At 74.4% G+C, this 54,701-nt stretch carries 55 protein-coding genes and 1 riboswitch (1 of these 56 cut by a window edge); of the genes, 25 read left to right on the forward strand and 30 right to left on the reverse strand.

Translation table 11 applies throughout. The features are described 5' to 3' along the window. Positions 1-128: 128 nt before the first annotated feature. From PKC53_RS04900 to PKC53_RS04915, 4 genes are all read right to left on the reverse strand, one after another. Positions 129-356 (reverse strand): hypothetical protein, encoded by a 228-nt coding sequence (locus tag PKC53_RS04900; RefSeq protein WP_324426905.1) that lies wholly within the window; start codon positions 354-356, stop codon positions 129-131. Between the two features lie 69 nt (positions 357-425). Then, positions 426-743 carry a hypothetical protein gene (locus PKC53_RS04905; protein WP_324426907.1) on the reverse strand — a complete coding sequence of 106 codons (318 nt, stop codon included), beginning with the start codon at positions 741-743 and terminating at the stop codon, positions 426-428. Between the two features lie 38 nt (positions 744-781). Next, a complete protein-coding gene (locus PKC53_RS04910) occupies positions 782-955 on the reverse strand; it encodes a hypothetical protein (protein ID WP_324426909.1) in 174 nt (57 codons plus the stop codon). 418 nt (positions 956-1,373) lie between these two features. Next, positions 1,374-1,919: a hypothetical protein gene (locus PKC53_RS04915; RefSeq protein WP_324426911.1), complete on the reverse strand. Its 546-nt coding sequence runs from the start codon at positions 1,917-1,919 to the stop codon at positions 1,374-1,376. 98 nt (positions 1,920-2,017) lie between these two features. On the opposite strand from PKC53_RS04915, the gene PKC53_RS04920 reads away from it, so the two are divergent. From PKC53_RS04920 to PKC53_RS04930, 3 genes are read left to right on the forward strand one after another with little or no spacing between them, the layout of a single operon-like run. Next, complete coding sequence (locus PKC53_RS04920; protein ID WP_324426912.1) at positions 2,018-2,869, forward strand: aldo/keto reductase; 852 nt, start codon at positions 2,018-2,020, stop codon at positions 2,867-2,869. A 23-nt stretch (positions 2,870-2,892) separates the two neighbouring features. Next, positions 2,893-4,113 (forward strand): formate-dependent phosphoribosylglycinamide formyltransferase, encoded by a 1,221-nt coding sequence (gene purT / locus PKC53_RS04925; protein ID WP_324426914.1) that lies wholly within the window; start codon positions 2,893-2,895, stop codon positions 4,111-4,113. Positions 4,114-4,132: 19 nt separating this feature from the next. Further along, positions 4,133-4,726 (forward strand): SRPBCC domain-containing protein, encoded by a 594-nt coding sequence (locus PKC53_RS04930; RefSeq protein ID WP_324426916.1) that lies wholly within the window; start codon positions 4,133-4,135, stop codon positions 4,724-4,726. A gap of 10 nt (positions 4,727-4,736) precedes the next feature. Here the strand turns inward: PKC53_RS04930 and PKC53_RS04935 are convergent, their stop codons facing one another. Continuing rightward, positions 4,737-5,720 carry a TerC family protein gene (locus PKC53_RS04935; RefSeq protein WP_324426918.1) on the reverse strand — a complete coding sequence of 328 codons (984 nt, stop codon included), beginning with the start codon at positions 5,718-5,720 and terminating at the stop codon, positions 4,737-4,739. 240 nt (positions 5,721-5,960) lie between these two features. Continuing rightward, complete coding sequence (locus PKC53_RS04940) at positions 5,961-6,737, reverse strand: YdcF family protein (RefSeq protein WP_324426920.1); 777 nt, start codon at positions 6,735-6,737, stop codon at positions 5,961-5,963. Between the two features lie 195 nt (positions 6,738-6,932). On the opposite strand from PKC53_RS04940, the gene PKC53_RS04945 reads away from it, so the two are divergent. Then, the gene (locus PKC53_RS04945; RefSeq protein ID WP_324426922.1) at positions 6,933-7,142 is read left to right on the forward strand and encodes a hypothetical protein; all 210 of its coding nucleotides are present in this window, start codon (positions 6,933-6,935) and stop codon (positions 7,140-7,142) included. 21 nt (positions 7,143-7,163) lie between these two features. On the opposite strand, the gene PKC53_RS04950 is transcribed toward PKC53_RS04945, so the two are convergent. The 3 genes from PKC53_RS04950 to fusA form a co-directional block, all read right to left on the reverse strand. After that, positions 7,164-7,421, reverse strand: a complete 258-nt coding sequence (locus PKC53_RS04950; protein ID WP_324426924.1) for a MoaD/ThiS family protein — start codon at positions 7,419-7,421, stop codon at positions 7,164-7,166. A 19-nt stretch (positions 7,422-7,440) separates the two neighbouring features. Continuing rightward, positions 7,441-8,601, reverse strand: a complete 1,161-nt coding sequence (locus PKC53_RS04955; RefSeq protein WP_324426926.1) for a glycosyl hydrolase — start codon at positions 8,599-8,601, stop codon at positions 7,441-7,443. Positions 8,602-8,684: 83 nt separating this feature from the next. Beyond that, on the reverse strand, positions 8,685-10,745 hold the full coding sequence (gene fusA, locus PKC53_RS04960; RefSeq protein WP_324426928.1) for an elongation factor G: 2,061 nt from the start codon (positions 10,743-10,745) through the stop codon (positions 8,685-8,687). Positions 10,746-10,886: 141 nt separating this feature from the next. Here fusA and PKC53_RS04965 point away from each other — a divergent pair, with 141 nt between their 5' ends. The 6 genes from PKC53_RS04965 to PKC53_RS04990 all read left to right on the forward strand — a co-directional run bounded on the left by PKC53_RS04965 (position 10,887) and on the right by PKC53_RS04990 (position 14,849). After that, positions 10,887-12,086: an MFS transporter gene (locus tag PKC53_RS04965; RefSeq protein ID WP_324426930.1), complete on the forward strand. Its 1,200-nt coding sequence runs from the start codon at positions 10,887-10,889 to the stop codon at positions 12,084-12,086. Positions 12,087-12,155: 69 nt separating this feature from the next. Next, on the forward strand, positions 12,156-12,767 hold the full coding sequence (locus PKC53_RS04970) for a LysE family transporter (RefSeq protein ID WP_324426932.1): 612 nt from the start codon (positions 12,156-12,158) through the stop codon (positions 12,765-12,767). Positions 12,768-12,799: 32 nt separating this feature from the next. Then, a complete protein-coding gene (locus tag PKC53_RS04975; protein WP_324426934.1) occupies positions 12,800-13,372 on the forward strand; it encodes a GNAT family protein in 573 nt (190 codons plus the stop codon). Continuing rightward, positions 13,363-13,752 (forward strand): nuclear transport factor 2 family protein, encoded by a 390-nt coding sequence (locus PKC53_RS04980; RefSeq protein WP_324426936.1) that lies wholly within the window; start codon positions 13,363-13,365, stop codon positions 13,750-13,752. Before PKC53_RS04975 ends, PKC53_RS04980 begins: the two co-directional genes overlap by 10 nt. A 144-nt stretch (positions 13,753-13,896) precedes the next feature. Further along, positions 13,897-14,160 carry a hypothetical protein gene (locus PKC53_RS04985; RefSeq protein WP_324426939.1) on the forward strand — a complete coding sequence of 88 codons (264 nt, stop codon included), beginning with the start codon at positions 13,897-13,899 and terminating at the stop codon, positions 14,158-14,160. A 71-nt stretch (positions 14,161-14,231) separates the two neighbouring features. Beyond that, a complete protein-coding gene (locus PKC53_RS04990) occupies positions 14,232-14,849 on the forward strand; it encodes a CAP domain-containing protein (RefSeq protein WP_324426941.1) in 618 nt (205 codons plus the stop codon). Positions 14,850-14,934: 85 nt separating this feature from the next. On the opposite strand, the gene PKC53_RS04995 is transcribed toward PKC53_RS04990, so the two are convergent. Beyond that, positions 14,935-15,570: a DUF937 domain-containing protein gene (locus tag PKC53_RS04995; RefSeq protein ID WP_324426943.1), complete on the reverse strand. Its 636-nt coding sequence runs from the start codon at positions 15,568-15,570 to the stop codon at positions 14,935-14,937. Between the two features lie 364 nt (positions 15,571-15,934). Next, positions 15,935-17,437, reverse strand: coding sequence for a glycerol kinase GlpK (gene glpK, locus PKC53_RS05000; RefSeq protein WP_324426944.1), 1,503 nt, complete (start codon positions 17,435-17,437; stop codon positions 15,935-15,937). 118 nt (positions 17,438-17,555) lie between these two features. Here glpK and glpD point away from each other — a divergent pair, with 118 nt between their 5' ends. The 3 genes from glpD to PKC53_RS05015 all read left to right on the forward strand — a co-directional run bounded on the left by glpD (position 17,556) and on the right by PKC53_RS05015 (position 21,028). Beyond that, a complete protein-coding gene (gene glpD / locus PKC53_RS05005) occupies positions 17,556-19,112 on the forward strand; it encodes a glycerol-3-phosphate dehydrogenase (RefSeq protein ID WP_324426945.1) in 1,557 nt (518 codons plus the stop codon). A 46-nt stretch (positions 19,113-19,158) separates the two neighbouring features. Beyond that, positions 19,159-19,986 carry an AraC family transcriptional regulator gene (locus tag PKC53_RS05010; RefSeq protein ID WP_324426946.1) on the forward strand — a complete coding sequence of 276 codons (828 nt, stop codon included), beginning with the start codon at positions 19,159-19,161 and terminating at the stop codon, positions 19,984-19,986. A gap of 79 nt (positions 19,987-20,065) precedes the next feature. Continuing rightward, complete coding sequence (locus PKC53_RS05015) at positions 20,066-21,028, forward strand: DMT family transporter (protein WP_324427084.1); 963 nt, start codon at positions 20,066-20,068, stop codon at positions 21,026-21,028. Between the two features lie 109 nt (positions 21,029-21,137). Here the strand turns inward: PKC53_RS05015 and PKC53_RS05020 are convergent, their stop codons facing one another. Both PKC53_RS05020 and PKC53_RS05025 read right to left on the reverse strand, forming a co-directional pair. After that, complete coding sequence (locus PKC53_RS05020; RefSeq protein WP_324426947.1) at positions 21,138-21,494, reverse strand: hypothetical protein; 357 nt, start codon at positions 21,492-21,494, stop codon at positions 21,138-21,140. A 73-nt stretch (positions 21,495-21,567) separates the two neighbouring features. Then, on the reverse strand, positions 21,568-22,554 hold the full coding sequence (locus tag PKC53_RS05025) for an MDR family oxidoreductase (RefSeq protein ID WP_324426949.1): 987 nt from the start codon (positions 22,552-22,554) through the stop codon (positions 21,568-21,570). Positions 22,555-22,623: 69 nt separating this feature from the next. On the opposite strand from PKC53_RS05025, the gene PKC53_RS05030 reads away from it, so the two are divergent. Continuing rightward, positions 22,624-23,250: a LysE family translocator gene (locus PKC53_RS05030; protein WP_324426950.1), complete on the forward strand. Its 627-nt coding sequence runs from the start codon at positions 22,624-22,626 to the stop codon at positions 23,248-23,250. Positions 23,251-23,332: 82 nt separating this feature from the next. On the opposite strand, the gene glcF is transcribed toward PKC53_RS05030, so the two are convergent. The 8 genes from glcF to PKC53_RS05070 form a co-directional block, all read right to left on the reverse strand. Beyond that, positions 23,333-24,592 (reverse strand): glycolate oxidase subunit GlcF, encoded by a 1,260-nt coding sequence (gene glcF, locus PKC53_RS05035; RefSeq protein WP_324426952.1) that lies wholly within the window; start codon positions 24,590-24,592, stop codon positions 23,333-23,335. A 10-nt stretch (positions 24,593-24,602) separates the two neighbouring features. Further along, entirely contained in the window at positions 24,603-25,316 is a 714-nt protein-coding gene (locus tag PKC53_RS05040) for an LrgB family protein (protein WP_324426954.1), read from the reverse strand. Between the two features lie 9 nt (positions 25,317-25,325). After that, positions 25,326-25,676 carry a CidA/LrgA family protein gene (locus PKC53_RS05045; RefSeq protein ID WP_324426956.1) on the reverse strand — a complete coding sequence of 117 codons (351 nt, stop codon included), beginning with the start codon at positions 25,674-25,676 and terminating at the stop codon, positions 25,326-25,328. 12 nt (positions 25,677-25,688) lie between these two features. Continuing rightward, entirely contained in the window at positions 25,689-26,774 is a 1,086-nt protein-coding gene (glcE, locus tag PKC53_RS05050) for a glycolate oxidase subunit GlcE (RefSeq protein ID WP_324426958.1), read from the reverse strand. A 138-nt stretch (positions 26,775-26,912) separates the two neighbouring features. Continuing rightward, entirely contained in the window at positions 26,913-28,412 is a 1,500-nt protein-coding gene (locus PKC53_RS05055) for an FAD-linked oxidase C-terminal domain-containing protein (RefSeq protein ID WP_324426960.1), read from the reverse strand. Positions 28,413-28,544: 132 nt separating this feature from the next. After that, entirely contained in the window at positions 28,545-29,102 is a 558-nt protein-coding gene (locus PKC53_RS05060) for a GNAT family N-acetyltransferase (protein WP_324426962.1), read from the reverse strand. After that, on the reverse strand, positions 29,099-30,337 hold the full coding sequence (locus PKC53_RS05065; RefSeq protein WP_324426964.1) for an FIST N-terminal domain-containing protein: 1,239 nt from the start codon (positions 30,335-30,337) through the stop codon (positions 29,099-29,101). Before PKC53_RS05065 ends, PKC53_RS05060 begins: the two co-directional genes overlap by 4 nt. A 258-nt stretch (positions 30,338-30,595) precedes the next feature. Then, positions 30,596-31,249: a PhaM family polyhydroxyalkanoate granule multifunctional regulatory protein gene (locus PKC53_RS05070; RefSeq protein ID WP_324426966.1), complete on the reverse strand. Its 654-nt coding sequence runs from the start codon at positions 31,247-31,249 to the stop codon at positions 30,596-30,598. A 158-nt stretch (positions 31,250-31,407) separates the two neighbouring features. Here PKC53_RS05070 and PKC53_RS05075 point away from each other — a divergent pair, with 158 nt between their 5' ends. Beyond that, positions 31,408-32,631 (forward strand): SGNH/GDSL hydrolase family protein, encoded by a 1,224-nt coding sequence (locus PKC53_RS05075; RefSeq protein WP_324426968.1) that lies wholly within the window; start codon positions 31,408-31,410, stop codon positions 32,629-32,631. Between the two features lie 21 nt (positions 32,632-32,652). Further along, positions 32,653-33,345: an OmpW family outer membrane protein gene (locus PKC53_RS05080; protein WP_324426970.1), complete on the forward strand. Its 693-nt coding sequence runs from the start codon at positions 32,653-32,655 to the stop codon at positions 33,343-33,345. 13 nt (positions 33,346-33,358) lie between these two features. Here PKC53_RS05080 and PKC53_RS05085 read toward each other — a convergent pair whose 3' ends face one another. The 3 genes from PKC53_RS05085 to thiL are packed head-to-tail and all read right to left on the reverse strand — an operon-like array spanning position 33,359 to position 35,446. After that, complete coding sequence (locus PKC53_RS05085; RefSeq protein WP_324426972.1) at positions 33,359-33,862, reverse strand: CinA family protein; 504 nt, start codon at positions 33,860-33,862, stop codon at positions 33,359-33,361. A gap of 58 nt (positions 33,863-33,920) precedes the next feature. After that, the gene (locus PKC53_RS05090) at positions 33,921-34,478 is read right to left on the reverse strand and encodes a phosphatidylglycerophosphatase A (protein WP_324426974.1); all 558 of its coding nucleotides are present in this window, start codon (positions 34,476-34,478) and stop codon (positions 33,921-33,923) included. Beyond that, positions 34,475-35,446, reverse strand: a complete 972-nt coding sequence (thiL, locus tag PKC53_RS05095) for a thiamine-phosphate kinase (RefSeq protein WP_324426976.1) — start codon at positions 35,444-35,446, stop codon at positions 34,475-34,477. Before thiL ends, PKC53_RS05090 begins: the two co-directional genes overlap by 4 nt. Positions 35,447-35,530: 84 nt before the next feature. On the opposite strand from thiL, the gene PKC53_RS05100 reads away from it, so the two are divergent. Then, complete coding sequence (locus PKC53_RS05100; protein WP_324426978.1) at positions 35,531-37,135, forward strand: MFS transporter; 1,605 nt, start codon at positions 35,531-35,533, stop codon at positions 37,133-37,135. 90 nt (positions 37,136-37,225) lie between these two features. Here PKC53_RS05100 and PKC53_RS05105 read toward each other — a convergent pair whose 3' ends face one another. Beyond that, positions 37,226-39,520 (reverse strand): NADP-dependent malic enzyme, encoded by a 2,295-nt coding sequence (locus PKC53_RS05105; protein WP_324426981.1) that lies wholly within the window; start codon positions 39,518-39,520, stop codon positions 37,226-37,228. 117 nt (positions 39,521-39,637) lie between these two features. Here PKC53_RS05105 and PKC53_RS05110 point away from each other — a divergent pair, with 117 nt between their 5' ends. Beyond that, positions 39,638-41,716 carry an ATP-binding protein gene (locus PKC53_RS05110; protein ID WP_324426983.1) on the forward strand — a complete coding sequence of 693 codons (2,079 nt, stop codon included), beginning with the start codon at positions 39,638-39,640 and terminating at the stop codon, positions 41,714-41,716. Positions 41,717-41,730: 14 nt separating this feature from the next. Beyond that, positions 41,731-42,399 (forward strand): response regulator, encoded by a 669-nt coding sequence (locus tag PKC53_RS05115; RefSeq protein ID WP_324426985.1) that lies wholly within the window; start codon positions 41,731-41,733, stop codon positions 42,397-42,399. A gap of 18 nt (positions 42,400-42,417) precedes the next feature. On the opposite strand, the gene PKC53_RS05120 is transcribed toward PKC53_RS05115, so the two are convergent. Together PKC53_RS05120 and PKC53_RS05125 are read right to left on the reverse strand one after the other, a co-directional pair. Then, positions 42,418-44,091 carry a long-chain-fatty-acid--CoA ligase gene (locus PKC53_RS05120; RefSeq protein ID WP_324426987.1) on the reverse strand — a complete coding sequence of 558 codons (1,674 nt, stop codon included), beginning with the start codon at positions 44,089-44,091 and terminating at the stop codon, positions 42,418-42,420. Positions 44,092-44,202: 111 nt separating this feature from the next. Beyond that, a complete protein-coding gene (locus tag PKC53_RS05125) occupies positions 44,203-44,682 on the reverse strand; it encodes a retropepsin-like aspartic protease (protein ID WP_324426989.1) in 480 nt (159 codons plus the stop codon). A gap of 58 nt (positions 44,683-44,740) precedes the next feature. Between PKC53_RS05125 and PKC53_RS05130 the strand changes: the two genes are divergently transcribed. Beyond that, positions 44,741-45,154: a VOC family protein gene (locus PKC53_RS05130; protein WP_324426991.1), complete on the forward strand. Its 414-nt coding sequence runs from the start codon at positions 44,741-44,743 to the stop codon at positions 45,152-45,154. On the opposite strand, the gene PKC53_RS05135 is transcribed toward PKC53_RS05130, so the two are convergent. Continuing rightward, positions 45,142-46,128, reverse strand: coding sequence for a fumarylacetoacetate hydrolase family protein (locus tag PKC53_RS05135; RefSeq protein ID WP_324426993.1), 987 nt, complete (start codon positions 46,126-46,128; stop codon positions 45,142-45,144). The two genes, PKC53_RS05130 and PKC53_RS05135, sit on opposite strands and share 13 nt — an antisense overlap. A gap of 63 nt (positions 46,129-46,191) precedes the next feature. On the opposite strand from PKC53_RS05135, the gene PKC53_RS05140 reads away from it, so the two are divergent. The 4 genes from PKC53_RS05140 (at position 46,192) to PKC53_RS05155 (ending at position 50,544) form a co-directional block, all read left to right on the forward strand. Further along, positions 46,192-47,391, forward strand: a complete 1,200-nt coding sequence (locus PKC53_RS05140; protein WP_324426995.1) for a DUF3108 domain-containing protein — start codon at positions 46,192-46,194, stop codon at positions 47,389-47,391. 81 nt (positions 47,392-47,472) lie between these two features. Then, on the forward strand, positions 47,473-47,745 hold the full coding sequence (locus tag PKC53_RS05145) for a DUF3567 domain-containing protein (RefSeq protein ID WP_324426997.1): 273 nt from the start codon (positions 47,473-47,475) through the stop codon (positions 47,743-47,745). 129 nt (positions 47,746-47,874) lie between these two features. Further along, positions 47,875-49,392: a bifunctional diguanylate cyclase/phosphodiesterase gene (locus tag PKC53_RS05150; RefSeq protein ID WP_324426999.1), complete on the forward strand. Its 1,518-nt coding sequence runs from the start codon at positions 47,875-47,877 to the stop codon at positions 49,390-49,392. Between the two features lie 93 nt (positions 49,393-49,485). After that, complete coding sequence (locus PKC53_RS05155; protein ID WP_324427001.1) at positions 49,486-50,544, forward strand: homocysteine S-methyltransferase family protein; 1,059 nt, start codon at positions 49,486-49,488, stop codon at positions 50,542-50,544. On the opposite strand, the gene PKC53_RS05160 is transcribed toward PKC53_RS05155, so the two are convergent. After that, complete coding sequence (locus PKC53_RS05160) at positions 50,513-51,097, reverse strand: hypothetical protein (RefSeq protein WP_324427002.1); 585 nt, start codon at positions 51,095-51,097, stop codon at positions 50,513-50,515. The two genes, PKC53_RS05155 and PKC53_RS05160, sit on opposite strands and share 32 nt — an antisense overlap. A 106-nt stretch (positions 51,098-51,203) precedes the next feature. Continuing rightward, positions 51,204-51,305: riboswitch (S-adenosyl-L-homocysteine riboswitch) on the forward strand. Positions 51,306-51,408: 103 nt separating this feature from the next. On the opposite strand from PKC53_RS05160, the gene metH reads away from it, so the two are divergent. Beyond that, on the forward strand, positions 51,409-54,135 hold the full coding sequence (gene metH, locus PKC53_RS05165; protein ID WP_324427004.1) for a methionine synthase: 2,727 nt from the start codon (positions 51,409-51,411) through the stop codon (positions 54,133-54,135). A gap of 39 nt (positions 54,136-54,174) precedes the next feature. Here the strand turns inward: metH and PKC53_RS05170 are convergent, their stop codons facing one another. Continuing rightward, a protein-coding gene (locus PKC53_RS05170; protein WP_324427006.1) for a YifB family Mg chelatase-like AAA ATPase crosses the window boundary here: on the reverse strand, positions 54,175-54,701 show its final stretch. The gene runs 1,000 nt beyond the window's last position; only the last 527 of its 1,527 coding nucleotides appear in the window; the start codon falls outside the window, past its right edge; the stop codon is at positions 54,175-54,177.

Below are 54,701 nucleotides of genomic sequence, written 5' to 3' on the forward strand. Positions count from 1 at the left end.
CTTATCGGCCTCGCGGCGCGGGCACTTGAGCACGGCGACGGCGGCCTACGGGTTCTCCCGTCGCCGGCCCGCCCGGCGCGGGGCGGACCGGCACGGGTGCGCCCGGGCGCAAGCCGCCCCGCATGCGCTCAGAGCCGGTCGACGCCGGGCAGCCGTGCGACGAGCATGCCGTCGACGTACAACGCCCCCTCGGGCGCGCCCGCCTCGGCGTGGAACTCGAGTTCGCCGACATGCGCCGCGGCGGGTCGGGCGGCCAGCCGCTCGGCCCAGCGCGCCAGCACCCGTGCGGCCACGCGCAGTGCCGCCGCCGCGTGTCGGCGGCCCCGCGGCGGGGCGCTCATCTGCAGGACGTCCATGATGTTCTCCTCGTTCGGTCGGTGCCCCTCGAGGGGCGGCGCCGACGGCGCCGCCGGGGCCGGTTGCCTTCAGTACCAGGTCACACCGGCGGCCGACGCCTGCGATCGGGGTGCCGACGCCAGCCGCGACACCTCGGTGCTCGACGGCACGCGGGCGACGACGGCCTTCACGCAGTCACGGCGGGCGCTGCGCGACGTGGCGCGTTCGCACGGCGCGAGCAGCTCCGCGGTGGCCGCGCCGGCCAGGAGCCAAGGCGTGCGCGAGACAGCGCCGAACAGGCCGGCGACGCCGCCGACGACGGCGACCGTGGCCAGCAGCGCGGCGGCAGCGGCCCAGCGCGGGCGCGCAAGCGGCCAGGCGGGCGAGTGGAGGGTCGTCGACTTCATGCGGGTCTCCTCGGGCACCGGGCGCGGCCCGGTGGCGTTCATCGGTGGGGCGGTTTCAGTCGGTCGAGTTCGCGCTGCAGGTCGCGCTGCAGCTGCCTGCGCATCGCACCTGCGCCCGTGCCGTGACGGCCGGCGGTGCGACGGCGCGCGGCGGGGGCGAACGGGTTGCGCGGCTTGACCGTCGGCAGGGCCAGCGGGGCGAGATGCGACATGACGGTTCCTTCGAAGCGGTGATGGACGGACGGCGTGGCAAAAGGCCGACGGCCCGGGGCGGTGACGCAACCCGGGCCGTCGACGGCGGAAGCCTTGCGGGCGACTCAGCCGCTGCGTGCAGCAGGAACGACGGCGGGAGCGACGACGCCCACCCCCCGGGCGTTGCCGCCGCCCAGGGCGGCGGCAACGGCGCGGGTGCGGACGCTGGGCAGGCGGCGACTCGGCATGGCGCTCCGTGACGGGGTGAAGGGAGGGTTCTCGCCGGTGCCGGGGTCGGCGTCGACTTGATGCGCATGATAAACGAAGCGTTATCTTGCGCACGTCATGTTTATCCCTAAGTCAAGGGGGATGGCGACATGCCACGCGCGGCGCGGCCGGCGCGGCGACGCGGGCGCGCGTCGGCGCCTGCGCTCGGGGTCAGCGCTTGCGCTTGAGCGGCGCGACGCCGCTGGCCGCGCGCTGCCAGTCGCTGCGCTCGTCGCCGGCGCTCGGCGGCGGCGCGGGCGGCGCAGCCGGCGTCAGCACCTCGCCGAGCAGGTCGAGCAGCCGCGTGCGCGCGCGCTGCGGGTCGCGGCGGTAGTAGCTGAGCACCAGCCCGACGACGAAGCGTTCATCCTCGTCGTGCGGCTGTGTCGGGTCGGGCTCGGTCGGCGCGTCGGCCGGCGGCGCACGGTCGATGAGCATCGCGGTGCCCAGCGCGCGCGCGTGCGGCTGGTCCATCCAGCCCAGCGGCTTGTTCGACAGGATCTCGAACTGTCGCGCCAGCCGCTCGCCGATCTGCCGCGAGCGGCTCTTGATCTGGCTCCAGTAGCTCGGCTGGATCTGCAGCCTCTCGGCGAAGCGACGCTCAAGCCCGCGAAGCGCGGTCGCGTCGGGGTCTTTCACCGTGCGCTGCACGAACTCGTCGAACAGGCGCAGCGCGTTGTCGTAGCGGATCTGCGCGACGTCGGGCAGCTCGGTCATCCGCCGATGATAAAGGGACGTTGACGGCCCGGGCGCCGCCGCGGCGCGGCTACCATCGACACCCGGTAGCGCCGCGCGACGGCGGCCGCAAGACGACGATGCACACCGTGACCTGGCCCGACGGCGCACGCGCTCCCGCGCTGGCGCTGGGCACCTGGCGCCTGGGCGAGCAGACCTCGCGCCGCGCCGCCGAGGTGGCCGCGCTGCGCGATGCGTTCGAGCTCGGCTACCGCCTCGTCGACACCGCCGAGATGTACGGCGACGGCGGCGCCGAGACCGTGGTCGGCGACGCGCTGGCGCAGGCGCTGCGCGCCGGCACGCTGGCACGCGACGACGTGACCATCGTTTCCAAGGCCTGCCCGCAGCACGCCGGCGCGCGCTCGCTGCCCGCGGCCTGCGAAAGCAGCCTGAAGCGCCTGCGCGTGGACCACCTCGACCTGTACCTGCTGCACTGGCGCGGCAGCGTGCCGCTGGCCGAGACGGTGGCGGCGATGCAGCGCCTGCGCGAACGCGGCCGGGTGCGCCGCTGGGGCGTGAGCAACTTCGACGTCGCCGACATGGACGAGCTGCTCGCCGCCGGCGGCCACGCGTGCGCGACGAACCAGGTCTGGTACTCGCTCGGCCAGCGCGGCGTCGAGTTCGACCTGCTGCCCTGGCAGCGCCACCGCGGCATGCCGCTGATGGCCTACTGCCCGATCGACCAGGGCGCGCTGGCGCGCCACGCGAAGCTCGCGCCGCTGGCCGAACGCCGCCGCGCGACGCCGGCGCAGCTGGCGCTGGCCTGGGTGCTGAAACAGCCGGGCGTGATCGCGATCCCGAAGGCCGGGTCGACCGAGCACCTGCGGCTCAACCTCGACGCCGCGCGCCTGGCCCTGGGCGCCGACGACCTCGCCGCCCTCGACCGCCTGTTCCCGCCGCCACGGTCCAAGCGCCCGCTGGCGATGACCTGAGACCCGAACCTCCGGCCCCCGCGATGACCATTCCTCTCGGCACCCCGCTGTCCCCGCGCGCGACGCGCGTCATGCTGCTCGGCGCCGGCGAGCTCGGCAAGGAAGTGTTGATCGCGCTGCAACGCCTGGGCGTCGAGACGATCGCCGTCGACCGCTACGACCACGCGCCTGGCCAGCAGGTGGCGCACCACGCGCGCACCATCGCGATGAGCGACCCGGACGCGCTGCGCGCGCTGATCGAAGCCGAGCGGCCGATGCTCGTCGTGCCCGAGATCGAGGCCATCGCGACGCCGGTGCTGCAAGAACTCGAAGCCGCCGGCGTCGTGCGGGTGATCCCCACCGCACGTGCGGCGCGGCTGACGATGGACCGCGAGGGCATCCGGCGCCTGGCCGCCGAGACGCTGGGCCTGCCGACCAGCCCGTACCGCTTCTGCGATTCGCTCGCCGAGCTGCAAGCCGCGATCGACGGCGCGCACGGCCGGCCGGGCATCGGGTATCCGTGCGTCGTCAAGCCGGTGATGAGCAGCTCGGGCAAGGGCCAGAGCAAGGTCGACGGCCCCGCCGACGTCCACCAGGCGTGGGACGACGCGATGGCCGGCGGGCGCGTCAGCCACGGCCGCGTCATCGTCGAGGGCTTCGTCGACTTCGACTACGAGATCACGCAGCTGACGGTGCGCGCGCTGGGCGCAGACGGCCAGCCGCGCACGCACTTCTGCGAACCGATCGGCCACGTGCAGGTGCGCGGCGACTACGTCGAGAGCTGGCAGCCGCAGCCGATGCATCCGGCCGCGCTGGCGCGCTCGCGCGAGATCGCCAAGGCGATCACCGACGACCTCGGCGGGCTGGGCGTGTTCGGCGTCGAGCTGTTCGTCCGCGGTGAGCAGGTGTGGTTCAGCGAGGTCAGCCCGCGCCCGCACGACACCGGGCTGGTGACGATGGCCACGCAGTGGCAGAGCGAGTTCGAGCTGCACGCGCGCGCGATCCTCGGCCTGCCGGTGGACACGGCGCTGAAGAGCCCGGGCGCCAGCGCGGTCATCTACGGCGGCGTCGACGCGCGCGGCGTCGTCTTCGACGGCGTCGCCGACGCGCTGGCCCTGCCCGGCGTCGACCTGCGGCTGTTCGGCAAGCCCGAGAGCTACGCGCGCCGGCGCATGGGCGTGGCGCTCGCGCACGCCGACGACGTGGCCACCGCACGACGCACCGCGAAGGACGCCGCGGCGCGCGTGAAGCCGCGCGCGACCTGAACCCCGGAGGACACGCACGATGTCGCCGCCAGTCACGCTGCTGCTCGCACCGCTCGTCGCCGTGGCGCTCGCCGCGCCGGCCCGGGCGGCCGAGCGCGCGCTCGACAAGGAGGTCGTCGTCGACGCGTCGCTCGACGAGGTCTGGGCCGCCTGGACCACGCGCGAGGGCATCGTCGGCTTCTTCGCGCCCGACGCGGTGATCGATCCGCGCCCCGGCGGCGCGTTCCACATCCACATCGACCCGACCGCGCCGCCGGGCCTCAAGGGCGCCGACGAGATGCGCTACCTGGCGCTGCAGCCCAAGCGCATGATCTCGTTCGACTGGAACGCCCCGCCGCACCTGGGCGAGGCGCGCGCCCAGCGCACCTTCGTCGTCGTGCGCTTCGCGCCGCTGGGCGAGCGCCGCACCCGCGTGACGCTGCACCACACCGGCTGGGGCGACGGCGGCCAGTGGGACCAGGCCTACGCCTACTTCGACCGCGCCTGGGGCCAGGTGCTGGGCAACCTGCGCAAGCGCTTCGAGCAGGGTCCGCAGGACTGGACCGCGTGGCTCGAGCAACTGCGCCAGTGGCGCGCGCAGCAGGCGCGCGCCGCGGCGTCGGCACCGCAGTAGCCGCGCCCGATCAGCCCGGCGTCGCCGCGCCGTCGGCAGCGCGCTGTCGGATGCGCGGCGCGGTCTTCACGCTCCAGACCATCGTCACCGCGAGCACCGCGACGACCACGCCCAGCGACACCAGCACCGGGATCTTGTAGACGTCGATGAGCAGCATCTTGGTGCCGATGAACACCAGGATCACCGCCAGCCCGTAGCTGAGCAGGTGGAACTTCGCCGCCACCGCGGCGAGCAGGAAGTACATCGCGCGCAGCCCGAGGATCGCGAAGATGTTGCTCGTCAGCACGATGAACGGGTCGGTGGTGATCGCGAAGATCGCCGGGATCGAGTCGACCGCGAAGATCACGTCGGTCACGCCGACCAGCGCCACCACCATCAGCAGCGGCGTGGCGATGCGCTTGCCGTTCTCGACGGTGAAGAACCTCTCGCCGTCGAAGCCCCTGCTCACCGGCATGAAGCGCTTGAGCAGCTTCAGCGCCGGGTTGCTCTGCAGGTCGGGCTCCTGCCCCGAGGCCCACCACATCTTGATGCCGGTGACCACCAGGAACGCGCCGAAGACGTACAGCACCCAGTGGAACTGCGCGATCAGCCACGAGCCGACCAGGATCATGATCGTGCGCAGCACGATCGCGCCGATGATGCCGATCATCAGCACCCGCTTCTGGAACTCGGGCGGCACCGCGAAGTACGTGAAGATCATCAGGAACACGAAGATGTTGTCCACCGCCAGGCTCTTCTCGATGAGGTAGCCGGTGAGGAACTCCATGCTCTTCGTGTTGGCCACGGCGGTGCCGTGGTCCTGCGCGACGGCCCACCAGAACAGGCCGTTGAAGGCGAACGACAGCGCGACCCAGACGACCGACCAGTTCAGCGCCTCCTTGACGGAGACCGAGTGCGCGCCCTGCTTGCGCAGCACGACGAAGTCGACGAACAGCGCGACGAGGACGGAAACGACGAAAAAGGCCCACAGCCAGGCCGGCGCGATGGTGTCCACGGACACTCCCGAAGTGAAGGGTTGGGGATCGCGCCGAAAGGTCTTGCGCAAGACGCGGGTCTTGTGCGGGCCCGGAAGCGGAAACGGCCCGGCGGCCGCTGCTTCGTATTGACGGGGTCCGCGACCGGCACGCCTGACGACGCGCCGACCGGCTACTCCCCTTCCGACGGCGCGGATGCTAAGGCAGTCCGCGCATTCCCCTGAAACCCTGGGGGAATTCGGCCGGCAAGCGCCGCGCGCTCACTGCCGGTCGACCACCCGGTACATCAGCCGCGCGGCCATCTCGCGCAGCGCCAGGTACGACACGCGCAGCGCGTCGCCGCCGGGCACCAGGTGTGTCCACTCGAACGCTGCGCCGGCGTCGCCGACGTAGCCGACGTAGCCGGTGGGCGCCGCCACCACCTGCAGGCCGGCCTGCTCGAAGGCGCGCCGCGCGCGCGGCACGTGGAACGCGCTGGTCACGAGCACGACGTGGCCGATGCCCGCGGCGCGCAGCAGCGCGGCGGCCTCGCGCGCGTTGCCGGCCGTCGTGCGAGCGCGCTCGTCGAACCAGCGCACCGGCACGCCGAACTCTTGCTCCAGCGCGTCGCGCATCAGCGCCGCTTCGCCGGGTCGGCCGTTCAGCGGCCCGGCGCCGGTGACCAGCACCGGCAACCGCGTCACCTTCGCCAGGCGCGCGCCGTACCGCACGCGCTGCAGCGTGAACACCCCCAGCGTGTCGCCGCCCCAGTCGGGGGCACCGCGCGCGACGCCGCCGCCGAGCACGACGATCGCGCGCGCGTCGCCCACCGCGCGCGCACCGGCCAGCGGCGGCGGTTCGAGCCGACCCATCAGCGAGAACGCCACCACCGGCAGGCTCAGCACGAGCAGCGCGACCAGGCTGCACGCCGCCAGCGTGGCACCCGCCGCGCGCCGCCGGCGCGCCAGCCACAGGCCCGCCAGCGCCAGCACGATCAGCGAGGTCGGCGGCACGATCACCGCGGCGGCGAGGTAGGTCAGGCTGATCGACGCATCCACCGGCCGCAGTGTCGCGCAGTCCCGCAGCGGCGCCGCCATGCCACCGCGATGCGACCCCCGGGTTACGTGCGCGCGACACGTTCCCCCATCGGTGGTGATGCCGGCGATACACGCAGCGCCTAGATTGGCTGTCAGGCGCCGCCGAGATCGGCCACCGCATCGGCCACCGGGGCGTCGCCGCCGCAGGAGACGAACATGCACGCGACCCCCGAGACGACCGCCTACGAGCTGCGCTTCCGCTCGCTGTTCAACGAAGGCACCGGCCTGTCGTTCCCTTGCGACGCACAGGGCCGCGTCGACCTCGACGCGCTGAGCGAGCGCGCGCGGCTGAACTACCTGTACGCGCGCACCGTCGTCGGCCGCGAGTTCCTGATGCCGGCGGTGCAACGGCGCGACCTGCACTGAGCCCCGCGCCACCGGGGTGCGTCAACCGCCGCTGAGCGCCTGCACGATGGCCACGTCGTCGCTCGGCACGATCGGGTGGTCGAGGTCGCGCACCGCGAGCCCGTTGACGAACACGCGCATGTGCGCACGCAGCCGGCCCTGCTCGTCGACCATGCGGAAGCGCAGCCCGGGGTGGCGACGGTCGAGGTCGGCGAGCAGCTCGGCCAGCGTCGCGCCCTCGGCCTCGGCGCGCGCGGTGCGCGTGTAGGAGCGCAGCGCGCTCGGGATCAGCACCTGCATCGCGGCACGGCGCGGGCGCTCAGTCGAGCAGCGCCGCCTCGACGGCGTAGATCTCGGGCAGGTGGCGCGCGATGCACTGCCAGCGCGTGCCTTCGTCGCGGCTGGCCCACAGCTCGCCGCCGGTGTTGCCGACGTACAGCCCCACCGGGTCGGCGGCATCGGCGGTCATCGCCTGGCGCTTCACGGTCCACCACGCCTGCTCGGCGGGAAACCCTGCGTCCAGCCGCTGCCAGGTGCGCCCGCCGTTGCGCGTGCCGTACACCGCAGGCCTGCCGAGCGGCGCGGTGCGCGGCCAGACGTCGCTGGCGTCCATCGGGAACACCCAGCAGACGTCGTCGTCGCGCGGGTGCACGACCAACGGGAAGCCCACGTCGCCGACCCTCTTCGGCATCCGGCGGCCGATGCGCTTCCAGGTGGTCGACGGACGGTCGAGGCGGTAGATGCCGCAGTGGTTCTGCTGGTACAGCCGGTCGGGGTTGCTCGGGCACAGGCGCACGCAGTGCGGGTCGTGGAAGGTCGGCACCGCGACGTCGAAACCCTCGACGACCTCGAGCCCGTCGAGCAGGCGCGACCAGGTCTGCCCGCCGTCGCGCGACTCGTGCACCCCGCCGCCCGACATGCCGAACAGCAGGTGCCGCGCGTCGCGCGGGTCGACGACGATCGAGTGCAGCTTCGGTCCGTCGGGGGTGCCGTCCTGCACCGTGCCCATCCATTCGCGCAACGTCACGTCGTCGTTGACCGACGGCAGCGGCGACCAGCTCACGCCGCCGTCCTCCGAGCGGAACAGCCCTTGCGGCGACGTGCCCGCGTACCAGGTGCCGCGCTCGCCGGCGTGGCCCGGCGTCAGCCAGAACGTGTGGTCGACCGCGCGGCCGGCCTGGCCGTCGACGTTGGCGAACGCGGGCGGGCGCTCGGCTTCCTTCCAGCGACGCCCCAGGTCGGTCGAGCGGAAGATCGTCGGCCCCAGGTGCCCGGTCTTCGCGGCGGCCAGCAGCGTGCGCCCGTCGCGCGGGTCGAGCTGCAGGTGGCTGACGACATGGCCGTGGAAGTGCGGCCCGTCGAGCCGCCAGGCGCGCCGCCTCGCGTCGCCGTGCAGCAGCCACGCGCCCTTGCGCGTGGCCACCATCAGCAGCAGCCGCGCCGCCTTCGCCGCCGACTTCGCGGGCTTGTTCTTCACCATGTCGCCGTCCTCGCGTGGATCACCGCCGGGTACCGCGCTCGCAGCGCCCGCGGCCCGCGCGGGCGGGCCCGGCGCCGCGTGGCTCAGTCCTCGTCCTTCACCTGGAACTGCGTCGTCAGTTGCTGCTGCACGGCCGGCGGAACCGGCTCGTAGTGGCTGAACGCGATCGTGTAGCGCCCCTGACCGCTGGTCATCGCGTTCAGGCGCGACTGGTAGCCCGCCAGCTCCGACAGCGGCGCCTGCCCCTTGACGACCATCGTGCCCGGCGCGCCGTTGTGCGTGCCGCTGACCTGACCGCGGCGCGACGACAGGTCGCCGGTGATGTCGCCCATCGCCGCGTCGGGCGCGACGATCTCGACGTCGACGACCGGCTCGAGCACGATCGGCCGCGCCTCGCGCACCGCGGCCATGAACGCCTTCCTGCCGGCGGTGACGAAGGCGATCTCCTTGCTGTCGACGCTGTGGTGCTTGCCGTCGTAGACCGTGACCTTGACGTCGACCACCGGGTAGCCGGCGACCGCGCCGCCGGCCAGCACCTCGCGCACGCCCTTCTCGACCGCGGGGATGAACTGGTTCGGGATCACGCCGCCCTTGACCTCGTCGACGAACTCGAAGCCCGCGCCGCGCGGCAGCGGCTCGACGCGCAGGAACACCTCGCCGAACTGGCCGGCGCCGCCGGTCTGCTTCTTGTGCCGGTGGTGGCCCTCGGCGCGGCCGGTGATCGTCTCGCGGTACGCGATGCGCGGCGGCTTGGTCTCGACCTCGAACTTGTAGACCTCGCGCAGCCGCTCGAGCAGCACGCGCAGGTGCAGCTCGCCCAGGCCGTAGACCACGGTCTCGTTGGTGCTCGCCACGTGCTCGACCTTCAGGCACGGGTCCTCGTCGACGAGCTTGGTCAGGATCTCCCACATGCGCTGCTCGTCGCCGTGGCGCTTCGGCGTGATCGCCAGCCCGTGCACCGGGGTCGGGAACGCCAGCGGCTTCAGGTGGATGTGGTCGTCCTCGGCGGCGTCGTGCAGCACCGCGTCGAAGCCGATCTCGTCGACCTTGGCCACCGCGACGATGTCGCCCGGCAGCGCCTGCCTGACCTCGACGTGGTCCTTGCCCTGCAGCATGAACAGGTGGCCGACCTTGAACGGCTTGCGCCCGTCGCCGACGTACAGCTGCGAGTTCGGCGTCACCGTGCCCTGCCAGACGCGGAAGATCCCCATCTTGCCGACGTACGGGTCCTGCGTGACCTTGAACACGTGCGCCAGCACGTGCTTCGACGCGTCGGGCTCGGCGTGCATCAGCGCCGCGTCGGCGCCCTCGCCGTTGAGGAAGTCCGGCGGGTTCGACTCGGTCGGGTTGGGCAGCAGCCTGACGATCACGTCGAGCAGCTCGGCCACGCCGGCGCCGCTGCGCGCGCTGACGAAACACACCGGAATCAGGTGCCCCTCGCGCAGCGCCTGCTCCAGCGGCGCGTGCAGCTCGCCGGCGTCGACGTCGCCGTCGTTCAGGTAGCGCTCGACGAAGTCGGCGTCGACCTCGACCACCTGCTCGACCAGCGCGCGGTGCGCCGCGTCGACGCTGCCGAAGTCGCTGTGGCCTTCGCGGTTGTAGAAGCAGTCGACGACCTGCGTGCCACCGGCGTCGGGCAGGTTCAGCGGCAGGCACTCCTTGCCGAAGGTGGCCTGGATCTGCGCCAGCAGCCCGGGCAGGTCGACGCCCTGCGCGTCGATCTTGTTGACGACGATCAGCCGGTCGAGCTGGCGCTCGGCGGCGTGCTCCATCATGCGCACCGCCACCGGCTCGATGCCGGCGGTGGCGCTGATCACGATCGCCGCGGTCTCGACCGCTTCGAGCGCCGGCAGCGCCTGGCCGGCGAAGTCGGGAGCCCCGGGCGTGTCGATCAGGTGGATGCGGCAGCCGCCGTGCTGCAGGTGCATCACCGCCGAGTTCAGCGAGTGCTGCATCTTGCGCTCGAGCGGGTCGAAGTCGCTCACGGTGCTGCCGCGCTCGAGGCTGCCGACGGCGCCGATCGCCCCCGCGCGGTGCAGCAGCGCCTCGGCGAGGCTGGTCTTGCCGGCCGCCGCCGGCCCGACGAGGGCCAGCGTGCGGATCGCGGCGATGCCGGCGTCGCCGGCAGCATCTGGGCTTGACATCGGCTGTCTCCTTGGCGTGGCCCGCGGCGCGGCGGGCGCGTGGATCGACGGGTCGCGGCCAGCGTACGGGATCGCCGCCGACGGCACAAGCTCGGGCTTTGACGGGGCGCGACACGCCGCCGCGGCGGCGACACTGCGCCGATGAACGCCCCCGCCACCGCTGCCGTCACGCCCCCGCCGCGCGTGCTGCCGGTGCTGGTGGCCGCACAGTTCGCCGGCACCTCGCTGTGGTTCGCGGTCAACGCGGTGATGCCCGACCTGCAGCGTGAGCTCGGCTGGCCCGCCGCCGCGGTGGGCACGCTGACCTCGGCGCTGCAGCTGGGCTTCATCGCCGGCACGCTGGTGTTCGCGCTGCTCGCCGTCGCCGACCGGCACTCGGCGCGGCGCGTGTTCCTGCTGTGTTCGCTGGCCGGCGCGGGCTGCACCGTCGGCGCCTGGGCCATGGTGCGCGACCCGGTGGCGCTCGCCGCCTGGCGCGCCGCCACCGGGTTCTTCCTCGCCGGCATCTACCCGGTGGGCATGAAGCTGGCGTCGCAGTGGTTCCCGCGCGGGCTGGGCGGCGCGCTGGGGTTGCTGATCGGCGCGCTGGTGCTCGGCTCGGCCAGCGCGCACGGGCTGCGTGCGCTGGGCGGCGCGCTGCCCTGGCACAGCGTGATGCTCGGCGTGGCGGCGCTGGCCGCCGCCGGCGGCGTGCTGCTGTACCTGCTGCTGCCCGAGCCGCCGCACGCCGCGCCGGCCCGGCCCGCGCACTTCGACTGGCACGCGCTGGCCACGCTGTGGACCGACCGCCGGGTGCGCGCGTCGGTGTTCGGCTACTTCGGCCACATGTGGGAGCTGTACACGATGTGGGTGCTGGTGCCGCTGATCCTGGCCGCGCGGCTCGACGGTGCGGCGCTGTCGGCGGCGGCGTTCGCGGTGCTCGGCGCCGGCGTGGTCGGCTGCGTCGGCGGCGGCTGGTGGGCGCAGCGCGTGGGCAGCGCCCGCGTGGCCGCGATGCAGCTGGCCACCAGCGGCGCGTGCTGCGTGGCCGCCGTCGTGATGCTCGACGCGCCCGACGCGGCGTTCTACGCGTGGCTGCTGCTGTGGGGCGCCACGGTGTCGGGCGACTCGCCGCAGTTCAGCGCGCTGACCGCCGCCAACGCGCCGCGCCACGCGGTGGGCAGCGTGCTGACGCTGGCCAACAGCATCGGCTTCGCGATCTCGATCGTCAGCATCGAGCTGCACGTGTGGCTGGTCGCGCAGCGCGGCGTGCCGATGGCGCAGCTGCTGCCCTGGCTGGCGATCGGCCCGGCGCTGGGGCTGTGGATGCTGCGCGGCCTGTGGCGTGCGCCGCCGCGTTGAATCGGCGCGACCACGCCGCGCCGCCAGCGGCTACGATGGCGTCCCGTCCCGTCCCGCCGCGCCACCGCCATGGCCCTCGACACCTGGCTGATCTACCTGCTCGCCGCCGTCGGGCTGTCGCTGTCGCCCGGGCCGAACGGGCTGCTCGCGCTGACGCACGGCGTGCTGCACGGGCGGCGGCGCGCGCTGTACACGATCTTCGGTGGCGCGCTGGGCTTCGTCGCGGTCATCGCGCTGTCGATGTTCGGCATCGGCGCGCTGCTGAAGACTTCGCTCGCCTGGCTCACGGTGATGAAGTGGGTCGGCGGCGCGTACCTGGTGTGGCTGGGCGTGCAGGTCTGGCGTGCGCCGCCGGTGGGCGTCGAGCTGGCCGCCGGCGCAACACCGCGCGCCGGCTGGTCGCTGTTCCGCCAGGGCGCGCTGTCGGCGCTGACGAACCCGAAGGGGCTGCTGTTCTTCGCCGCGTTCCTGCCGCAGTTCGTCGACCCGGCGCGCAGCCTGTTCGTGCAGTTCGTGGTGATGGCAGGCACCTTCGCGGCGATCGAGATCGCCACCGAGGTCGTCATCGCCAGCATGGCGCACCGCATCCGTCCGTGGCTGCGGCGCGTCGGGCGGCGCTTCAACCAGGCCTGCGGCGGCGTGTTCGTGGCCATCGGCGCGGCGCTGCCGCTGCGCGGCTGAGGCGCTTCGCACCCCGCACGATACCGCTGCCGGTGATCGAGCGCATCGCCACGCCGCGCCTGGTGCTGCGGCCGGTGGCGGCCGGCGACCTGCCCGACCTGCTCGAGGTCAACGGCGACCCCGAGGTCACACGCTTCCTGCCGTACGCCACCTGGCGCTCGCCCGACGACGCCGCGGCCTGGCTCGAACGCATGGACACGCTGGCCGCCGCCGGCGACGCGCGCCAGCTGGTGCTGGTGCGCGCGGCCGACGCCCGCGTCGTCGGCACGTTGCTGCTGTTCCGCCACGACGCCGGCAGCGCACGCGCCGAGGTGGGCTACGTGCTGGGCCGGCGGCACTGGGGGCAGGGTCTGATGCGCGAGGCGCTGCAGGCGGCCTGCTTGCACGCCTTCGGCGCGCTGGGCCTGCGCCGGCTGGAAGCCGAGGTCCACCCCGGCAACGCCGCGTCTTGGCGCCTGCTCGAGCGCCTGGGTTTCGTGCACGAAGGCACGCTGCGCCAGCGCTGGGTGGCCCAGGGCGCGCCGTACGACACGCGCCTGTACGGTCGGCTGGCCGGCGACCGCGGCGGCCCCGCCGACGGCCACGAGGACGCGCGATGCCGCTGACCCGCGAAGCCGTCGAACGCTGGCTGCACGCCTACGGCCAGGCCTGGCAGCAGGCCGACCCGCAGCGTGCGGCGGCGCTGTTCACCGACGACTGCCGCTACTTCGAGACACCGTTCGCGCCGCCGGCGGTCGGCCGCGACGGCGTGCTGGCCTACTGGCAGGCCGTGCCCGACGGGCAGGCCGACATCGCGTTCGCCTGGCGGCTGGTCGCCGTCGAGGGCGAGGTCGCGCTGGCGCACTGGAGCGCGTCGTTCACGCGCAAGGCCGGCGGCACGCGCGTGCACCTGGACGGCATGTTCGAACTCGCGTTCGACACCGGCAGCGGCCGGTGCCGCACGCTGCGCGAGTGGTGGCACGCCGAGGAGCGGCCCGTCGCGTGACGCCGGCGCGCGCTCGCCGCCGCGACCGGATGCAGGCATGATCGCCGCGTCGCGTCCCCGGCGCGTGCGATGCGTGCCCCGCGCGCCGCACATCGCACGCGGCACCCGCAAGGCGGTCGGCCTTGCGCCCCTCCAGGAGGCTACATGCCCACCCCCCGACGCCAGCCCGTCGTCCTCGCGGCCCTCGCCCTCGGCCTGGCCGCCACCGCCGCCGTCGCGCTGCTCGCCCTGCGCCCTGCACCGGCCGAGGCGCAGTCGGTGATGGCGATCCCGCCGTGCCAGTGCTCGGCGCCGACGCCGATTGCCGGCCTGTCGACGCAGGTCGTGCACTGCCTGTGCGGAGGCCTGGCCTGCGCGATCAGCCAGCCGGCGGGGGCGGGGGCGCACCAGATGCAGTGCGTGAAGTGAGCCGGCCGGCGCTGACGCACGGCTACACACCGTCACTGCACGCCGGCGGCGCTGCGCCGATGATGCCGGTGATGGATGCGCTGCCCGCCTGCGAAGCCCTGCAACCGTCGCGGCGCGGGCCCGCCGTGCTGCTGCTCGCCGCCACGCTGGGCGTCGGATCGTGCGGCGGCGGAGGTGGCAGCGAGCCCACCGAAGCCGACGCCCCGCCCGTTGCCGCGCCGCCGTCCGGCGAGGCCGCGACGGCCGCCAGCGCCACCTGCGGGCTGCCCGACTTCGCCGCGCAGGCGCTGCAGCGCATCAACGCGGTGCGCACCGCCGGCGCCAGCTGCGGCAGCCGCGGCGCGTTCGCCGCCACCGGCGCGCTGGCCTGGCACGCGGCGCTCGACGCGGCCGCCGCCGCGCACGCCGCGGACATGGCCACGCGCGACTACGTCAGCCACACCAGCCCCGAGGGCACCGGCCCCGGGCAGCGCATCGCCGCGGCCGGCTACGACGCGCGCGCCTGGGCCGAGAACATCGCCGCCGGCTACCCCGGCGTCGACGCGGTGGTCGCCGGCTGGGTGGCCAGCGACGGCCACTGCGCGAACCTGATGAACCCGAACCTGCGCGAACTCGGCCTGGCCTGCGTGCGCGGCAGCGGCACCACCTACACGACGTACTGGGCGCTGAACCTGGCCACGCCACGCTGAAGCCGGCGCGCGCTGCACCGCGCCTTCGCCGAGTTCGGCCCCTTCGATCCGTCCGGCCTCGCGGGCGGGCTTGGGGCTGCGGGCCTCAGCGCCGCGCGCCGCCGACCATGCGCAGGATGTCGTCGAGCGGGTTGCCGTTGCCGTCGAGGTCGAGCATCGACGCCAAGCCTGCGCCGCCGCCGGCCGTGCCGCGGCCCTGCGCGCCGCCCAGCAGGCCGCCGAGCAACTCGCCGAGGCCACCGGCGGCGCCACCGCCGCCGCCACCGAACAGGCCGCCGAGGCTGCCGCCGGGCTCCGGCGCCGCCTGGGCCTGACCGCCCTGCTGGCGCGCCATGAAGCCGGCCACCAGCATCGCCAGCATCGGCAGCATCTTCTTCAGCAGCGCCGGGTCGAGCCCGGTCTGCGCCGACGCGTTGGTCGCCACCGCGCGGCTGACGTCCTTCGAGCCGAAGATCTGTCCGAGCACGTCGTTGCCGCGGTCGACGTGCGTCGGTTCGGGCGCCAGCACGTCGTCCATCAGCGCGCCGCCGCCGAGCTGGCTCAGCAGCCCGCCCAGCCCCTCGACACCGGCGGGCTGCGCCTGCGCCTGCCGCTTGAAGCCGCCGAGGATGGCCGGCAGGAGCGCGTCGGCGCCGCTGGCCGCCTGCGACTCGCTGACGCCGAGTTCACGGGCCATGGACTGCAGTCCGCCCATGCGGGCGAGGAGTTCGGTGAGCTGCATGCGGGTCTCCTTGGCGGGTTGGTGTGGCAGCGCGTCGTCCTATCGTAACCCCGCCGGCGTGCGCGATGGTCAGGGCGATGGGGCCGCGCCTGGCGCGTGTCGTGGAGGCCGCGGGTGCGAGCGCAACGGCGCCAGCACGTGGGCATTGCTCGTAAAGGTCCAATCGGGTACGCCTCGTCGGTCGTGCCGACGAGAATTGCGGCGTCGTACTCTGCCAGGACACCTTTGATCGAGGGAGCGTTGCCGTCACGCTGCTCGCACAGCAGGGTCGCGGACACGAGCTGCCCGCGCAGCGAGTCGTTCAGTGGGTCAGTGTTCGAGGTGCGGCGCCTTCAGCAGCCTGGGGTGACCTCTCGCCACCGCGTCAGTCGCACCCCGCCACCGCCTGCCGCACCGCCCGCTCCCACCGCCCCATCAGCTCCGCGGCGCGCTCGCGCGGCATGGTCGGCAGGAAGCGGCGCTCGACCTGCCACTGCGCGGCCAGCTCGTCCAGGCCCTTCCACACGCCGGTGGCCAGGCCGGCCAGGTAGGCGGCGCCCAGCGCGGTGGTCTCGGTGACCTGCGGGCGCACCACCGGGATGCCCAGCAGGTCGGCCTGGAACTGCATCAGCAGGTCGTTGACACTGGCGCCGCCGTCGACGCGCAGTTCGCCGACCGGCGCGGCGCCCGCGGCCTGGGCGTCGCGGCTCATGGCCTGCAGCAGCGCGGCGCTCTGGAACGCGATGCTCTCCAGCGCCGCGCGCGCGATGTGCGCCACCGTGCTGCCGCGCGTCAGCCCGGTGACGGTGCCTCGCGCGTCGGGCTGCCAGTACGGCGCGCCCAGCCCGGTGAACGCGGGCACGAAGACCACGCCGCCGCTGTCGGGCACGCTCTCGGCCAGCGCCTGCACCTCGCTGCTGGCGTGGATCGCGCGCAGCCCGTCGCGCAGCCACTGCACCACCGCGCCGCCGATGAACACGCTGCCTTCCAGCGCGTACTCGCGCGCGCTGCCCACCTGCGCCGCGGCGGTGGTCACCAGCCCGTTGGCCGAGCGCTCGAAGCGGCTGCCGGTGTGCATCAGCATGAAGCAGCCGGTGCCGTAGGTGTTCTTCGCCAGCCCGGGCGAGAAGCAGGCCTGGCCGAACAGCGCGGCCTGCTGGTCGCCGGCGATGCCGGCGATCGGGATCGCGGCGCCGAGCAGTGCCGGGTCGGTCTCGCCGTAGACGTGGCTCGACGGGTGCACGCGCGGCAGCAGGCTGTCGGGCACGTGCAGCGCGGCCAGCAGGTCCTTGTCCCACACGTGGTGGCGCACGTCGAACAGCATCGTGCGCGACGCGTTGCTCACGTCGGTGGCGTGCACGCGCCCGCCCGTCAGCTTGAACAGCAGCCAGCTGTCGACGGTGCCGAAGGCCAGCTCGCCGTGCGCGGCGGCGATGTGCGCGCCGTGCACGTGGTCCAGCAGCCAGCGCACCTTGGTGCCGCTGAAGTACGGGTCGATGACCAGCCCGGTGGCGGCGCGCACGTGCTCGGCCACGCCGGGCATCGCGCGCAGCTGCGCACACAGCGGCTCGGTGCGCCGGTCCTGCCAGACGATGGCGTTGGCCACCGGCTCGCCGGTGCGGCGGTGCCACAGCAGCGTGGTCTCGCGCTGGTTGGTGATGCCGATGGCGCGGATCTCGCGCGCCGCCAGCCCGGCCTGGGCGATGGCCTCGCGCGCGGTGGCCAGCTGCGTGTCCCAGATCTCGTCGGCGTCGTGCTCGACCCAGCCGGGCTGCGGGTAGATCTGGCGGAACTCGCGCTGCGCCATCGCCACGACGCGCCCGGCGCTGTCGAACACGATGCTGCGCGAGCTGGAGGTGCCCTGGTCGAGGGCGAGCAGGTAGGTCATCGGTAGACTCCGCGGCCAGCGAAGGGGTGGACGGCCGGCGAGCGCGCAGGATAGCCCGCGGCCTGCGGCGCGCCAGCCCGGACGCACCCTGCCGCCCGCCCTGCCCACCTGCACCGCCTTGAACCCGCACGCCCAGCCCCCTGCCGACGCGCCGCCCGAGCGCTGCGACGTGCTGGTGGTCGGCGGTGGCATCAACGGCGCGGGCATTGCGCGCGACCTGGCCGGGCGCGGCTGGCGCGTGTGCCTGGCCGAGCGCGACGACCTCGCGTCGCACACCTCGTCGGCGTCGACCAAGCTGATCCACGGCGGGCTGCGCTACCTCGAGCACTATGAGTTCGCGCTGGTGCGCAAGGCGTTGGCCGAGCGCGAGGTGCTGCTCAGGAGCGCGCCGCACATCATGTGGCCGCTGCAGTTCGTGCTGCCGCACGACGCGGCGATGCGCCCGGCGTGGATGATCCGCGCCGGCCTGTTCCTGTACGACCACCTGGCACGGCGCGAGGTGCTGCCCGGCTCGCGCGGCGTCGACCTGCGCACGCACCCGGCCGGCGCCGCGCTGCAGCCGCGTTTCACGCGCGGCTTCGTTTACGCCGACGGCTGGGTCGACGACGCGCGGCTGGTGGTGCTGGCCGCGCTCGACGCGCGCGAGCGCGGCGCCGCCGTGCTGACGCGCTGCGAGTGCGTGGCCGCGCAGCGTGGCACCGACGGCTGGACGGCGACGCTGCGCGACGCCTCGCGGCGCGAGCACCGGGTGCACGCGCGCGCGCTGGTCAACGCCGCCGGCCCCTGGGCCGAGGCCTTCCTGCGCAGCGTCGCGCGCCCCGCGGCCGGCGAGGCGCTGGCCACGCGGCACCTGCGGCTGGTCAAGGGCAGCCACGTCGTGGTGCCGCGCTGCTTCGAGCACGACCACGCGTACATCTTCCAGAACCCCGACGGGCGCATCATCTTCGCGATCCCGTACGAGGGCGATTACACGCTGATCGGCACCACCGACGTCGAGATCGAGGGCGACCCGGCGGCCGCGCGCATCGACGCCGACGAGACCGCCTACCTGTGCGCGCAGGCCAGCCGCTACCTGCGCCGGCCGGTGCAGCCGCAGCAGGTGGTGTGGAGCTACAGCGGCGTGCGCCCGCTGCTCGACGACGCCAGCGGCGACCCGTCGGCGGTCACGCGCGACTACCTGCTCGAGACCGGCGCCGAAGGCGGCGCGCCGCTGCTGACCGTGTGGGGCGGCAAGATCACCACGTTCCGCAAGCTCGCCGAGGACGCCGCCACCGAACTCGGCCGCCTGCTCGGCGACACGCGCCGGCCGTGGACCGAAGGCGCCTTCCTGCCCGGCGGCGACCTGTCGGCGTTCATCGGCGCGCCGCAGCGCCCCGACACCGATTTCGAGCGCTTCGTCGCCGCGGTGCTGCAGCGCCGGCCGTGGCTGCCGCCGTCGCTGGCACGACGCCTGTGCCGCGCCTACGGCAGCCGCATCGGGCGCGTGCTGGGCGACGCCGCGACGCTGTCCGACCTGGGCGCCGAGCTCGCCCCGGGGCTGCACGAAGCCGAGCTGGCGTACCTGCAGCGCGAGGAGTGGGCCCGCGACGCCGACGACGTGCTGTGGCGACGCAGCAAGCTGGGGTTGCGCTGCGACCCGGCGCAGCGCGAACGCGTGGCGCGCGCGCTGGCCTGACGGTCCGGGGTGGGCGGCGCGGGGGACGCGTGTCACCATCGCGCCCATGCAGGTCGTGCCCGAACGCTTCGACCACGCGGCCGACGTCGCCGAGTTCCGCCGCCCGGCGCACCGCACGGGCGTCGAGCTGTACCGCGCGCACATCCTGCGCCACGCGTTCGAGCCGCACGCGCACGCCGGCTTCGGGCTCGGCGCGATCGACGCGGGTGTCGAACGCTTCCGCTACCGCGGCGCCGACCACCTGGCGCCGGCGGGCACGCTGGTGGCGATGAACCCCGACGAGCTGCACACCGGCCGCGCCGAGACCGCCGGCGGCTGGCGCTACCGCATGCTCTACGTCGAGCCCGCGGTGATCGAGGCGGTCAGCGGCGAGCGCGGCTGGTGGTTCGCCGGCGCGGCCGTTCACGATCCGCCACGGGCCGCGCGGGCCGGCGCGCTGCTGCACGCGCTTTGGCACGCCGACGAGCCGCTGGCCTTCGACTGCGCGCTGGCGCAGGTGCTCGAGCTGTTCCGCGCCGACGCGCGCGTCGCGCAGCCGCCACGCGCCGAGGCCGCGCCGCGCTTCGCCGCGGTGATCGACCACCTGCACGCGAACCTGGCCCGGCGGCTGACGCTGGCCGAGCTGGCCGGCGTCGCGGGGCTGAGCCCGTTCCACTTCCTGCGCGCGTTCCGCAGCCAGCACCACGCGACGCCGCAGCAGATGCTGATGGCGCTGCGCCTGCGCGACGCGCAGCGCCGTCTCGCCGCCGGCGAGGCGCCGGCCGACGTGGCGGCGGCGGTCGGGCTGGCCGACCAGGCGCACCTGACGCGCGCCCTCGCACGCCGCTACGGCGTGACCCCGGCGCAGTACCAGCGCCAGCTGCGGCTGCGCTGAGGCCGCGCGCCGCAATCCGGTACAAGACGCGCGCGCCGCGCCGCGGCACACTGCGCGCCCCATGCCCCACCGCACCGCGCTGATCACCGGCACCACGTTCGCACTGGCCGCGGGCCTGACGTGGGGGCTGGTGTTCATCGCGCCGCTGCTGCTGGCCGAATACCCGCCGGCGCTGCTGAGCTTCGCGCGCTACCTGGCGTTCGGGCTGATCGCGCTGCCGCTGGCCGCGCTCGACCGCCGCCGGCTGGCGCAGCTCACGCGCGCCGACTGGCGCGAGGCGCTGAAGCTGGCGCTGGTGGGCAACCTCGTCTACTACCTGTTCCTCGCCAGCGCGATCCAGCACGCCGGCGGACCGCTGCCGACGATGATCATCGGCACGCTGCCGGTGGTCATCGCGGTCAGCTCGAACCTGCGCGACGCGCAGCGTGACGGCCGCCTGCCGTGGCGGCGGCTGGCGCCGTCGCTGGCGCTGATCGGCGCCGGCATCGCGCTAGTCAACCAAGCCGAGCTGGCGCACCTGCGCGCCGACCCGGCGGCCGACCTGGGCCGCTACGCACTGGGCGCGCTGCTGGCGGTCGGCGCCGTCGCCTGCTGGACCTGGTACCCGCTGCGCAACGCCGACTGGCTGCGCGCGCACCCCGACCGCTCGCCCGCCGTGTGGGCCACCGCGCAAGGGGTGGCGACGCTGCCGCTGGCGGCGCTGGGCTTCGCCGGGTTCTGGCTCGTCGACGCGTTGCGCGGCGGCGCGTTCGCGATGCCCTTCGGCCCTCGGCCGGCGCTGTTCGTCGGGCTGATGCTCGCGCTCGGGCTGCTGGCGTCGTGGCTGGGCACGCTGTGCTGGAACGCCGCGAGCCAGCGCCTGCCGACGACGCTGGCCGGGCAGCTGATCGTGTTCGAGACGCTCGCCGCGCTGGCCTACGCGCTCGCGCTGCGCGGCGGCGCACCCGACGCGGCGACGCTGGCCGGCATCGCGCTGCTGGTGGGCGGCGTGGTCATCGCGCTGCGCGTGCGGCCGGTGGCGGCCGCGCCGAACCCGGCCTGAGCCGCAGGCGCCGCGGCCTTGTCATCGGTGCACTGCGCCACGCGCGACACGGCACCCATGGCCCCGGCGCCCTCGGGCGCACCGAAGGCGCAACGGGAAAGGATGCCGGTCATCGTGCGCCGGCGCGCTGCGCGGCGATCCAGTCGTCGACCACGCGCTGGAGCACCGGCAGCGGCAGCGCGCCCTGGCCGAGCACGGCGTCGTGGAAGCGGCGCAGGTCGAAGCCCAGCGTCTCGGCGTACAACGCCCAGCCCTCGAAGTGCGCGGTGACGAACGCGCCACGGCGGAATGCCGGCAGCGCGGTGTGGAAGCCGCCCCGCGAACCCAGGCTCATCGTGCGCCAGCCCTCGAACGCCTGGAACGCGACCTCGTCGACGCGCTGGTGCACGAACAGGTCGAGCGAGACGCGGTCGGCCGGCGCCAGCGCGTCACCGACGCCGCGCCACCGATTCGGGAAACCGGCCATGGCTGCCTCCTTGCCGTGCGCCGGCGTGCGGCCCCGGCGGACAAGGGTATCGCCGACGCGCTGCGGCCGCGCCTCAGCGCGCGACGTCGACCACCGTGCGCCCGCGCACCTGGCCGTCGAGCACGCGCGGCGCGCGGCCGATCGCCTCGCTCAGGCCGATCTCGACCGTCATCGCGTCGAGCTTCTCCGCGGCGAGATGGCGCGCCATCAGCGCCCAGGCCTGCTCGCGCTCGGCGTTGGGCACCAGCACGCTGTTGATGCCGTACAGCGTGACGCCGCGCAGGATGAACGGCATCACGGTCGCCGGCAGGTCGCTGCCCTGCGCCAGCCCGCACGCGGCCACCGCGCCGCGGTAGCGCGTCTGCGCGCAGGCGTTGGCCAGCGTGTGGCTGCCCACCGTGTCGACGACGCCGGCCCAGGTCTCCTTCTGCAGCGGCTTGCCGGGCAGCGCCAGCGCGGTGCGGTCGACGATGCGCGCCGCGCCGAGGCGGTGCAGGTAGGCCGCTTCCTGCGGCCGGCCGGTCGACGCGACCGCGGTGTAGCCCAGGCTGCCCAGCAGCGCGAGCGCGATCGAGCCGACGCCGCCGGCCGCGCCGGTGACCAGCACCTCGCCGTCGCCGGGCGCGACGCCGTGGCGCTGCAGCGCCATCACGCACAGCGCGGCAGTGACGCCGGCGGTGGCGACGGCCATCGCGCTGCGCGGCGTGAACGGCGGCGGGATGCGCAGCAGCCAGCCGGGGTCCACGCGCGCCTTGCGCGCCAGCCCGCCCCAGTGGTTCTCGCCCAGGCCCCAGCCGGTGACGACGACCGCGTCGCCGGGTCGCCAGTCGGGGCTGCGGCTGGCGGCGACGGTGCCCGCCAGGTCGATGCCCGGCACCATCGGCCAACTGCGCACGATCGCGCCGCGGCCGGCGATCGCCAGCGCGTCCTTGTAGTTCAGCGTCGAGTACGCGACGTCGACCGTCACGTCGCGATCGGGCAGGGCCGACTCGTCGAGCGCGGTCAGCGCGGCGTGCGTGCGGCCGTCGTCGCTGCGCGTGAGCAGGATGGCCTCGAACATCGGCGTTCTCCTTCGGGCGGGGCCGTGCATGATCCCATGGCACGCGCGGCGCTGGCATAGCATCGGGGCATGCTCACGCCCGAACAGCTGCTGGCCTTCCTCGCGGCCGCGGTGCTCGTCACCGTGTCGCCGGGGCCCGACAACCTGATGGTGCTCGGTGTCGGCATGTCGCGGGGACGCCGCCGCGGCGTGGCGTTCGGGCTGGGCTGCGCGCTGGGCTGCCTGAGCCACACCGCGCTGGCGGTGGCCGGCGTCAGCGCGCTGCTCGCCGCGTCGCCGCTGGCGTTCACGCTGCTCAAGGTGGCCGGCGGCGCGTACCTGGTGTGGCTGGGCGTGCAGGCGCTGCGCAGCCGCGGCGGCGTGCGCGTCGGCGACGCGGGCGCGGCCGCACCGTCGCTGTCGGGGCTGTTCGCGCGCGGCGTGGTGGCCAACGCGATCAACCCGAAGGTGGTGCTGTTCTTCCTGTCGTTCCTGCCGCAGTTCGTCGCAGCCGACCGCGGCGGCGTGGCCACGCAGATCGCCGCGCTGGGCGTGGTGTTCACGCTGCAGGCGGCGCTGCTGTTCGGGCTGCTGGGCTGGTTCGCCGGCACGGTCGGCCAGTGGCTGACGGCGCGCCCGCGCGCCGGGCTGTGGCTGGACCGGCTGGCCGGGGCGATCTTCGTCGGCCTGGGGCTGCGGCTGATCGCGTCGCGTTGAGCGGGTCGGTCGCGCGAGGAGCGCGGCGTTCGCGCGCCGGCGCCGCCGTTGCCCGGACAACGGCCGCGGGCTCGCGGCGCGATCAGCCGAGCGCGTCGTCGAGCACCTCGACCCAGTGCCGCACCGGCAGCGGCGTGCCGCTTTGCAGGTGCTGGATGCAGCCGATGTTGGCGCTGATGATGACCTGCGGCTCGAGCGGCGCCAGGTGCGCCAGCTTGCGGTCGCGCAGCGGGTAGGCCAGCGCCGGCTGCAGCACGCTGTAGGTGCCGGCCGATCCGCAGCACAGGTGGCTCTCCTGGGCCGCGAGCTGCACGTCGAAACCCAGCGCGCGCAGGCCCTGCTCGACGCCGCCGCGCAGCTGCTGGCCGTGCTGCAGCGTGCACGGCGGGTGGTACGCCAGCCGTTTCGGCGGCGGGCCGGCGCGCCGCGCCGCCGCGGTCTCGGCGGCGTGCGCCAGCCGCTCCTGCAGCGCCGGCAGCAGGTCGGGCAGCAGCTCGCTGAGGTCCTTGGTCAGCGCGGCGATGCGCCGCGCACGGTCGGCGTAGGCGCTGTCGTGCGCCAGCGCGTGGCCGTACTCCTTCACCGTGACGCCGCAGCCCGAGGCGTTCATCACGATCGCCTCGACCTCGCCGCGCTCGACGTGCGGCCACCAGGCGTCGACGTTGCGGCGCATGTCGGCCAGCCCGCCCTCGTGGTCGTTCAGGTGCGCGCGGATCGCGCCGCAGCACCCCGCGCCGTCGGCGACGACGGTCTGGATGCCCGCGGCGTCGAGCACGCGCGCGGTGGCGGTGTTGACGTTGGGCATCATCGCCGGCTGCACGCAGCCGGCCAGCAGCAGCACCTTGCGCGCGTGTTCGCGCGCCGGCCAGCGGCGCGCGGCGGTGGCGACCGGCACCTTGGCCTTCAGCGCCGCCGGCAGCAGCGGGCGTACCCGCTGGCCGAGCTTCATCGCCGGCGCGAACAGCGGCGAGGTCAGCCCTTCCTTGAGCAGCCAGCGCACCGCGCGTTCGCCGGCCGGGCGCTCGACGCGCTGCTCGACGACGCGCCGGCCGATGTCGAGCAGCCGGCCGTACTGCACGCCGCTGGGGCAGGTGGTCTCGCAGTTGCGGCAGGTCAGGCAGCGGTCCAGGTGCAGCTGGGTCTTGCGCGTGACGGATGCGCCTTCGAGCACCTGCTTCATCAGATAGATGCGCCCGCGCGGGCCGTCGAGCTCGTCGCCGAGCAGCTGGTACGTGGGGCAGGTGGCGGTGCAGAACCCGCAGTGCACGCACTTGCGCAGGATCGCCTCGGCCGCCTGGCCTTCGCGGGTGGACTTGAACTCTTCGGCAAGCGCGGTCTGCATGGGGGTGGAGTCAGGAGAAGCGGAACGCCAGCGGCAGCAGCAGCGCGGCGAGCACCACCTGCAGCCCCAGCGCGAGGCCGGCGTAGGCGCCGGCGTCGGCGTCGACCTGCAGCGCGCGCGCCGCGCCGATGCCGTGCGATGCGGTGCCCAGCGCGAAGCCGCGCACCGCCGGCGTCGCGACCCGCAGCGCGTCGAACAGGTACTTCGCGCTGACCGCGCCGACCAGCCCGGTGAGCACCGCGAACGCCGCGGCCAGCGCCGGGATGCCGCCGACCCGCTCGGCGATGCCCATCGCCACCGGCGCGGTCACCGACTTGGGCGCCAGCGACATCACCACCTCGTGCGGCAGGTCGAGCGCCCGGCCCAGCGCCACCGCGGACGCCGCCGCCGCGCCGCCGCCGGCGAGCGCGGCGAGCACGATCGGCCCGGCACGGCGGCGCAGCTCGGTGCGGCGCTGCCACAGCGGCCAGGCCAGCGCGACCACCGCAGGGCCGAGCAGGAAGTGGATGAACTGCGCGCCCGAGAAGTAGGTCGGGTAGGGCGTGCCGCTGACCAGCAACAGCAGCGCGAGCACGATCACGCTGGCCAGCACCGGGTTGGCCCACGGCGGATGGCCCAGCCGCTGCGCCGCCATCTGCGCGACGACGTAGACGCCCAGCGTCGCCGTCAACCCGAACAGCGGCGTGGCCGACAGGTATACCCACAGCTCGACGAAACCCTCCACGGCGGTCCTTCAGGCCGGCTGCGCGCGCGGCAGCAGCGCGCGCAGCACGAGCGCGGTGACGACGAGGCCGACCCAGGTCGACACCACGACCACCACCGCCATGCGCACGCCGTGGCGCGCGATCAGGTCGAGGTGCACGACGACGCCGACGCCCACCGGGACGAACAGCAGCGACAAGTGCGCGAGCAGCACCTCGGCGGCGGCCTGCACCGGCCGGCGCAGCGCGTCGACGTGGAGCAGCGCCCACAGCAGCAGCAGCCCGAGCACCGGGCCCGGCAGCGGCGCCAGCGTCAGCCGCACCAGCACCTCGCCGGCCGACTGGCACAGCAGCAGCAACGCCAGGCCCCGCAGCGCATCCATCGTCGGCGCGCGTCAGAGCCCGGGCACCAGGCGGCCGCGGTTGAACACGCGGTCGGGGTCGAACGCGGCCTTCAGCTCACGGTGGATGCGCGCCAGCGCCGGCGACAGCGGCGCGAACACGCCGCCCGCGCGGTCGCCGCCGCGGAACATCGTCGCGTGGCCGCCGGCCGCGGCCGCGGCGCCGCGCACGGTGTCGGCCGGCGAGTCGGTGACCAGCCAGCGCTGCGCGCCGCCCCACTCGACCAGCGGGTCGCCGGCCAGCGCCAGCGGCGGCGCTGTCGGCGGCAGCGACAGCCGCCACAGCGTCGCGCCGGCGTCGACCGCGGCGCGCGCGGCGGCGAAGAACTCGTCGCGCTGGTCGCGCAGCCCGTTCCAGAACGCGTCGGCCAGCGCCGGATCGACCGCCTCGCCGCCGAGCTGCTCGGCGGCCGCGTGCACCGCCGCCGCCGCGCCCGACAGCCGCAGCGCCAGCGTGCCGCGCCACCAGGCGCTGGCGTTGAGCGGCAGCGGCTGGCCGCCCCATTCGTTGAGCCGGCCGATGGCCTGCGCCTGGTCCAGCTCGAAGCGCAGCGTCGCGGTGGCCGGCGGGCGCGGCAGCACCTTCAGCGAGACCTCGCAGATCACGCCGAGCACGCCCAGCGAGCCGGCGAGCAGGCGCGAGACGTCGTAGCCGGCGACGTTCTTCATCACCTGGCCGCCGAACGTGAGCACCTCGCCGCGGCCGTTGAGCATCGTCGCGCCGAGCACGTAGTCGCGCACGCCGCCGGCCGCGGCGCGTGCCGGGCCGGCCAGCCCCGCAGCGACCATGCCGCCCACCGTCGAGTCGGCGCCGAAGCGCGGCGGCTCGAACGGCAGGCACTGCCCCTGGTCGGCGAGCACGGCCTCGAGCTCGGCCAGCGGCGTGCCGGCACGCGCCGTGACCACCAGCTCGCTGGGCTCGTGGCTGCTGACGCCGGCCAGCTCGCGCAGGTCCAGCGGCTCGCCCGCCGGCACGCCGCCGTAGAACGCCTTGGTGCCGCCGCCGCGGATGTCGAGCGCGGTGCCCTGCGATCGCGCGGTGCGCACCTGGTCGACGAGGCGTGCCAGGGCCTGGTCCATCTCATGCCTCCCGCGCGTCTTGCGACGTGGTCTCCACCCTGCTCGTACGCGAACCAGCGGCCGCCGTGCAACCGGCTGCGCCGGGCCGCTGGCGGCGCCCCCTGCGGGAAGGCGCCGAAGGCGCTACGGGGGGGACCATCAGAACCGCTCCAGCTCGGGGAACGGCAGCAGGCCCTTGCTCACGTGCATCTTGCCGTACTCGGCGCAGCGCGCGAGCGTGGGCACGACCTTGCCCGGGTTCAGCAGCCCGGCGGGGTCGAAGGCGCGCTTGAGCGCGCGCATCTGCTCGAGCTCCCCGGGGCTGAACTGCACGCACATCGAGCCGAGCTTCTCGATGCCCACGCCGTGCTCGCCGGTGACGGTGCCGCCCAGGCGCACGCTGGTTTCGAGGATGTCGGCGCCGAACAGCTCGCAGCGGCGCAGCTGGTCGGGGTCGTTGGCGTCGAACAGGATCAGCGGGTGCAGGTTGCCGTCGCCGGCGTGGAACACGTTGGCGCAGCGCAGGCCGTACTTCGTCTCCATCGCCTGGATCGCTTGCAGGATGTCGGCCAGGCGCTTGCGCGGGATCGTGCTGTCCATGCACATGTAGTCGGGGCTGATGCGCCCGCTGGCCGGGAACGCGTTCTTGCGCCCGCTCCAGAAGGTCAGCCGCTGCGCCTCGTCGCGGCTGACCTCGAGCCGCGTGGCGCCGGCGCCCGACAGCACGCCGAGCATGCGGTCGATCTCCTCGGCCACCTCCTCGGGCGTGCCGTCGCTCTCGCACAGCAGGATGGCCTCGGCGCCGAGGTCGTAGCCGGCGTGCACGAAGTCCTCGACCGCGGCGGTCATCGGCTTGTCCATCATCTCCAGCCCCGCCGGGATGATGCCGGCGGCGATCACCGCGGCCACCGCGTCGCCGGCCTTGCGCACGTCGTCGAAGCTGGCCATGATGCAGCGCGCCAGCCGCGGCTTGGGCACCAGCCTGACGACCACCTCGGTGACCACCGCGAGCATGCCTTCGCTGCCGATCACCGCGGCCAGCAGGTCCAGCCCCGGCGCGTCGAGCGCCTCGCTGCCGAACTCGACCGGTTCGCCGTCGGCGGTGAAGCCGCGCAGCTTCAGCACGTTGTGCACCGTCAGGCCGTACTTCAGGCAGTGCACGCCGCCCGAGTTCTCGGCCACGTTGCCGCCGATCGTGCAGGCGATCTGGCTGCTCGGGTCGGGCGCGTAGTACAGCCCGTGCGGTGCCGCGGCCTCGCTGATGGCCAGGTTGCGCACCCCGCACTGCACGGTGGCGGTGCGGCTGGCGGGGTCGACCTCGAGGATCCGGTTGAACCTGGCCAGGCTCAGCGTCACGCCCAGCGCGTGCGGCAGCGCGCCGCCCGACAGCCCGGTGCCGGCACCGCGCGCGACCACCGGCACGCCCAGCCGGTGACAGGCCTTGAGTACCGCGGCGACCTGCGCCTCGGTCTCGGGCAGCGCGACCACCAGCGGGCGCTGGCGGTAGGCCGTGAGCCCGTCGCACTCGTAAGGCGTGGTGTCCTCGCCGTGCCACAGCAGCGCGTGCGCCGGCAGCTCGCGCTGCAGCGCCGCGACCACCTCGGACTGGCGCGCCGCGCGGTCGGCGGCGGACGCGGCAGCGGGTTCGGGGGCGTTCATCGCGGGCTCCTCGGCGGCAGGGGCGGGCAGGCGCGGTGGCGGCGGCCACGGCGAAGTCACTTTAGCGCGTGCCGCGTGCACGCCGCCGTCGCCGGCGTCAAAACCGCTTTGTGCTGCGGCGGGGAATCGACCTCAGCCGCCGGCGCCGGGCGCGTGCGCGTACAGCACGTGCGCGCGCAACGCGTGGCCCTCGGGGATGCGCGGGTGCTCGAACCGCGCCACCTCGACCAGCCCGATGCGTTGCATCACACGTTGCGACGGCCCGTTCACCGACGCGGTGTACGACACGATCGGTGCGACCGGCACATCGCGCGCGTACGCCAGCACCAGCCGCGCCGCTTCGCTGGCGTAGCCGCGGCCCCAGGCGCCGCGCGCCAGCCGCCATCCGATCTCGTGCGCCGGGCGCGACAGCGCGGCCGGCAACGGGATGTGCTCGGGCACCGTCGACAGCCCGACGAAGCCGGCGAACGCCAGCTCGGGGGTCTGCAGCGCCCACTGGCCCCAGCCGTGCGCAGCCATCCAGGCTTCGATGCGCTCGGCCCACGCGTCGCTGGCCTCGCGCGTGAGCGGCGCGACGAAGTGGCGCATCACCTCGGGGTCGGCGTTGAGGGCCGCGAACGGCGCCCGGTCGTCGGCCCGCCACGGGCGCAGACGCACGCGCGCGCCGACCAGTTCGACCCCGCCGCTCACACCGGTGCGTCGCAGAACACCGTGAGCACGCCGGTGTAGCCGTACAGGTGGCGATGGCCGATCTCGCCGCCGGCGAAGAAGCCCACCAGCGGCACGTCGCCGAGCGCGCGGCGAACGATCTGCAACTCGGCCGACGGTGCGCCGAAGTGCGGCCCGCCGCGCCCGGCGCAGCTGACGTAGACCGCGCCGAGCATGCGCGCGGCCGCGTCGGGCGGCGCCGCGGCCCTGCGCCGGCGCGCGCGCGGCGCGCGGGCGGCGACCGGCAACGCTCCCTCGGCGCGCGCCGGCTCGGTGTCGGGGCTCAGCTCCTCGCGGATCTCGGTGCAGATGCGCACCAGGTCGCGCCGCGCGGCGGCGACGTCGCGCTGGCAGAACGCCAGCCGCATGCCGGGCTCGACGCGGTCGGCCACGGCGATCGAGCGTTCGCCCGGATCGATGCCCACCAGGTGGCGCACGCGCGTGTCGACGCCGAACAGGCCGGCACGGCGCGGCGTCGCGGCATCGGACTCGGGGTCGCTCAGGCCGACCAGCGTCGCGCGGATCCTCGCCAGCGCCGCGCGCGGGTGGTTCGCGTCGGCGCCGAGGTCGCGCAGCAGGCAGTCGAGCGCGGGCTCGCCGTCGAGCGTGCGCACGACGTTGCGCTCGGCGGCGGTGACGCGGCGTGCCGGCGCGAGCGGCTGGCAGCCCTGGGTGACGCGCGACAGCAGCGGCACGTCGCGCGAGAACGCCACGCCCGACAGCCCGCCGCGCAGCACGCCGTCGGCGAACTGCAGCACCGCGCCGCGCGACGACGCCAGCCCGCCGAACAGGTAGCCCGAGGCGGTGCGATCGGCGAGCTCGCCGATCAGCTCGCCGAGGTCGGGCGTGGTGCCGTCGGCGTGCACCAGCGCGGTGTGCGTGGGGAACGCGCCCAGCGGCTGCGCGCCCGAGAACACGCGCAAGCGCTCGCGCGGCAGTGCCGCAAGCATCAGCGCCAGCGCCGGTTCGTCGATGTACTCGACGCCGCCGGCGGCGACGCCGACGCCCACGGTGCCGGCCCAGGCCACGCCGGGCCACTGCCGGCGCAGCGCGTCGAGCAGCGCTTCGGCGTCGCCTGCGTAGTGGTCGGTGACGTACAGCAGCCCCAGCGTCGGCGCCGCGGCGCCGCGGCGGCGCTGCGCATCGATCTGCGCCAGCGCCAGCGACAGCGCCATGCGCCAGTCGGGGTGCGTCGCGTGGGCGTGCCAGAAGCGCATCGGTGCAGTGTGCGACAGTCGCGCGCGGCTGTCGCGCGCGGCGTGGCGATGCCCGACCGCGCCGCTGGGATCGGTCGGCGCGCGTGAGCGCGCTTCCTGCGCTGACTCGCTGACGTGGTCCGAGCGCAGTGAACCGTAGGCGAACGCGGCGAGTTCGGCCGCGCGGCCTCGGGCCGGGCAGCGCAGCGGAGGCGGCCCGCAGGGCCGGCCGCCACAGGGGGAGCCCGCAGCGGGTGCCACCTGCCGCGACGCGCCGCCTCAGCCGTCTCGCGACGGGCGGCGCCGGCGCGCCGCGGCCGACGGCGACTTCGCGCCGCGCGCAGCCCGCGACGCGGACGGCGCGGGTTCCGGCACCGACGGGCCCGGCGCGCCAGCGCCCATCGCCGGGGCCGCCGCGGCGGCGGCCGCACCACCGTCCTGCAGCGCCTTGGTCGCGATCTCGGTGAACTGGCGCGTCAACGCCCCCCACCACTGCATCGGGTCGACCGCGCCGGACGGCGCCGCGCCAGCCTCGGCGGCGGGTGCCGCTGCCGGGGCGGCCGAGCGCGCACGCGCGCTCTTGCGCGCCGCCGGGCGCGGCGCAGCCTCGGCCGGTGCGGGCGCCGCCTGCGGCAGACGGATGGTCAACGCGTCGCGCAGGTCGCCCATCTGCACGTTCATGTTCTTCAGCGTCGACAGCGTCATGCGCTGCACCTCGAGCGCCTGGATCGTCGTCGCGAGCATGCGCGCGTTCTGCTCGAGCCAGAACTGCACCGTGCGCAACTCGCCGATGCGCTTGTCGATCTCGTCGGCGTCGAGCGTCGGCGCGACCCACTGGCCGACGCTGGGCAGCGTCGAGCCGGCGTTCTTCACCAGGTTCTGCAGGAACTCGAAGCCGGGCACCAGCTTCGTGAAGTCGGCGGCGTCGCTCATGCAGTCGTCTCCTCGCGGTGTCGCGCCGATGCGGCGTGCGCGGCATTGTGCATGCCACCGCCCGCTGCGGCGACACGGCGACACCGACGGGTAAGCCCCGAGCCCCCGGCGCGCCGGCACGGCTACATTGCCTGCCGATGCTCGATCGAGGACACGCGATGGCACCCGCAAGCAACGATGGACTGGCCCGAACCGGGTCGCGCTGGCGCCTGCGCCTGGCCGTGGTCGCGGTGGCCGCGCTGGTCGCGGCCTGCGGCGGCGGCGACCCCGGCGAGCCGGGCACCGGCGCACCGGCCGGTGCGCCGACGGCGCCGCCGGCCGGCGGCTTCGCCGCGCTGGTGTCGTTCGGCGACAGCCTCAGCGACGTCGGCGCGTACACGCCGGCCACCGTGGTGCCGGGCACCGATCCGCCGCTGTACATCGGCGGCAAGTTCACGACCAACGGCCCCGGCGGCACGGTGTGGGTCGAAGCGCTGGCCGCGTCGCTCGGGCTGCTGGTCACGCCGGCCGAGGTCGGCTTCGCCGGTCAGTCGATCGCCTGCCCGGCTGCGGCGCAGGGGCTGGCGACCACCTGTACCGGCTACGGGCAGGGCGGCTCGCGCGTGACCAGCCCCGACGGCATCGGCAAGTCGGGCGGCGCGCTGACGGTGCCGGTGAAGACGCAGATCGCCAACCACGTCGCGCGCTTCGGCGGCTTCAAGGCCGACGACCTGGTCGTCGTCTTCGGCGGCAACAACGACGCCTTCGTGCAGTTCGGTGCCTTCACCGCCGCGGCGCAGCAGATCCAGGCCGACGCGCAGGCCGGCCGGATCACGCCGACGCAGGCGCAGCAGCTGCTGCTGCAGGCACAGCTCGACGCGTTCGCGCAGATGAAGCAGGCAGCGCTCGAGCTGGTGGCGTACGTGAAGAGCGACATCCTCGCGCGCGGCGGGCGCTACGTGCAGGTGTGGAACCTGCCGGACTCGACGCTGACGCCGTTCGGCCAGTCGCTGCCGGCCGAGGTGCGCCCGGTGCTCGCCGACCTGGTCGACATCTTCAACCTGTGGCTGCGCGACGGCCTGGCCGGGCAGCCGGTGCGCATCGTCGACGCGAACGCGCTGTTCCGCGACGCCTACCTCAACCCGGGCCAGTACGGCATCGTCAACAACACGGTGCCCGCCTGCGACGCGGCGAAGATCAACGCGATCACCGCCGGCGCGGTCGCCGACGGCTCGTCGCTGTTCTGCAACGCCACGCCGGGCGCACCGTTCAACGGCCTGCGCGCCGGTGCCGACGCGCAGACCTGGCAGTTCGCCGACGGCGTGCACCCGACCACCGGCGGGCACCGGCTGCTGGCCGACATCGCGCTGCAGCAGCTCAAGTCGTACGGCTGGGTGAACTGAGGTTTCGACGAGGACCGCTCCATGAACCGCAAGCTTCAGTTCGTCGTCGCCGCCGCCACCCTGTGGTGCGCCGGCGCCGCGCAGGCCCAGTCCGACGCGTCGGGCCGCTGGTCGGGCCTGTTCGCCACCCCGGCCGCGCAGCCGAACGTCGTCAAGGGCGGCGCGATCCTGTACCAGACCCACTCGCGCACCAACGGCATCCACGGCATCGGCATCCCGCCGGGCGCCGACGCCGAGACCGGCGACGCGTGGACGCTGCTGCTGACCTACGAACGGCTGGTCACGCCGAACTTCGGTGTCGAGCTGGTGATCGGCTGGCCGCCGAAGATCGAGGCCAAGGCGACCGGGTCGGTGGCCTTCCTCGGCGATCGCGTGCTCGAGGCGCGCAACGTCGCGCCCACGCTGCTGTTCAACTACCACTTCGGCCGCGAGGGCGACCGGCTGCGCCCCTACCTCGGCGCCGGCATCAACTACACGCGCTTCACCGACATCGAGACGACGCTGCCGGTCGAGCGCGTCGAGATGGGCGATTCGTGGGGCCTGGCGCTGCAGGCGGGCATCGACTACCAGCTCACGCCGCGGTGGGGGCTGTTCGCCAGCATCGCGCGCGTCGACGTCGAGAGCAAGCTGGTCGCCGTCGGCTCGACGGTGCTGAAGACGACGATCGACTTCCGGCCGATCACCTACGCGTTCGGCGTGTCGTACCGCTTCTGACCGCGCGGTGGCGTCACGTCAGCGCCAGCGCCAGCGCCTGGCGCAGCGCCTCGGCCGCGGCCTGCGCACGCACCGCGGCGCGGTCGCCGCCCAGTTGCAGCCGCCGCGCGTCGCCGGCGCCGTCGCGCCGTGCCCACGCCAGCCACACCAGCCCCACCGGCTTGCCCGGCGTCGCCCCGCCCGGCCCGGCGATGCCGGTGACGGCCAGCGCCAGATCGGCGCGCGAGTGCGTGACCGCGCGCGCGGCCATCGCACGCGCCACCGGCTCGCTGACCGCGCCGTGCGCGGCGATCAGCGCCGCCGGCACGCCGAGCAGCTCGACCTTCGCGTCGTTGCTGTAGGTGACGAAACCGCGCTCGAACCAATGGCTCGAGCCGGCCACCGCGGTGCACGCCGCGGCGATCAGGCCGCCGGTGCAGCTTTCGGCGGTCGCCAGGCGCCAGCCGCGCGCGCGCAGCGCCGCGGCCAGCGGCAACACCAGCGCCTCGGCGGCGGCGACGTCGAGCAGCGGGTTCATCGGGCCGCCCCCGCGCCGACGCGTTGCGATGCGAGGGCCTCGCAACGGCCGTGCGCGCTCACAGCCAGTGCCACGCGGCGATCACCAGCAGCGTGCACAGCGCGGCGACCAGGTCGTCGAGGAGGATGCCCAGACCCTGCGCCCAGCCGGGCGGGCGGCCCGGCACGGCCTTGAACGCGCGGTCGGCCCAGCGCACCGGGCCCCACTTCACGGCGTCGAAGAAGCGAAACAGCGCGAACGCCGCGGCCTGCGCCCAGAAGCCGGCCGGCATCACCAGCCACAGCACGATCCAGAACGCGAGCACCTCGTCCCAGACGATCGCGCCGGGGTCGCCCTGGCCGAGGTCGCGCGCGGTGCGCGTGCACGCCCACCAGCCCAGCGCGAACGCGGCCAGCAGCACGAGCAGCCAGCCCAGCGGGTCGAGCCAGCGGTCGAGCAGCACGAACGCGAGCCAGGCCCACAGCGTGCCTACCGTGCCCGGCGCCCAGGGCGACAGCCCGCTGCCGAAGCCCAGCGCGATCCAGCGTGCCGGATGACCGCGCATGAAGCGCGCGTCGGCGCGGCGCGGTGCCGCCGGCGGCGCCTCGGCGGGCAGCGGGGCGGCGCTCGCGCTCATCGGGTTGCGAAGTGGTCGAACGCGCCGAAGTGACCGCCGACCGGCTCGCCGCGCGCGTCGACCAGGCGCAGGCCCGGTGCGGCGTCGATGCGGCCGATGCGCCGCACCGCGACGCCGGCCTGCGCCGCCGCCGAACGCACCGCGGCCTCGCGCGCCGGCGGCGCGGTGAACAGCAGCTCGTAGTCGTCGCCGCCCGACACCGCGCACTCGCGCCGCAGGTCGGCCGGCAGCGCCGCCAGCGCCGCGCTCACCGGCAGCGCGTCGACGTCGACCACCGCGCCGACGCCCGAGCGCCGCAGCACGTGGGCCAGGTCGCCGACCAGCCCGTCGCTGAGGTCGATCGCCGCGCTGGCCACGCCGCGCAGCGCGACGCCCAGCGCGACGCGCGGCTGCGGGCACTCCATCGCCAGGCGCAGCGACTCGAGGTCGGGCGACACCGGCACGCGGCCGCGGAACATCTCCAGCGCCAGCCGCGCGTCGCCCAGGCCGCCGCCGGGGGCGTGGCTGACCCACAGGTCGTCGCCTGCGCGGGCGCCGCTGCGCAGCAGCGCCTGCCCCGCGGGCACCTCGCCGAACACGGTGATGCACATCGCCAGCGACCCGGCGGTGGTGTCGCCGCCCACCAGCTCGATCGCGTGCGCATCGGCCAGCGCGTACAGCCCTCGCGCGAAGCCGTCGAGGAAGTCCTCGTCGACGCGCGGCATCGCCAGCGCCAGCGTGAACGCCAGCGGCCGCGCACCACAGGCCGCGAGGTCGCTCAGGTTGACCGCCAGCGCCTTGTGGCCGAGCCGCTCGGGCGCGACGGTCGACAGGAAGTGGCGCCCCTCGACCAACATGTCGCACGACACCGCGAGCTGCCGGCCCGGCGCCGGCGCGAGCAGCGCGCAGTCGTCGCCGACGCCCAGCGGCGAGCGCCGCGCCGGGCGCTGGAAGTACTTCGCGATCAGGTCGAACTCGCCGAGGGCCATGCGGCGCATTGTCGCCGCGCCCCACCGCGCGCGCGGTGCTAACGTGCAAGCGCACCGCCACCGCCCCGCAGCCGAGAACCCGCGATGACCGCCCCGTCGACCGAGCCCGCCCGTGTGACCGCCTGGTCGCCGCTGGGCAGCCCGGTGTTCCGCATGCTGTGGATGGTGTGGGTCACGGCCAACGTGTGCATGTGGATGAACGACGTCGCCGCGGCGTGGCTGATGACGCAGCTCGCGGCGACGCCGGGCTGGGTGGCGCTGGTGCAGACGGCGTCGACGCTGCCGGTGTTCCTGCTCGGCCTGGCCAGCGGCGCACTGGCCGACATCGTCGACCGGCGCCGTTACCTGATGGTCACGCAGGTGTGGGTCGCGGCGGTGGCCACGCTGACGTGCCTGGTGCTGGCGTTCGGCGTGATCTCGGCGCCGCTGCTGCTGGCGCTGACCTTCGCCAACGGCATCGGGCTGGCGATGCGCTGGCCGGTGTTCGCCGCGCTGGTGCCAGAGATCGTGCCGCGCGCGCAGCTGTCGCCGGCGCTGGCGCTCAACGGCATCGCGATGAACGCGTCGCGCATCATCGGCCCGGTGGTCGCCGGCGCGATCATCGCCGGCGCGGGCACGCTGTGGGTGTTCGTGCTCAACGCGCTGCTGTCGATCGGCGCGGCGGCGGCGATCTGGCGCTGGAAGCGCGAGGCGCAGGCCAAGGCGCTGCCGGCCGAGCGCTTCGTCGGTGCGATCCGTGTCGGCCTGCAGTACGTGCGGCAGAGCCAGCGCATGCACGTGGTGCTGCTGCGCGTGGCGCTGTTCTTCATGCAGTCGACCGCGCTGCTGGCGCTGCTGCCGCTGGTCGCGCAGGGCCTGCGCGACGGCGGTGCCGGCAGCTTCACGCTGCTGCTCGCGTGCATGGGCGCCGGCGCGGTGTTCGCCGCGGCGCAGCTCACGCGGCTGCGCGAGCGCTTCAGCTTCGACGAGATGGTGTGGTGGGGCTCGTTGCTGCAGGTCGCGGCGATGGTCAGCGTCGCGCTCGCACCGAACGTGTGGCTGGCCGCGCCGGGCATGCTGCTGGTCGGCGCGGCCTGGATCTCGGTGGCCAACTCGCTGACGATCTCGGCGCAGTTCGCGCTGCCCGACTGGGTGCGCGCGCGCGGCATGTCGATCTACCAGATGGCGCTGATGGGCGGCGCGGCGCTCGGCGCCGCGCTGTGGGGGCAGGTGGCCACCTACACCTCGCTGCGCAGCGCGCTGCTGCTGTCGGGCGCCGCCGGGCTGCTGATCGTGCTGGCGACGCGGCGCCTGAGCGTCGAGGCCGCCGCCGACGAGGACCTCACGCCGTCGCCGCTGACCCCGCCGGCCACGCCGTCGCCGGTCGCGCCCGACGACGGCCCGGTGCTGGTGAGCATCGAGTACCTGATCGACGAGGCCGACGACGAGGCCTTCCGCGCCGTGATGCGCGACACGCGCCGCGCGCGGCTGCGCCAGGGCGTGCTGTCGTGGTGGCTGTTCCGCGACGCGACGCGCCCGGGGCGCTACGTCGAGTACTTCGTCGACGAGTCGTGGCTCGAGCACCTGCGGCGCTTCGACCGCATGACCGCCGCCGACCATGCGCTGCGGCTGCGCCGCAACGCGCTGCACCGCGGGCCGACGCCGCCGGTGGTCACGCGCAGTCTGGCCGCGGCGGTCGATGCCGGCTGAACGGGCCCGGGGGGTGCCGCCCGTGGGTTCGGGCGCACGGGGTTCCGTGCCGACCGGCGTGCCGCGCCTGGTCGGCCCCGCGCCGCCGCGCTATCGCGCCGCGTTGGCGTCGGCCACCGTCAGCGCGGTCATGTTGACGACGCGGCGCACGGTGGCCGACGGCGTCAGGATGTGCACCGGCTTGGCCGCGCCGAGCAGCACCGGGCCGATCGCGATGCCGCCGCCGGCGGCGGTCTTCAGCAGGTTGTAGCTGATGTTCGCCGCGTCGATGTTCGGCATCACCAGCAGGTTGGCCTCGCCGTGCAGCGTGCTGCGCGGCATCAGCTCGCGGCGGTAGGCGGCGTCGAGCGCGGTGTCGCCGTGCATCTCGCCGTCGACCTCGAGCCACGGCGCGCGTTCGCGCACCAGCGCCAGCGCGTCGCGCATCTTCACCGCCGACCGGTGGTGGCTCGAGCCGAAGTTCGAGTGCGACAGCAGCGCCGCCTTCGGCGCGACGCCGAAGCGCTTCATCTCCTCGGCGGCGAGGACGGTGATCTCGGCGATCTGCTCGGCGCTCGGGTCGGCGTTGACGTGCGTGTCGACGACGAACACCTGCCGCCCGGGCAGGATCAGCCCGTTCATGCAGGCGTAGGTGTCGACGCCCGGGCGCCGGCCGATGACCTGGTCGACGAAGGCCAGGTGCATCGCCGTCGTGCCCCAGGTGCCGCAGATCAGCCCGTCGACCTCGCCCTTGTGCAGCAGCATCGTGCCGATCAGCGTCAGGCGGCGGCGCATCTCGATCTTCGCCAGCTGCTGCGTCACGCCGCGCCGCTCCATCATGCGGTGGTAGGTCTGCCAGTAGTCGCGGTAGCGGTGGTCGTGCTCGATGTTGACGACGTCGTAGTCGCGCTCCTGCTGCAGCCGCAGGCCGAACTTCTCGATGCGCTGCGCGATCACCGCGGGCCGGCCGATCAGCGTCGGGCGCGCGAGCTGCTCGTCGACCACCACCTGCACCGCGCGCAGCATGCGCTCCTCCTCGCCCTCGGCGTAGGCCACGCGCTTGTGCAGCGCGCGCTTGGCAAGGTTGAAGATCGGCTTCATCGTCGTGCCCGACGCGTAGACGAAGGTCTGCAGCTTCTCGCGGTAAGCGTCGAGGTCGACGATCGGCCGCGTGGCCACGCCCGAGTCGGCCGCCGCCTGCGCCACCGCCGGCGCGATCTTCATCATCAGCCGCGGGTCGAACGGCTTCGGGATCAGGTACTCGGGGCCGAAGCTCAGGTTGGCGCCGGCGTACGCGGCGGCCACGACCTCGCTCTGCTCGGCCTGCGCCAGCTCGGCGATCGCGTGCACCGCGGCGACCTCCATCGTGTCGGTGATCGTCGTCGCGCCGCAGTCGAGCGCGCCGCGGAAGATGTACGGGAAGCACAGGACGTTGTTGACCTGGTTCGGGTAGTCGGTGCGCCCGGTGGCCATCACTGCGTCGTCGCGCACCGAGCGCACCTCCTCGGGCAGGATCTCCGGCGTCGGGTTCGCGAGCGCGAAGATCAGCGGCCGCGGCGCCATCTTCGCGACCATCGCGGGCTTGAGCACGCCGCCGGCCGACAGCCCGAGGAACACGTCGGCTTCGCCGATCACGTCGTCCAGCGTGCGCGCCTCGGTGACCTGCGCGAACTCGGCCTTGTCGGGGTCCATCAGCTCGGTGCGCCCGGTGTAGACGACGCCGGCGAGGTCGGTGACCCACACGTGCTCGCGCCGCAGACCCAGCTTGAGCAGCAGGTTCAGGCACGCCAGCGCCGCGGCGCCGGCGCCCGAGCACACCAGCTTGACCTCGCCGATGTCCTTGCCGACCACCTGCAGCCCGTTGAGCAGCGCCGCGCCGACGACGATCGCGGTGCCGTGCTGGTCGTCGTGGAACACCGGGATCTTCAGCCGCTCGCGCAGCCGGCGCTCGACGTAGAAGCAGTCGGGCGCCTTGATGTCCTCGAGGTTGATGCCGCCGAAGGTCGGCTCGAGCGCGGCGATGATGTCGACCAGCCGGTCGATGCTCTTCTCGTTGAGCTCGAGGTCGAACACGTCGATGCCGGCGAACTTCTTGAACAGCACCGCCTTGCCTTCCATCACCGGCTTGGACGCCAGCGGGCCGATGTCGCCCAGGCCCAGCACGGCGGTGCCGTTGGTGACCACCGCCACCAGGTTGCCGCGCGCGGTGTAGCGGAACGCGTGCGCCGGGTCGGCGACGATCTCCTCGCACGCGGCGGCCACGCCGGGCGAGTACGCCAGCGCCAGCTCGCTCTGGTTGGTCAGGCTCTTGGTCGCGGTGACCGCCAGCTTGCCCGGCACCGGAAACTCGTGGTACTCGAGCGCGGCGCGGCGCAGCTCGGCACGGGGTTGGTCCTTCGACGTCATGGCAGGCGGCTCGCGTGGCGACGGGGCGCCGATTGTAGGAGTCGGGGTCGGTGCGCCATGCGCAAAACTGCGTAGCGCCGCGGCCGTGCCGGCGCGCATACTGCGCCGGCGCCGACGATGAACGTGCCCGAGCCCGCCGCTGCCCGACGCCGCCGCTGGCGCCGCGCGCTGCCGTGGGCGGCGCTGCTGGCGCTGCTGGGCGTCGCGCAGTCGCTGCTCGTGTGGCTGACGCTGAACTACGAGGCCACGCGCGCGCAGGACGAGACCGACACCTTCGCCGCCGAGTCGGCCGCCGCGGTGCGCGGCGAGTTGCTGCGCGCGATGCAGACCGTGCAGTCGCTGCCCTGGTCCGCACCGTCGCCCGCGCAGTGGCTCGCCGACGCCTCGGCGCTGCTGCGCACGCGGCGCGACCTGCTGCGCGTCGAGCACCGCGACGCCGCGCTGGCGGTGACCGCGGCGGTCGACTCTCCGTACGGCCCGCCGCTGTTCGGCGTGTTCGCGCGCGAGCAGATGAGCGTCGAGGCCGAGGCCGCGTGCATCGCGGCGCGTCGCGTGGCCGCGCCGCAGTTCTCGCACAGCTACTTCGTGCCGCTGCCCGGTGGCCTCGGCGTCGAGGTGATCGACGTGTGCGTGCCGGTCGCCGGCGACGACACGCAGCTGGTGGCCACGCTGTCGCTGGCCGGCGTGCTCGAGCGCGCGCTCGGCCCCGGGCAGCTGCACGCGCACGAGGTGAGCCTGGTCGAGGGCGACGGCACGCGGCTGGCGCGCGTCGGCCCGCTGCGTGGCGCCGGGGTGTACCGCGCCGACCGCGTCGTCGACCTGCCCGGCGTCACGCTGCTGTTGCGCGCCGACGGCGTCGCCGGCCCCCCGCGGCTGATCCCGAACCTGACGCTGGCGCTGGTGCTGGGGCTGTCGGCGGCGCTGTTCGGCGTCGTGCTGCTGCTCGCCCGCGACGTGCGCCGCCGCGCCGAGGCCGAGGGCGCGCTGGCCGAGGCGCTGGCGTTCCGCAAGGCGATGGAGGACTCGCTGTCGACCGGGCTGCGCGCGCGCGACCTCGCCGGTCGCATCACCTATGTCAACCCGGCGTTCTGCGCGATGGTGGGCTTCGACGCCGCCGAGCTGATGCGCGCCGAGACGCCGCCGTACTGGCCGCCCGAACACGCCGTCGAGTACGACCGGCGCCAGCGCGTGCGCCTGGCGGACCCGGCCGCCGCGGGCGACACGCGCGAGGGCCACGAGACGGTGTTCATGCGCCGCAGCGGCGAGCGCTTCCCGGTGATGATCTACGAGGCGCCGCTGGTCGACGGCCAGGGGCGGCACGCCGGCTGGATGAGCGCGGTGCTCGACATGAGCGCGCAGCGCCGCGTCGAGGACCTGTCGCGCCAGCAGCAGGAACGCCTGCAGGCCACGGCGCGGCTGGCCACCGTCGGCGAGATGGCGTCGCTGCTGTCGCACGAGCTGAACCAGCCGCTGGCGGCGATCGCCAGCTACGCCAGCGGTTCGCTGAACCTGCTCGACGACGCCGCGCCGGCCGGCGCCGGCGGTGAGCTGCGCGGGCTGCTGCGGCAGGCGCTGCAGCGCATCGCCGAGCAGGCCGAACGCGCCGGCCGCGTGATCAAGAGCGTGCACGACTTCGTGCGCCGGCGCGAGCACGCGCACGAGGCGCTGCGCGTCGACCAGCTGATCGACGCGGTGCTGCCGCTGGTGCGGCTGCAGGCGCGCAAGAGCGGTGCGCGCATCGAGCTCGACCTGCCGCAGCCGCCGCCGCGCGTGCGCTGCGACCGCACGATGATCGAGCAGGTGCTGCTGAACCTGACGCGCAACGGCATCCAGGCGATGGAGACCGACACCCCGCTGGCGCAGCGCGTGCTGACGTTGCGCGCGCGGCAGACGCACGAGCGCTGGGTCACGTTCAGCGTCGTCGACGCCGGGCCCGGCATCGCCCCCGCGGTGGCGCAGCGGCTGTTCACGCCGTTCTTCACCACGCGCCGCGAGGGCATGGGGCTGGGCCTGAGCCTGTGCCGCACGGTCATCGAGCAGCACGGCGGCGCGCTCGACTTCGGCGACCGCGCCGACGGCCCCGGCACCGAGTTCCGCTTCACGCTGCCGGCCGACCGCGGCGCGCCGCGCACCCCGGCCGACGGCGGGGCGGACGCCGCGCCGGCCGGCGTGGCGTCCGCCCCGCCGTCGGCTTGACCGATACTTTCGGCATGACGCCTGCTGCCGCGCCGGCCGGCCTGCCGATGGTGTACCTCGTCGACGACGAGGACGTCGTGCGCGACGCGCTGGCCTGGCTGCTGCGCTCGCGGCGGCTGCTGTCCGAGGGGCACGCCAGCGCCGAGGCCTTCGAGGCGATGCTCGACGCGCTGCCGCCGGCCACGCGCACCGACTGGCCGCGCGCGCCGTCGTGCCTGCTGCTCGACGTGCGCATGCCGGGCCTGAGCGGGCTCGCGCTGTTCGACCGCCTCGTCGAGCGCGGGCTGACGCCGGTGCTGCCGGTGATCTTCCTCACCGGCCACGCCGACGTACCCACCGCGGTGGCCGCGGTCAAGCGCGGCGCCTTCGACTTCGTCGAGAAGCCGTTCTCCGACAACGCACTGGTCGACCGCGTCGAGCAGGCGCTGGCCGCCAGCGCAGCGGCGATCGCGGCGCGCCGCCGCCTTCAGGCGGTGCAGCGCGCGGTCGCCGAGCTCACCGACCGCGAGCGCGACGTGATGCACCTGGTCGTCGCGGGGCGGCCGAACAAGCTGATCGCCGACGCGCTGGACATCAGCGTGCGCACCGTCGAAGTGCACCGCGCGCGCGTGTTCGACAAGATGAACGTCAGGTCGGCGGTCGAACTGGCCAACCTGCTGCGCGAGCCCGGCGCCGAGTCCTGAAGCGACGGAGGCAGGACCTCACCGGGCGTCGCGCAGCTCGCGGCGCAGCACCTTGCCCACCGGCGTCTTCGGCAGGTCGGCGCGGAACTCGATCACCTTCGGGCGCTTGTAGCCGGTGAGGTTGGCCTCGCAGTAGGCACGCACGTCGGCCTCGGTGAGCGCCGGGTTGCGCTTGACGATCACCACCTTCACGGCCTCGCCGGCCTTGGTGTCGGGCACGCCGATGGCGGCGCACTCGAGCACGCCGTCGAGCTGGGTGATGACGTCCTCGACCTCGTTCGGGTAGACGTTGAAGCCCGACACCAGGATCATGTCCTTCTTGCGGTCGACGATGCGGAAGTAGCCGCGCTCGTCGACGACGCCGATGTCGCCGGTGCGGAAGAAGCCGTCGGCGGTCATCACCTTGGCCGTCTCGTCGGGGCGCTGCCAGTAGCCGGCCATCACCTGCGGCCCGCGGATCGCGATCTCGCCCGGCGCGCCCTGCGGCACCTCGGCGCCCGCGTCGTCGAGCAGCTTGATCTCGGTGCCGGGCAGCGGCAGGCCGATGCTGCCGGTGAACGCGTCGCTGTCGACGGGGTTGCAGGTGGCCGACGGCGAGGTCTCCGACAGCCCGTAGCCCTCGACGATCGGGCAGCCGGTCTTCTCGAGCCACAGCCGCGCGGTGGCCGACTGCACCGCCATGCCACCGCCGACACTGATGCGCAGGTGGCTCCAGTCGACCTTGCCGAAGTCGGGGTGGTGGGCGATCGCGTTGAACAGCGTGTTCACCGCGGGGAAGCTGTGGAAGCGGTGCCGCGACAGCTCGGCGAGCAGCGCCGGCAGGTCGCGCGCGTTCGGGATCAGCAGGTTGCATCCGCCCGTGCGCATGCCCAGCATCATGTTCGCCGTGAAGCCGAAGATGTGGTACAGCGGCAGCGCGCACACGGTGACGATCTGCTCGCCGGCCGGGACCTTCTTCAGCGCCGGCTGGTACCAGGCCTCGGACTGCAGCACGTTGGCGACGAGGTTGCGATGCAGCAGCACCGCGCCCTTGCTGACGCCGGTGGTGCCGCCGGTGTACTGCAGCAGCGCGATGTCGTCGGGACCGATGTCCGGCGTCGTGTGGCGCAGCCGGCGGCCGCGCGCGACGACGTCGTTGAAGCGCAGCGCGCCGGGGATCGCGTGCGCCGGCACCAGCTTGCGCACGTTGCGCACGACGTGGTTGACCAGCGCGCCCTTGAACCGGCCGAGCAGGTCGCCCATCGACGCGACGACCACCTTCTTCGTCGGCACCGCGTCGAACACCTGCTGCAGCGTGGCGGCGAAGTTCTCGAGGATCACGATGGCCTTCGCCCCCGCGTCCTTGAGCTGGTGCTCGAGCTCGCGCGGCGTGTACAGCGGGTTGACGTTGACCACCACGCCGCCGGCGCGCAGGATGCCGGCCACCGCCACCGGGTACTGCGGCACGTTGGGCAGCATCACCGCGACGCGGTCGCCGCGCTCGATGCCCTGCGACTGCAGCCAAGCGGCGAAGGCCTGCGACAGCGTGTCGACCTCGCCGAAGCGCATCGAGCGGCCCATGTACCTGTAGGCGCACAGGTCGCGGTGGCGGCGGAACGCGTCCTCGAGCAGCGCCACCAGCGACGGATAGCCATCGGTCCTGATCTCGGCCGGCACGCCTGCGGGGTACTGCTTGAGCCAGGTCTTGTGCATCGCGCTGCGCTCGGGGGACGGGCGATTCTGACGGAACGCTGACAGCGCCAGCATCAGGGGATTCGATAGCGGCGCCGGCGTGCCCGCACGCCGGCGCCGCCCCGGGGGCGTTCAATGCATGTCGATCGTCAGCACGCCGTCGGCCTGGCGCCACTGCAGCCGGCCGAGCACGTCCATGCCCAGCAGCGGACGGTCGCGCAGGCCGTCGAGCGCGACCACGCGCAGCGCGCGCGCCTGCACGCCGCCGTCGAGCACGACGTCGACGCGCACCAGCTGCCCGGTCACCGGCCCGCCGGCGGTGTGCGAGCGCACCTGGCCGATCGGCGTCAGGCCCAGGCGAGAGGCCAGCGACGCGGGGATCGCCGTGCTCGTCGCGCCAGTGTCGACGAGGAAGTCGACGGCCACGCCGTCGATCGTGCCCGGCCAGTGGTAGTGGCCGTCGCGCGCGCGGCGGATCTCGATCACGCCGCCGGCGGCGCTGAACTGCGTCGCGTTCGCCTGCCGCTGCCACGCCTGCACCGCGACGAACAGCAGCGTGCCCAGCAGCAGCCAGACGGTGACGATCTTCAGCGTGTGCGGCAGTTCGCGCATGCCGCGACAATGCCACGGATCGCCCGCCCGCCGCGGCACGACGCCCAGAAAACCCGCGATGCGCAGCCTGTTCCACCTCGCGTACCACGTGCACGACCTCGACGCCGCGCGCGCCTTCTACGGTGGCGTGCTCGGCTGCCGCGAGGGCCGCAGCACCGCCACCTGGGTCGACTACGACTTCTTCGGCCACCAGTTGTCGCTGCACCTCGGCACGCCGTTCGCGACCAGCGACACCGGCCGCGTCGGTGACCACCTCGTGCCGATGCCTCACCTGGGCGTGGTGCTCGAGCTGGCCGACTGGCGCGCGCTGGCCGAGCGGCTGGTCGCTGCCGGCGCCGACTTCGTGCTGCCGCCACAGGTGCGCTTCGAGGGCCGCCCCGGCGAGCAGTGGACGATGTTCTTCCGCGACCCGTCGGGCAACCCGATCGAGGTCAAGGGCTTCGCGTCGCTCGACGCGGTCTACGCAACGTAGGCGGCCACGGCTTGCTCGATCGCGCCGAACACCGACTGCCCGTCGCGCCTGCGCACCTCGGCGCGCACGCGGTCGCCGAAGCGCAGGTACGCGGTGCGCGGCGCGCCTTGCTCGAGCGCCTCGAGCGCGCGCTTCTCGGCCAGGCACGCGAAACCGCGCGACGCGTCGGCCTGGCTCGCGGGGCCGGCACCCACCACGCCGCCGGCGCCGAGCGCGCGCACCCCGGCGCGCCGCGCGGCGAGCCGCCCGAAGTCGAAGGCCATGCCGTCGGCCGCGTCGACCCGCCCGATGCGCTTGCCGTTGACCGCCAACTCGACGTTCAGGCACACGCGTCCGCGTTGCCACGCGTCGCCGAGCTCGTCGGGCGTCACCGCCACCGGCGCGAACGCGGTGGCCGGGTAGGCACACAGCGGCGCCGCGCCGGGCGCGCCCGCCCCGTGTGGCGGGTGGCGCAGACTCCAGTCGGCGGCCAGCAGCAGCATTCGCACGCCGTCGAGCGCGCGCGCCGCGTCGGCTCCGCGCGCGACGTCGCCGGTCATCGCCACCAGGCCCACCTCGACGTCGATGCCGGCCTGCTCGTCGACGAAACGCGCCTCGTCGCAGGCGCCGAGGAAGTGGTCGCCGGCACCGCGGCGCAGCGCCGGCGCATCGTGCAGGTCGGGCGCGACCTCGACCCCGCGGCCGCGCGCCAGCCGCTCGACATGGCCGGGGTACGCGGCGCCCACCACCCACTGGTGCGCGCGCGGCAGCGGTGCCATGCACTTCGCCGGCTCGAAGGCGAACGCGTGCCGCGCCTTGCCACCGTTGAGCGTGGCGTACAGGTCCTCGAGCTGCGGCGAGACGAAGTTCCAGTCGTCGAGCAGCTGCTGCATGCGCGTGGCGATGCCGGTCGCAAAATGCGCGCTCGCGAGGTCGCGCGAGACGACGACCAGCTGGCCGTCGCGCGAGCCGTCGTGGTAGGTGGCCAGTTTCATGAGCGTGGATGAGGTGTTCGCAGCGGTGAAGGCCACGATTGTCGCCAGCGCAGGACGCGCGCCGTGGTCTTGAACGCCGCCCGGCGCCGCCGCGTCGCGCTGGCCGCGGTGACACTCGGTGCGGCGGCGCTGCACCTGGGGCTGCTGCGCGGCGTCGTACCGGCACCGGCACCGGCACCGGCACCGGCGCCGGCGTGGCGACTCGCGTCCGCCGTCGAGGTGCGCTCGCTGCTGTCGGCGCCGATCGACGCCGACGCCACCGCACCCGACGCGCCCGGCGCCGCCGACCCCCCCGCGGCCCCGCCGCCGCGCGCCGCCGCGGCGCGCCCCGCCGTGCCGCCGCCGCGGGCGCGCGCGGCGCAGCCGCCCGCCGCGCCGCGGCGCGTCGCCACGCCGGCCGACGCCGCAACGGTCGGACTCGACGCGCCGCAGTCCGCCGTGCACGCCGAGCCAGTGGCGGTGCCGGCCGCGCCCGACCCCGCGGAGACGGCACCGGCTGCCGCCGCGCCCGACGCGTCGGCCACCGCGACCGCGCCCGACACCGTGCTCGCCGCCGTGACGCCGGCCGCGGCCGCCCCGGCGGCGGCCGAGCCTGCGCCGGTCTACGCGACGCGGCTTCCGCCGTCGTTCCAGTGGCGCTACGCGCTGCGCCGCGGCATCCTGTCCGGCAAGGGCGCGCTCGCCTTCCAGCGCGACGCGCAGCGTTACACGCTGACGCTCGAAGGCAGCGTCGGCGGCCTGCCGCTGCTCGAGTGGAACAGCCAGGGCGGCTTCGACGACGCCGGCATCGCACCCGATCGCTTCGTGATCCGGCAGGTCGGGCGCAGCGCCCGCGCGGCGAACTTCCAGCGCGCCGCCGGCAAGATCAGCTACTCGGCGGTCGAGACGCAGCACCCGCTGCCGGCGGGCGCGCAGGACCGGCTGAGCTGGGTCGTGCAGATCGCCGGCGTCGTCGCCGCGGCACCCGAGCGCCACGCACGCGCCGGCGCACAGGTCGTGCTGATGGTCAGCGGCGTGCGCGGCGACCTCGCGCCGTGGACCTTCGTCTCGCAGGGACTGCGCCGCGTGCAGACCGCCGACGGCGAGGTCGACGCGGTCGAGCTGCGCCGCGAGGCGCGCCACGCGTTCGACACGCGCGGCGAGGTCTGGCTCGACCCTCAGCGCCACCACCTGCCGGTGCGGCTGGTGCTGAGCACGATCGGGCGCCAGGGCGAGGTGACCGACGCGCTGACGCTGGACCTCGAGTCGACCGCGCCGCGCTGAGACCCGCGCCCGCCGCCGAGCGGGCTTGATTCCCGCGCCGGCGGCCGCATCTGGGTTGCGAAGGGTTCAGGAAGGCCCGCCATGCAGATGCTCTACAACTCGGACCAGTTCGCCGTCGTGCAGTTCGACGTGCCGGCCGCCAGCGACGACGCGTCCGGCGGCGCGCCCGCGCGCGGCGGTTACGAGATCGTCGACAAGCTCGCGCGGCGCGAGATCTTCATCGACGGCGTGCTGGCGCAGCGTTTCCGCGCCGGCGTCGACGCGCTGATCGAACGCGAGCCGTCGGTCGAGGCGATCGACGACTTCATCGCCGGCTACACCCAGCTCGCGCAGCAGCCGGTCGTGCTGCACTGACTCGGGGCAGGGCCGCCACGGCCGCGCGCCTGGCGACGCCCCGCGGCGTGCCGGCGGCGCGTGACGGGGTTCACGACCCGCGGGCCGTGACGCTCAACGCCCCCGCGCCACCGCCGATACCGCAGCGATATGGCTGCGTGGTCCGGCTCGATCCACCTGCAGACCGGCGACGCGCTGACCATCGGCGCGCTGCTGGTCGCCGCGCTGTTGGTGCTGGTGCTGGTCACGCTCGTGCGCGACCGCCGCCGCGCGCGCCAGACGGCGTCGCTGGCCGCGTCGCTGCAGGACGCCAACGACGAGCTGCACAAGCTCGCCTACCGCGACGCGCTGACCGACCTGGCGAACCGCGTGCAGTTCGACACGCTGCTCGACCGCGCGGTGCGCCGCTGCGACGACCACGGTGGCGCGCTGGCGGTGCTGCTCGTCGACCTCGACGCGTTCAAGCCGGTCAACGACACCTTCGGCCACGCCTGCGGCGACGAGGTGCTGCGCGAAGTCGCGCGCCGGCTGGGGGCCGCCGGCGGTGCGGCAGTCGGCGCGGCGCGCGTCGGCGGCGACGAGTTCCTGCTGCTCGTCGACGGCGACCGCGACGCCGCCGCCGCGCTGGCGCAGCGCGTGCTCGGCGCGCTGGTCGCGCCGATCGCCGCGGCCGGCCGCGAGGTGCACGTGTCGTGCTCGATCGGCATCGCGCTGTACCCGGTGCACGGCTCGCGCCCGACGCTGCTGGCACGCGCCGACGCGGCGATGTTCGCCGCCAAGCGTTCGGGCGGCGCGACCTACGCGATCTTCGAGCCGTCGATGGAGCCCGACATCCGCGGCCACCTCGACCTCGCGCGCGACCTGCGCCGCGCGATCGACGCCGGCCAGCTCGAGCTGCTGTACCAGCCGAAGATCGACGCGCGCAGCGGCCAGGTCACGGCCGCGGAGGCGCTGCTGCGCTGGCACCACCCGCAGCGCGGGCTGGTCAGCCCGACGGTGTTCGTGCCGATCGCCGAACGCCACGGGCTGATCGCCGCGCTCGGCCACTGGGTCATCGAGGACGCCTGTCGACAGGCGCGCGCCTGGCGCGACGCCGGGCTGCGCATGCGCGTGGCGATCAACCTGTCGGCGTACCAGCTGCGCCGCGAGGACCTGGTCGACAAGCTGCTCGACGCGCTGTCGCGCCACGGCGTGCGCCCGGCGCAGTTCACCTGCGAGATCACCGAGTCGGTGGCGATGGAGGACACGCTGGTCACCAAGCGCGCCTTCGAGCGCCTCGGCGCGGCCGGCATGCACGTGTCGATCGACGACTTCGGCACCGGCTACTCGAGCCTCGCGTACCTGCGCCAGCTGCCGGTGCAGGAGCTGAAGATCGACCGCAGCTTCGTCACCGACCTCGCGACCAGCGAGGACGCGCGTGCGATCGTCGAGGCGGTGCTGCGCATGGCGCATGCGCTCGGGCTGAAGGTCGTCGCCGAGGGTGTCGAGACGCCGCAGCAGCGCGACCTGCTGGTGGCGCTGGGCTGCGACGAGCTGCAGGGCTACCTGTTCGCCAAGCCGATGCCGGCGCGCGCGCTGACGCTGTGGGCCACCGACGACGGCCCGCTGCCGGCGCCGATCGACTTCCGCGCGTCGCTGTACGCCGAGACGGCGCCGGCGCCGCTTTAGCACACCGCCGCGTCGCGGCAGGCGGCGATCGTTGCCGGGAACCGCGCCGGACTCCCTGCGGTCACGGCGCACGGCCCTTCCTACAATCTCGCGATGCAAGCCGTCGACTACACCCGCGCGCGGGCGCTGCCCGCGCTGCTCGCGCAGCGCATCGTCGTCATCGACGGCGCGATGGGCACGATGCTGCAGCGCCACGCGCTCGGCGAGACCGAGTTCCGCGGCGAGCGCTTCGCCGATCACCCGAAGGACCTGAGGGGCAACAACGATCTGCTGGTGCTCACGCGGCCCGCGCTGGTGCGCGAGATCCACGACGCCTACCTGGGCGCCGGCGCCGACATCATCGAGACCAACACCTTCGGCGCCACCGCGGTCGCGCAGGCCGACTACGCGCTGGCGCACGTCGCACGCGAGATGAACGTCGCCGCCGCGCGGCTGGCGCGCGCCGCCGCCGACGCGGCGGCCACGCCCGACGCGCCCCGCTTCGTCGCCGGCGCCCTGGGGCCGACGCCGAAGACCGCGAGCATCAGCCCCGACGTCAACGACCCCGGCGCGCGCAACGTCACGTTCGACGAACTGCGCGCCGCCTACCGCGAGCAGGCCGAGGGCCTGCTCGAAGGCGGCGTCGACCTGTTCCTGATCGAGACGATCTTCGACACGCTCAACGCCAAGGCGGCGATCTTCGCGCTCGACGAGCTGATGCACGACACCGGCGAGCGCCTGCCGGTGATCGTCTCGGGCACGGTGACCGACGCGTCGGGGCGCATCCTGTCGGGGCAGACGGTCGGCGCGTTCTGGCACTCGGTGCGCCACGCGCGCCCGCTGGCCGTCGGCCTGAACTGCGCACTCGGCGCGGCGCTGATGCGCCCGTACATCGAGGAGCTCGCGAAGATCGCCGGCGACACCTGGATCAGCTGCTACCCCAACGCCGGCCTGCCCAACCCGATGAGCGAGACCGGCTTCGACGAGACCCCCGAGGTCACCGCCGCGCTGATGGAGGACTTCGCGAAGAGCGGCTTCCTGAACATCGCCGGCGGCTGCTGCGGCACGACGCCCGAGCACATCGCGGCGATCCGCGCGAAGGTCGGCACCTACCGCCCGCGCGCGCGCCGCGACCCGCTGTTCACGGCGCTGCTCGATCCGGCGCAGGCCTGAGCGCCGGCAGCTCCAGCTTCACGCGCAGCCACGCCGGCTGCGACGCCGCGACGCTGGTGATGCGCGTCGGCGCCACGCCGCGGCGCACCAGGTGCACGCGCACCTGCGCCGCGCGGCGGTCGGCGAGCACGACGCCGGCGCCGGCGTCGCTGGGCGCGCGCACCACGGCGCGCGCCGACGGCAAGCGCTGCAGGCTGGCGGCGACGCGGTCGAGCACCGCCGCCAGCGCCGGACGCGGCGCGGCCTCGCCGGGGTCGAAGCCGTGCGCCGTCGGCACCTCGACCCACAGCGCGCGGTCGTCGTCGAGCACGACGACCACCGGCGTGCCGCGCAGCGCCTGCGCCAGCGCGCGCTGCTCGCGCTCGAGCGACCACGCCGGCGCCGGGGCGCGGCGCGGCGCGGCCGGCGCCGGCGCGGCGACCTCGGGCGGCGGCACGCCGCGCGGCGGCGTGCCGGCACAGCCGGCCAGCCCCAGCGCCGAGGCGAGCGCGAGTCCGACGCACGCCACCGCGGCGGCGCGGTCGCTGCGAACGCGGGACGTCGGCGACGGCATGCGAAGCATTGGACCGCGCCGCGCGCGCCGCCGCAGCCGGGCAAACGCGTCGATTCGTAACCGCCGCCGGCGCCCGGGTCGCCGCGCGGGCCTAGAATCCGCCCCGCATCCCGAGGAGCGTTGCAACGCCGGCCGGCCACGGCCCCGGCGCCAGGCTCGGGAACCCCGGCGCGGCTGGCGCACCGGATGGCAACGGCGCTCGCCCACCGTTGAAGCTGGCGGTCGCGGCGAGACCGCCGCGGCGCCGGCCCCCGCCGATGCCCGAAGCCGCCTCTGCCCCGACCGCCCCGACCCCGCCACCCGTGGCGCCGATGCGGCTGGCCGGCCTCGAGCCGGTGACCATCGGCGCCGGCTCGCTGTTCGTCAACATCGGCGAGCGCACCAACGTCACCGGCTCGAAGGCCTTCGCGCGGCTGATCCTCGCCGGCCAGTTCGAGCAGGCGCTGGCGGTGGCGCGCCAGCAGGTCGAGGCCGGCGCGCAGATCATCGACGTCAACATGGACGAGGCCATGCTCGACAGCAAGGCCGCGATGGTGCGCTTCCTGAACCTGTGCGCCGCCGAGCCCGAGATCGCGCGCGTGCCGGTGATGATCGACAGCTCGAAGTGGGAGGTCATCGAGGCCGGGCTGAAGTGCCTCCAGGGCAAGGGCATCGTCAACTCGATCTCGCTGAAGGAGGGCGAGGCCGAGTTCCGCCGCCAGGCGACGCTGGTGCGCCGCTACGGCGCGGCCGTCGTCGTGATGGCCTTCGACGAGCAGGGCCAGGCCGACAGCTTCCAGCGCAAGACCGCGATCTGCGCGCGCGCGTACCGCATCCTCGTCGACGAGGTCGGCTTCCCGCCCGAGGACATCGTCTTCGACCCGAACGTCTTCGCGATCGCCACCGGCATCGACGAGCACGCGAACTACGCGGTCGACTTCATCGAGGCCACGCGCTGGATCAAGGCGAACCTGCCGGGCGCGAAGGTCTCGGGCGGCATCAGCAACGTGAGCTTCAGCTTCCGCGGCAACGAACCGGTGCGCGAGGCGATCCACACGGTGTTCCTGTACCACGCGATCAAGGCCGGGCTGGACATGGGCATCGTCAACGCCGGCATGGTCGGCGTCTACGACGAGCTCGACCCCGTGCTGCGCGAGCGCGTCGAGGACGTGGTGCTGAACCGCACGCCGGCCTGCCCACCCGGCGAGCCGCCGATGTCGGCCACCGAGCGCCTGCTCGAGATCGCGGAGGCGGTCAAGGGCGCGGCGCGCGACGACTCGGCGCGGCTGGCGTGGCGCGCGCAGGCAGTCGAGCAGCGCCTGTCGCATGCGCTGGTGCACGGCATCACCGACTTCATCGTCGAGGACACCGAACAGGCCTGGCGCGACATCGAGGCGCGCGGCGGGCGCCCGCTGCACGTCATCGAGGGCCCGCTGATGGCCGGCATGAGCGTCGTCGGCGACCTGTTCGGCGAGGGCAAGATGTTCCTGCCGCAGGTGGTCAAGAGCGCGCGCGTGATGAAGCAGGCGGTGGCGCACCTGCTGCCGTACATCGAAGCCGAGAAGCAGGCGCAGCTCGACGCCGGCGGCGAGGCGCGCGCGCGCGGCAAGGTGGTCATCGCCACCGTCAAGGGCGACGTGCACGACATCGGCAAGAACATCGTCGCCGTGGTCCTGCAGTGCAACAACTTCGAGGTCGTCAACATGGGCGTGATGGTCCCGTGCCAGGACATCCTCGCGAAGGCCAGGGTCGAGGGCGCCGACCTGATCGGGCTGTCGGGGCTGATCACGCCCAGCCTCGAGGAGATGCAGCACGTGGCCGCCGAGATGCAGCGCGACGACTGGTTCCGGCTGAAGAAGACCCCGCTGCTGATCGGCGGCGCCACGACGAGCCGCGTGCACACCGCGGTGAAGATCGCGCCGCACTACGAGGGGCCGGTGGTCTACGTGCCCGACGCGTCGCGTGCGGTGGGCGTGTGCTCGGACCTGCTCAGCGACGAGCGCGGCGCCGCCTTCGTCGCCGAGGTCGCGGCCGACCACGAGCGCGTGCGGCGGCTGCACGCGGCGAAGAAGACCACGCCGCTGGTGTCGCTGGCGGCGGCGCGGGCGAACAAGACGCGCATCGACTGGTCGGCGCACGTGCCGCCGAGGCCGCGCTTCATCGGCCGGCGCGAATTCCGCCACCAGGACCTCGCCGAACTGGCGCGCTACATCGACTGGACGCCGTTCTTCCAGACCTGGGACCTCGCCGGGCGCTTCCCCGACATCCTGCGCGACGAGGTGGTCGGCGCCGAGGCGACGCGCGTGTACGACGACGCCAAACGCCTGCTCGAGCGCATCGTCAAGGGCCGCTGGCTGAGCGCGAACGGCGTGGTCGGGCTGTGGCCGGCGAACACCGTCGACGACGACACGATCGAGCTGTACACCGACGAGCGGCGCGAGCAGGTGCTGCTGCGCTGGTCGCCGCTGCGCATGCAGACCGAGCGCCCGGTGGTCGACGGGGTGCGGCGGCCGAACCGCTCGCTGGCCGACTTCGTCGCGCCGCGCGGCGTGGCGCCCGACCACGTCGGCGTGTTCGCCGTCACCGCCGGCATCGGCGCCGACGAGCACGCGCGGCAGTTCGTCGACTCGCACGACGACTACAGCGCGATCATGGTCAAGGCGCTGGCCGACCGGCTCGCCGAGGCCTTCGCCGAGTGGCTGCACGAACGCGTGCGCAAGGACTTGTGGGGCTACGCCGCCGACGAGCTGCTCACGCACGAGGAGCTGGTGGCCGAGCGCTACCGCGGCATCCGCCCGGCGCCCGGCTACCCCGCGTGCCCCGACCACAGCGTCAAGCGCGCGATGTTCGAGCTGCTGCACGCCGAGCGCATCGGCATGGGGCTGACCGACAGCCTGGCGATGACCCCGGCGGCCAGCGTCAGCGGCTTCTACCTGGCGCACCCCGACGCGACGTACTTCAACGTCGGCCGCATCGGCGACGACCAGCTCGCCGACTGGGCGCGCCGCCAGGCGCTGGGCGAGGACGAGGCGCGTCGGCTGCTGGCGCCGGTGCTGTAGCCGCGCCGCTGCGCGACGGCCCGACCGCCTGCGCGGCGCTCAGGCGCCGGGCAGGCCGCGCCGGTACTGCATCGCCTCGCCGAGGTGGGCCATGCCGAGCCGGTCGACGCCGGCGAGATCGGCGATGCTTCGCGCGACCTTCAGCACGCGGTGCAGGCTGCGCCCCGACCAGCCCAGCCGCTGCGCCGCCTGCTGCACGAAGCGCTGCGCGGCGTCGTCGAGCGCGCAGTGCACGTCGAGGTCGGCCGCGTCGAGCAGCGCGTTGACCTTGCCCTGTCTCGCGAGCGAGCGCTCACGTGCAGTCGCCACGCGCGCGGCGACGACGGCGCTCGGATCGCCCTGCGGCAGCGACAGCAGCTCCGCCGGCGCCACCGCACCGACCTCGACCTGCAGGTCGATGCGGTCGAGCAGCGGCCCCGACAGCCGGCCCTGGTAGCGCGCCACCGCCTCGGGCGTGCAGCGGCACGCCCGCCCGGTGGCGACCCCTGCGCCGAGCCAGCCGCAGGGGCAGGGGTTCATCGCAGCGACGAGCTGGAAGCGCGCCGGAAAGCTCGCCTGGCGGGCCG

Source organism: Azohydromonas sp., from assembly GCF_035325925.1.
GTDB lineage: Bacteria > Pseudomonadota > Gammaproteobacteria > Burkholderiales > Burkholderiaceae_C > Calidifontimicrobium.

Excerpts from the sequence above, each read along its gene's own strand:
- PKC53_RS04900 (WP_324426905.1), bottom strand. The coding sequence starts at position 356 with ATGGACGTCCTGCAGATGAGCGCCCCGCCGCGGGGCCGCCGACACGCG.
- PKC53_RS04905 (WP_324426907.1), bottom strand. The coding sequence starts at position 743 with ATGAAGTCGACGACCCTCCACTCGCCCGCCTGGCCGCTTGCGCGCCCG.
- PKC53_RS04910 (WP_324426909.1), bottom strand. The coding sequence starts at position 955 with ATGTCGCATCTCGCCCCGCTGGCCCTGCCGACGGTCAAGCCGCGCAAC.
- PKC53_RS04915 (WP_324426911.1), bottom strand. The coding sequence starts at position 1,919 with ATGACCGAGCTGCCCGACGTCGCGCAGATCCGCTACGACAACGCGCTG.
- PKC53_RS04920 (WP_324426912.1), top strand. The coding sequence starts at position 2,018 with ATGCACACCGTGACCTGGCCCGACGGCGCACGCGCTCCCGCGCTGGCG.
- purT (WP_324426914.1), top strand. The coding sequence starts at position 2,893 with ATGACCATTCCTCTCGGCACCCCGCTGTCCCCGCGCGCGACGCGCGTC.
- PKC53_RS04930 (WP_324426916.1), top strand. The coding sequence starts at position 4,133 with ATGTCGCCGCCAGTCACGCTGCTGCTCGCACCGCTCGTCGCCGTGGCG.
- PKC53_RS04945 (WP_324426922.1), top strand. The coding sequence starts at position 6,933 with ATGCACGCGACCCCCGAGACGACCGCCTACGAGCTGCGCTTCCGCTCG.
- PKC53_RS04950 (WP_324426924.1), bottom strand. The coding sequence starts at position 7,421 with ATGCAGGTGCTGATCCCGAGCGCGCTGCGCTCCTACACGCGCACCGCG.
- PKC53_RS04955 (WP_324426926.1), bottom strand. The coding sequence starts at position 8,601 with ATGGTGAAGAACAAGCCCGCGAAGTCGGCGGCGAAGGCGGCGCGGCTG.
- fusA (WP_324426928.1), bottom strand. The coding sequence starts at position 10,745 with ATGTCAAGCCCAGATGCTGCCGGCGACGCCGGCATCGCCGCGATCCGC.
- PKC53_RS04965 (WP_324426930.1), top strand. The coding sequence starts at position 10,887 with ATGAACGCCCCCGCCACCGCTGCCGTCACGCCCCCGCCGCGCGTGCTG.
- PKC53_RS04970 (WP_324426932.1), top strand. The coding sequence starts at position 12,156 with ATGGCCCTCGACACCTGGCTGATCTACCTGCTCGCCGCCGTCGGGCTG.
- PKC53_RS04980 (WP_324426936.1), top strand. The coding sequence starts at position 13,363 with ATGCCGCTGACCCGCGAAGCCGTCGAACGCTGGCTGCACGCCTACGGC.
- PKC53_RS04985 (WP_324426939.1), top strand. The coding sequence starts at position 13,897 with ATGCCCACCCCCCGACGCCAGCCCGTCGTCCTCGCGGCCCTCGCCCTC.
- PKC53_RS04990 (WP_324426941.1), top strand. The coding sequence starts at position 14,232 with ATGGATGCGCTGCCCGCCTGCGAAGCCCTGCAACCGTCGCGGCGCGGG.
- PKC53_RS04995 (WP_324426943.1), bottom strand. The coding sequence starts at position 15,570 with ATGCAGCTCACCGAACTCCTCGCCCGCATGGGCGGACTGCAGTCCATG.
- glpK (WP_324426944.1), bottom strand. The coding sequence starts at position 17,437 with ATGACCTACCTGCTCGCCCTCGACCAGGGCACCTCCAGCTCGCGCAGC.
- PKC53_RS05010 (WP_324426946.1), top strand. The coding sequence starts at position 19,159 with ATGCAGGTCGTGCCCGAACGCTTCGACCACGCGGCCGACGTCGCCGAG.
- PKC53_RS05020 (WP_324426947.1), bottom strand. The coding sequence starts at position 21,494 with ATGGCCGGTTTCCCGAATCGGTGGCGCGGCGTCGGTGACGCGCTGGCG.
- PKC53_RS05025 (WP_324426949.1), bottom strand. The coding sequence starts at position 22,554 with ATGTTCGAGGCCATCCTGCTCACGCGCAGCGACGACGGCCGCACGCAC.
- PKC53_RS05030 (WP_324426950.1), top strand. The coding sequence starts at position 22,624 with ATGCTCACGCCCGAACAGCTGCTGGCCTTCCTCGCGGCCGCGGTGCTC.
- glcF (WP_324426952.1), bottom strand. The coding sequence starts at position 24,592 with ATGCAGACCGCGCTTGCCGAAGAGTTCAAGTCCACCCGCGAAGGCCAG.
- PKC53_RS05045 (WP_324426956.1), bottom strand. The coding sequence starts at position 25,676 with ATGGATGCGCTGCGGGGCCTGGCGTTGCTGCTGCTGTGCCAGTCGGCC.
- glcE (WP_324426958.1), bottom strand. The coding sequence starts at position 26,774 with ATGGACCAGGCCCTGGCACGCCTCGTCGACCAGGTGCGCACCGCGCGA.
- PKC53_RS05055 (WP_324426960.1), bottom strand. The coding sequence starts at position 28,412 with ATGAACGCCCCCGAACCCGCTGCCGCGTCCGCCGCCGACCGCGCGGCG.
- PKC53_RS05065 (WP_324426964.1), bottom strand. The coding sequence starts at position 30,337 with ATGCGCTTCTGGCACGCCCACGCGACGCACCCCGACTGGCGCATGGCG.
- PKC53_RS05070 (WP_324426966.1), bottom strand. The coding sequence starts at position 31,249 with ATGAGCGACGCCGCCGACTTCACGAAGCTGGTGCCCGGCTTCGAGTTC.
- PKC53_RS05075 (WP_324426968.1), top strand. The coding sequence starts at position 31,408 with ATGGCACCCGCAAGCAACGATGGACTGGCCCGAACCGGGTCGCGCTGG.
- PKC53_RS05080 (WP_324426970.1), top strand. The coding sequence starts at position 32,653 with ATGAACCGCAAGCTTCAGTTCGTCGTCGCCGCCGCCACCCTGTGGTGC.
- PKC53_RS05085 (WP_324426972.1), bottom strand. The coding sequence starts at position 33,862 with ATGAACCCGCTGCTCGACGTCGCCGCCGCCGAGGCGCTGGTGTTGCCG.
- PKC53_RS05090 (WP_324426974.1), bottom strand. The coding sequence starts at position 34,478 with ATGAGCGCGAGCGCCGCCCCGCTGCCCGCCGAGGCGCCGCCGGCGGCA.
- thiL (WP_324426976.1), bottom strand. The coding sequence starts at position 35,446 with ATGGCCCTCGGCGAGTTCGACCTGATCGCGAAGTACTTCCAGCGCCCG.
- PKC53_RS05100 (WP_324426978.1), top strand. The coding sequence starts at position 35,531 with ATGACCGCCCCGTCGACCGAGCCCGCCCGTGTGACCGCCTGGTCGCCG.
- PKC53_RS05105 (WP_324426981.1), bottom strand. The coding sequence starts at position 39,520 with ATGACGTCGAAGGACCAACCCCGTGCCGAGCTGCGCCGCGCCGCGCTC.
- PKC53_RS05110 (WP_324426983.1), top strand. The coding sequence starts at position 39,638 with ATGAACGTGCCCGAGCCCGCCGCTGCCCGACGCCGCCGCTGGCGCCGC.
- PKC53_RS05115 (WP_324426985.1), top strand. The coding sequence starts at position 41,731 with ATGACGCCTGCTGCCGCGCCGGCCGGCCTGCCGATGGTGTACCTCGTC.
- PKC53_RS05120 (WP_324426987.1), bottom strand. The coding sequence starts at position 44,091 with ATGCACAAGACCTGGCTCAAGCAGTACCCCGCAGGCGTGCCGGCCGAG.
- PKC53_RS05125 (WP_324426989.1), bottom strand. The coding sequence starts at position 44,682 with ATGCGCGAACTGCCGCACACGCTGAAGATCGTCACCGTCTGGCTGCTG.
- PKC53_RS05130 (WP_324426991.1), top strand. The coding sequence starts at position 44,741 with ATGCGCAGCCTGTTCCACCTCGCGTACCACGTGCACGACCTCGACGCC.
- PKC53_RS05135 (WP_324426993.1), bottom strand. The coding sequence starts at position 46,128 with ATGAAACTGGCCACCTACCACGACGGCTCGCGCGACGGCCAGCTGGTC.
- PKC53_RS05145 (WP_324426997.1), top strand. The coding sequence starts at position 47,473 with ATGCAGATGCTCTACAACTCGGACCAGTTCGCCGTCGTGCAGTTCGAC.
- PKC53_RS05150 (WP_324426999.1), top strand. The coding sequence starts at position 47,875 with ATGGCTGCGTGGTCCGGCTCGATCCACCTGCAGACCGGCGACGCGCTG.
- PKC53_RS05155 (WP_324427001.1), top strand. The coding sequence starts at position 49,486 with ATGCAAGCCGTCGACTACACCCGCGCGCGGGCGCTGCCCGCGCTGCTC.
- PKC53_RS05160 (WP_324427002.1), bottom strand. The coding sequence starts at position 51,097 with ATGCCGTCGCCGACGTCCCGCGTTCGCAGCGACCGCGCCGCCGCGGTG.
- metH (WP_324427004.1), top strand. The coding sequence starts at position 51,409 with ATGCGGCTGGCCGGCCTCGAGCCGGTGACCATCGGCGCCGGCTCGCTG.